This window comes from Streptomyces clavifer (assembly GCF_036345975.1).
GTDB lineage: Bacteria > Actinomycetota > Actinomycetes > Streptomycetales > Streptomycetaceae > Streptomyces > Streptomyces clavifer.
The window spans coordinates 7,616,295-7,673,965 of sequence record NZ_CP107793.1; the positions used below are offsets into that span (position 1 = coordinate 7,616,295).

Below are 57,671 nucleotides of genomic sequence, written 5' to 3' on the forward strand. Positions count from 1 at the left end.
CCGGGCGCCGTCCGACCCGGGAAGCTCGCCGGACAGCAGCGCCCTGACGTACTGGGACCCGATAAATCCTGCACCGCCGGTAACGAAGATCCGCATGCCGGCGACCCTAGGGCCTCCCGCTCGACACCCGCTCGAGCCCTCCCCGCACACGCCAAGACCCGGCCGCACACCACGCACCAAGACCCGGCCGCACACGCCGGTGCCCGGCCGCACACCGTCCGGTACCTCGGGCAGCGAACCGCCCACCCGGCCGGCACCCCTCCGGCAACGACAGCAGCCCCCGAGCCCGCCCCGCCCGGCGGCACCCTTCCTCTCCACCCGCGACACCCCGCCCCGTCCTCTGCCCACCCACCCGGAACACCCACCCCACCCCACCCCCCTCCCCGCCCCGGTCCTCTGCCCGGTTGCCCTGCCCGTCCGGTGCGCCCCCGTCCCGGGCACTCGTCCCGGGGCTGCGAACCGGCCCCCGCAGGCGCAAGGCGCATGCTCTCGGCCCGTCCGTCCCGCCCCGGTCCGGCGGAGGCCGGCAGGACCAGGGCGGGACGCGGCCCACCCCGGTCCTCGGGGCCGCCCGGACGCGGCCCACCCCGGCCTTCGGGGCCGCCCGGACGCGGCCGGACCGGCCCCGAATGAACCGGTGGACGCCATCAACAGGGCGCCGGGCCAACCCACTTCACCCCGAGGGCCCGTGTATCCCGGTCGGATCCCGGCACAACCATCCGCACCGTTCGAGGGTCACATCGAGTAGGAGCAAACCGCTCTCAGGTACACAAGGGGGAAATATGGGAATCACGCGTACTATCGCCGCTGCAGGGGCGGTCGCCGCCCTGGCCGTGGGCGGCACGACCGCCCTGGCCACGACCGCCTCCGCCGCACCCAACGTCACACCCCAGGGCGTCTGCGGCAGCGCCTACAAGACCGTGAACTCGGTGCCCGTCGGTTCACTGGGCACCGTCTACCTGACGTACAACTCCTCCAACGGCAAGAACTGTGTCGCCACGATCCGTTCCAACCCGGGCACGGCCAAGAGCATGTCCGTGTACGTCTACGTCCCCGACACCGACGCGTGGGCCGACGACTTCGGGAACTACACCTCCTACGCCGGGCCCGCCTACGTCTACGGCAAGGGCCACTGCGTGAGCTGGGGCGGCAACATAGCCAACGTGTACGTGTCGGTGGAGAACTCCAACTGCGCCGCCCTGAAGGAACGCCGGGTCACCGAGATCCGCTGATCCGGGCCTCACCCCGGCCACGGGTTCCCGCGCCGCCGCCTTCCCGCCGCCCGGCCTCGCGCACTGCCGCTGACCGCGGCCGCGCGGCCGGGGAGGCGGCAACGAGCCGCGGGCGGTGCGGGAACCTTCAGGGGACGGCCCGGAGCAGGGGGCACACCGCTACAGTTCGCCGGCGAACACCCCGGCCAGCTCACGCCACTGGGCCCGCGGCAGGCCGGCGCCGCCCTCACCGGCGGTGAGTACCTGGAGCGCGACGTGATCGGCACCGGCATCCAGGTACTCCCGTGTCCGCGTCCTCACCCGTTCGGTGTCACCCAGCGCGAACAGGGCGTCCAGGAGGCGGACACTGCCGCCGCCCCCGAAGTCGCTGTCGGTGAACCCCAGGCGCAGCAGGTTGTCGGTGTAGTTGGGCAGCCGGAGATACATGCCCAGCATGTTCCGCGCGGTGGTGCGGGCCCGGTCGAGGTCGTGGTCGAGTACGACCGTCAGCTCCGGGGCGAGCAGCGCGCCGGGGCCGAGCGCCTCGCGTGCCTCCGCGGTGTGCTCGGTGGTGACGAGATAGGGATGTGCGCCCAGCGACCGGCCGGCTGCGAGCTTCAGCATCTTCGGGCCGAGCGCCGCCAGGACGCGGTGTCCGCCGGCCACGGGCGGGGTGGCGGCGTCCAGGGCGTCGAGGTAGGCGACCATCGCGCTGTAGGGCTTCGCGTACTGCGGCACCATCGGGCCGTGGCTGACGCCCAGGCCGAGGACGAACCGCCCGCGTGCGCTCGCCTCGAGTGCCGCGATCCGTGCCGCCACGTCCTTCGCGGTGTGGTCCCAGATGCTCAGGATCCCGGTGGCCACGGTCACCGTGCGGGTCGCGGCGACGACGGCCGCTGCGTCGTCGGGCGTGGGACTGCCTCCGATCCAGACCGTGCCATACCCCAGTTCCTCGAGCTCGGCGACCGCCTCCTCGATCGCTGCCCTGCCCGCGTCGTCCGTCCGCGATGCGTGCAGAGCACTGCTCCAGATACCCACCCGTCCCCATGCCCCATGCGTCAGAGAAGTCATGGTGTGATCAACAGGCACCCCCGCCCTCTATTCCCGGCCGGGCAGGCATTCATCTCAACAGCGCATCCATCTCAACGCCGCACCCGGGCCGGCCCGCTCCCCGGTCCGTGCAGCACAGGCCCGCCCGACCCGACCCGGCCCGGCCGGACGGTGTGGTGCGCCGGCCGGCCCGGACGTGGTGGGCTTCGACGGGCTCGGCGGCCGGAGCCGGAGCCGGTGCCGCAGCCGTGCCGTCCGCGAGTCCCCGGTGGCTCGGCACGGGGGCGGGGGTGAGCCCCCGCACCGCAGGGCCGGCTGCGGAAGGCCGGGGCGGCGAAACGGCCGAGGGCTGCGGACGGGACGGGGCGGGCCGTGGGACCGGACGGGACGGGATGTCCGTGGGCCGGGGACGTCCGTGGGCTGCGGGGCCCGGGCCCCCCGGGGGGCAGGGAGGACGAGCGTCGTGTTTCATGCCCCTGTGCGGCCCCCGTCGCCCAGGGCCCAGGACTCGATGTCGCGGTAGTGGATCGGCCCCTTGCCGCGCCCGGCGTTGCTGCCGACCAGGTGCAGGCGTTCGGCAGGCCAGCGGCGGCCGGTGAATCCGGCGAGCCCTTCGGCGATCTCCGCTGCCGAGGTCCGATCTCCCCGACGGGCGCGGGCCAGCGTCAGATGGGGGCGCAGGGGCCGTTCCTCGAAGGTGACACCGCAGTTCCTGACCGCGCTGCGCACGTCGGCGGCGAGCGTGTGCAGTTCGCCGAGGTCTCCCTCGACTCCGCTCCACAGCACCCGGTCGTCGAAGCTGCCGCTGCCGCGCAGTGCCAGACCGGGCGGCCGGCGGCCGGCTGCGAGGTCGGCGAGCGGCCGGCGCAGCAGCGGTACGGTCCCGGCCGGCAGCTCCCCGAGGAACGCCAGGGTGATGTGCCAGTCCTCGATGCGGTTCCACCGCAGGTGAGGGTGTGTGCCATAGGCGGGGCCAAGCTCCCGGGCGAGTTCCTCCTTCGCGTGGTCGGGCGGGGCGAGGGCGATGAACACGCGAACGGTCGCGGGCCGAGTCTGTTCGTTCACACCGGACTTCGTACCTCATCGGGTGTCCGGGGCGACGCCCGGGCCGGGGAACGACGTGCGGGGTGAGGCGACGGGACGGCCGTCCTCGGCACCTGCCCGCACCGCGCGGCCGCACCACGCCCGGGCCGCCCGGGCGTACACACCCTTCGAGGCAGAACACCGGCACGTACGCCCGCAGCCCCGGCCCGCGGCGGGGCCTTCACCGGAGCACCGGGCGACCCGGCGCCGAAGCCGAAGCCGAAGCCTAGGTCGGGGCCGGGGCCGGCAGGTCCGCACTGTCAGTGGCGGCTGGAAGGCTGGGGGCATGGACAGTGACGACGAGCAGCTGTTGCGCGGCCGGGTGTACGGCCAGGACCCGGGGGCCCCGGACCAGGGACCGAGGCGGGGGCAGACCTACGCCGAACTGGTCGGGGGGCCGCTGGACGGCCTGCTGCTCGACATCACCGGCTGGACGAGGGACGCGATCCGTACCGGTGCCGCGCTGAAGACCGAGCTCGGGCGGTTCGGCGGCGGGGGACGGGCCTTGTACGACCAGCGCCCCGGCGACCCGGGGCGCTGGGACTGGTCCGGCGACACCCCCTGAGCGCACCACACGAGGTGTCACCCCGGGCAGCCGGCCCGGTCCCGGAGCCCGGAGCCGGGGACCAGTGACCCGGGTTCCGGGTCCGGTTCCGTACGGTGCCCGACCCTGCCCGGCAGCACCGTTGCTCTCAGAGCCCGGTGACTTTCGCGTTCGCCGTCAGTTCGTAGACGAGGGTGAGTGTGCGGTGGCCGCGGGGCGACAGGGGGACGTCCCAGCGGGCTATGCCCTCGGCGTCGACCAGGTCGGGTGCGGGGGAGCAGGACTCCTCGAGCAGCCGTACCCCCACCGCGGAGACTTCGGAGACGGGGAGCCGCTCCCGGACCACGACCACCCGCTCACCGTGTTCCCCGGGGGCACCGAACCGCGACAGGTGCAGTCTCACCGTGCGGGTGATGACGGTCCGCTGGGTGAGCCCGGCACTACTGCGTGACTCCTCGGCATGCCGTACCACCCGGTGGTCGTCGCAACTGCCGAAGGCGAGCTCGACGGGCGCGCCGGGAGCGGTGAAGTCCAGTGTGCCGCGGCCGCTGAATCCGCTGTCGCGAACCAGGTCCACGGGCCCGGCGAGCAGCGCATGGCCGGCCGGTCCGTCGAACCGCACCACCCGGGTGACCAGGTCGGACAGCTCGGGTGAACACGCGTACTCACTGCGTGCGGCTGTGGTGAACGCGGACAGCGGCACACGGTGCGCGGTTCCGTCACTGGGCACGAAGACCCCCGCAGGGGACCGCAACACCTGTGCTTCGCCACCGTCGTCGACCCCCGGCAGACCCCGTACCGGTGCCGGGCCCAGCGTCCCGATCTCCTCCTCGCGCACCTCGACGTCTACGACACGGCGCTCCGCGACGGAGCGGTCCGTGAGCGTCAGCCGGTCCTCGACCAGGTCCGGCGCAACGGTGGCGAGCGCGGAACGGGCCGTCGACAACGTCAGCCGTACGTCCGACCAGTCCTCACCGGTGCGCTGCCAGACCATCGCATCCGTCTCCAGCGTCAGACGGTCCCCCTCGAGCACGGCCCGGTAGGCGGGCCGCCACAGCGCACACGGGGTCAGGTGGCTCAGACGCACACCGACCGGCCCGGCAACCGCGCTCTGCACGGTCAGCTCGATGTGGCCGACGAGTCCGGCGGGCTCCTCCTCGGCTGCGTGCAGGGCCTGCCCGGCCTCGCCGAGCTCCTCGCCCAGGGCCCCGAGCCGCGCCTCCACGGTGCGCAGCTCCTCGCCGCACGTGTCGCGTTCCTGGTCCACCCGGTCCAGTTCGCGGGCCCAGCGGGGCCCGTCCGTCTCCCCGGCGCCGGCACTCTCACCGATCTCGCGCAGCAGATCGGTGGCCAGGCGGCCCAGGAGGTCCTGGCGGGTGTGCAGCCGCTCCTGCCGGCGGACCAGGGCGAGCTGCTCCTGGGTGAGGGTGTGCGCGTGTCTGCGCAGGGCGGAGTCCTCGGCGTGCGGCAGCGGCCCGCGCGGTGTCCAGCTCCGGACGATCCGCACGTCCAGGACGGTCGCCGGGTGGTCGGCGCTCAGCTCGGCGTGAAGGGTCCGGTCGACGGCCAGGGCACTGACCGGGCCCAGGCGCAGCCGCTGGATCCCCGCCTCCAGGTCGAGGGTGACAGCACGCTCGACGTGGGCGCGGTCCTCCAGGCAGGTGACGGCGGTGACGGGCAGGGCGATCGGCTTCGGGGCCGTGGTCATCGTGGGTCAGCTCCTGCGGTTGCCGCCGGCGAGGGCCTTCCCGGCCGGGATCCGGATCTCGTAGCCGCCGTCGAGGACGGCGGTGCCGCCGGCGGGCAGGTCCACCCGCCGGATGCGGGTGCCCGGGGCGTGACGGTCGGGCCCCGGGCCGTCCTGGGGTGCCGTCCAGCCGGCCCGTTCCTCGATGCGGACATCCGCTTCGGTGGTGACGGGCACCCGCTCGCGGACCTCGAGGGTGACGGGCCGCGCGAGGCGGTTGGCCACCTCCACGCGGACCTGGTGATCGAGCACGGTGATGTTGCTGCGCAGCCCCGAGGCGGACTCGTGCAGGTTGGTGCGGCGGGTGACCCCGATGCCTTCGGCCGGTCCGAGACCGAGGCGGCACACACCGCCGGGGGCGAGCGCCGGCAGCGCTGCGGTCAGCAGGAATGCGCCGTCGACGACGACGTCCACCGGGCCGGCGAGCAGAGCCTGGTCGGTGGCGTTGGAGAGCACCGACGTCGCGTACACGGTCTGCTCCACCGACGGTGTGCAGAGGTACTCGGTGCGCAGCGCGACCGGGATCTCGCCGATGGTGACGGTGTGCCAGGTGCCGTCGGAGGGAATGTCGGCGCGGGCGGGCGGATCGAAACGGTGGTCGAAGGAACCCGCCGGCCCCCCGGGCCGCACGGCGTGCCCGGGCAGCGGCAGCGAGGCCACCGATTCGGCGCGGCGGCGGTACCCGGCCGCCACCGGGTCGAAGGGGGAGCCGGGGAACAGCAGGCCACGTCGGCCGCCGTCCTCGTCGGGCCCGCACAGGACGAGCCCGCCGTAGTCGAGCTCCTCGCCGCTCGGTTGCGGTGCACCGGCCCCCTGCGCAGGGACGTCCTGCGCAGGGACGGGTGGCGCAGGGGAAACAGGCACGGCCCGGCCAGGAGCCCCGGACGCCCGCGGCGACCCGAAGACGGGCGCCGCGGGGGAGGGGGCCGCGGGGGCGGGGGCCTTGAAGGCCCCGCCGGCGGAACCCGGCCTCCCCGCACCCCGGCCCGCCCCGACCGGCGGCGCGGGCCCGGACCCGATACCTGCGTAGGGCTCCGGGGCACCCCCCGGCACCGCGAACGCGGCGGGAGGACCGCCGTAGGCCTGCGGGGCGGGCGCCGCGACGGGGCCGGCCCCGGCAGCCGGCGGCCCGGCGTCCGGAACAGGACACGGGCCCGCCGCGTCGTACCCGGAGAACAGGCCGGCGAGACCCGCCGGGGGCTCGCGCCAGCCGGAGGGCGCGCAGGCGGGCTGACGGCGCCCGATCCGCACCGAGCGGAGCCTGGGCAGAGCGGTGCTGCGCCGCAGGTCGGCCGTGGCCAGGGCGAGGGACACACCGCTCCAGTCCTCCCCGGTGCGCTGGGCGACCGAGGCACGCAGCACCAGACGGCCGCTGCCCTCACCCTGACGGTAGGTCAGGCGGTAGGCGGGCACCCAGACGGCGCCCGGCACCCCGTACTCCACCTCCACCTCGATCTCCGTCGCGGTGTCACCGGCGGCGGAGGTGTCGACGGCCAGGAGGGCCGAGAGCGTCGTCTCCACATGTGCCGGGGGTGTACCGGTCGAGGCGCGGGCGAGCCTGTCCTCGGCGATGCCGAGCGCGTGGCCGGAACTGCGCACCTCCTCCTGTGCCTCCGCCAGCCGGGTGTGCAGCCCTGCCAGCCGCTCGTCCACGAACCCGGCGAGTTCCAGCCACGCCCCGACCGGGGTACGACGGGGCGGGTCCTGGGACCTGCGGGCCGGCGGGACCGGGCGCAGAGCCCTGATCTCCTCGATCAGGCCCAGCAGATGGTCCCGGCGGCGCAGGGCCGCCGCGTACTGCTCGCGCAGCCCCTCGGCCGCCTCCCGCAGCCCGCCGGGCACACGAGCGCCGGACGGCCCGGCCTCGGCCTCCACCCTGGCCTCGCTGACACGCACCCCGGGAGCGTCCGGAACACGCACCCGCAGCGAGGCCGGGTCCAGCGAGCGGGGCAGACCCGTCACCCGCACCCTGCCGTCCGGCGGCACACTGCCCCGCGCCAGGCGCCGGCACACCGCACCCTGCGCGTACACCACCACGGAATCGAGGGTCGACTGCCACCTCTGCGCTGTTTCGTCCGTCATGTGCTGCGCCCCCTGTTCATGCTGGGCGAAGCCTACGCCCGGGCCCGTGGCCAGCCGCGTCCGCGTACAGGTGCGCCCGGCCCCGCCTTCGGGCCCGCCGCGGTGGGGCCGGCCCGCGGCGGTGTGCCCCCGCGGTCCCTGACTCGCGGGGGAGGCCGGCGGCAGGGGGTGCGGGTTCCGGCCGGTGGTGTCCGGGCTGCCGGGTCCCGGCGGGCGGCCGGGAACGCGGGCGGGGCGGCGTACGCCGACGCGGTGTCGGAGTGCGCCGCCCCGGGCGGGACGCTCACGCGGAAGGCGGAAGCGGGGAGTGGGGAGGTTGTTCTGGTTACTTCGGGTCGCGGTCGAAGGCTGCCTTCGACCAGAGGTAGCCGAGCACGGTGAGGCCCAGGCACCAGGCGACGGCGAGCCATCCGTTGTGGCCGATCTCGGTGCCGAGCAGCAGGCCGCGCAGGGTTTCGATGGCGGGTGTGAAGGGCTGGTACTCGGCGATCGGCTGGAACCAGCCCGGCATCGCTTCGACGGGGACGAAGGCGCTCGAGATGAGGGGCAGGATGATCAGCGGCGTCGCGTTGTTGCTGGCCGCTTCCGCGTTCGGGCTGGCCATGCCCATTCCGACGGCGATCCATGTGAGTGCCAGGGCGAAGAGGGCGAGCAGGGCGAACGCCGCGAGCCATTCCAGGGCGGTGGCGTCGGTGGAGCGGAAGCCGATGGCCACGCCGACGGCTCCGACGAGGACCACGCTGGCGACCGACTGCAGGACGCTGCCGACGACGTGTCCGACGAGTACGGATCCGCGGTGGATGGCCATGGTGCGGAAGCGGGCGATGATGCCTTCGGTCATGTCGGTGGAGACGGAGACGGCGGTGCCGACGACGGTGCTGCCGATGGTCATCAGCAGGAGGCCGGGGACGATGTAGGCGATGTAGGCGGAGCGGCCCGTCCCGCCGCCGCTGATGCCGGTGCTCATGGTGTCGCCGAAGATGTAGACGAAGAGCAGCAGGAGCATGATCGGGGTGAGCAGGAGGTTGAGGGTGAGGGAGGGGTAGCGCCGGGCGTGCAGGAGGTTGCGGCGCAGCATGGTGGAGGAGTCGCGCACGGCGAGGGACAGGGTACTCATCGGACGGTCTCCTCGGGCTGGGTGTTCCGGGTGTTCCGGGCGGGCACGGTGGTGGCGGTCAGGGCGAAGAACACGTCGTCGAGGTCGGGGGTGTGCACGGTGAGTTCGTCGGCCTCGATGCCTGCGGAGTCGAGCCGGTCGAGGATGGTGCGCAGTTCGCGCTGGCTGCCGCCGCTGGGGATCTGCAGCGACAGTGCCTCGTCGTCGGCGGTGACTTCGCGCAGGGCCGAGGTGGCGGACCGGTAGGCGGCCGGGTCGGTGAAGCGCAGGCGGACGTGACCGCCCGGGACGAGCCGCTTCAGTTCGTCGGCGGTGCCCTCGGCGGCGATCTTCCCGTTGTTCAGGACGGCGATGCGGTCGGCGAGTTCGTCCGCCTCCTCGAGGTACTGGGTGGTGAGGAAGACGGTCACCCCGTCGGAGACCAGCTCGCGGATGATGCCCCACATGGTGTGGCGGGAGCGGGGGTCGAGGCCGGTGGTCGGTTCGTCGAGGAAGATGATCCGGGGGCCGCCGACCAGGGTCATGGCGATGTCCAGGCGGCGCTTCATGCCGCCGGAGTAGGTGGAGGCGGGCTTCTTCGCCGCGTCGAGGAGGTCGAAGCGCTCCAGGAGCTCGGCGGCGGTGCGCCGGCCCTCGCTGCGGGAGAGGTGGTGCAGGTCGGCCATGAGGAGCATGTTCTCCTCGCCGGTGATCAGGCCGTCGACGGCGGAGAACTGCCCGGTGACACCGATCGCGGCCCGTACGGCCTGCGGGTCGGCGGCGAGGTCGTGGCCCGCGACCTGGGCCTGCCCGCCGTCGGCGGTGATGAGCGTGGACAGGATCTTCACGGCGGTGGTCTTGCCGGCGCCGTTCGGCCCGAGCAGCGCGAACACGGACCCGGCCGGGATCCGCAGATCGATGCCGTCGAGAACGGTCTTGTCGCCGTACGACTTGCGCAGACCGACGGCGGATACGGCGGCCGCCGGCGTGCGACCGTCACCCGATCTGGATGTGGGCATGACAGAAATAGGCATGGGGCTCTCCCGTTCGGAGGCTGGAGTGGATGGGGGAGCGGGTGGGCCGGGGCCCGTTGGTCGGGGTCAGGCCCTGGCGCGGCGGACGTCGATGCTGCCGTGCCGGGTGCGGGCGCGGACCCTGACGGTGTCCTCGGTCTCCTCCGGGGCCCCGGACGCGGTGAGGGTGTTGCGCACCTGCCCGGAGCCCGACTGGACGTCGAGCCAGGCGGCGGTGCCCTCGCGGACGCCGACTTCGATGGCGCCGTGGTGGGTCTCCAGCTGGACGGTGCCCCGGGCCACCTCACCCACGCGCAGGGTGCCGTGGGCGGTGGTGGCGGTGACCGAGTCCTCGGCGCGCCGGATCTCGATGTCACCGTTGGCGCCGCTCACCCGCAGTTCACCGGTCACGGCGCCGACGGTCGTGGTGCCGTGCGAGTTCTTCAGGACGGCGGGGCCGTCGACGAGGCCGACACGCATGCTGCCGGAACTGGTGGTGATCTCGGCCGGGCCCTCGACCCGGTCCACGGTGATCGAGCCGTGGGACGCGGTCAGCCGCAGCGGGCCGGTCGTGTCCAGGCGGACGTCGCCGGCGGAGGTCTTCACGCGGACCTCGCCGAGCCGGCCCTCGCCGAGCACCTGGGCCCAGGCGCCGGTCACCTCGATGCGTGAGCCCGTGGGCAGTTCGACCGTCACGTCGACGGTGCCGGTGCGGCCGAACAGGTTGGGCTTGGGTGTCCTGACGGCCAGTTCACCGCTCGCGTACGTGGTCTCGGTCTGCTCGGCCGCCCGCACGTCCTGGTCCTTGTCCGGGTCGCGGGGCCGCACCTCGACGACGGTGTCGGAGCGGTCGCCCGCGGTGAACTGGATGGAGCCGGCATCCACGTGCGCCGTGGCCGAGATCGGTTCGGGGGTGTCGAAAGAAGGCATGGCTGTCCCGTCCTCTTGGGTCTTCAGGGCGTCCCCGCTGGTGGGACGTGGTGTCGGTGAAGTGGTGCGGGCCCGGGGCGCGCTCAGCGCACCCAGCCCGTGAAGCTCTGTCCGATGGTCTGGCTCTTCTCCGCTGCGCGCGGCCGGGCGCCACCGTCGACCGCGGCCGACACGGCACGCACCAGCCACGCGTTGACCGACAGGCCCTCGCCGGCCGCGACCTCCTCCGCGCGGGCCTTGAGGTGGGCCGGCAGGCGCAGGTTGACGCGGGCGGTGCCGCCCTCGTCACCGTCGGCCGGGGCCGGGGCCGGGGCCTGGGCCCTGAGCGGTCCGACGGGCCCCGCCGGCTCCGCGGGGACGCCGCCGTCGGTGGGCGGCGCTGTCACCACGAAATCGGGGTCGAGCCCGCGCAGCCGTACATCCACCGAGCCGGGGGCGAGCTCACGGGTGATCTCGTCCGTCGCGGCGGAAAGCATGTGGAGCATGGCCAGCCGGGTCGCCGACTCCAGAGGAGCAGTGAGCCTCTCCGCCAGCTCGCGGGCTTCGTCGCCGCCGGCTTCGGCGGCCACCACGAGTTCGCGGCGAAGGGTGTCGACATACGGGGTGAGGTCCATGACGCCATAATGGCACCATGTTGGCTCCATGCGCAAGGCGCTCGGTGCCATTCCTGTACACGCCATCAGCTCCAGTACCTCTGACCTGCGGAAACGTGCTGAAGCTGAGCTGGACAATCGTGGCACCATGCGTGTTCGCCCACTTCTCGCGGCATGAAATGGCGCCACTTGGCACCGTGCGGCGCCACGCAGTGCCAAGTGGTGCCATGTGATGCCGGGTGGCGCCATGCTGTCTGCGGGACCCCGGGCCCGTCCGGACCCCGGTGATGCCCGGCCGCGCCACTGGCACGGCACACGCGCACCCGGACGCCACGCACGGCCCGGGAGGCAACAACCGCACCAACGCGACGCGACCGGCCGGGCACCGGACACCGGCTGCCCCGTCACCGTGTTCCGCCCCCGGCGCACAACCACCCCCGTACGTACAGTGGAAGGTGCCACAGCCCGCAGCCGGGCGCAGTAGGGCCCGCACCCCACAACGCCCCGCACCCCGCAACGCCCCGCACCGCTGCTCCGCAGCCCGGGCGGGCATGCGTCGTCCGGGGCCCAGGGGGTACGCGAGGTGCGACACCGGCCCGCACGCACCGGAGCGGGCGCGCACGCACCCACGGGAGTAGACGACATGACCGACCGCAGGCCTCAGGGAACCGCCTACACCGGGGCGAAGGCCAGCCCGCCGCCGATACCCGCAGACATGCCCGACCAGCAGGCCCAGGAGGGCGAAGACGCCCTCGACGTGATCCTCCCGCCGGGTACCGAACGTCCCGAAGCGGAACCGGACGCCGAGAAGACCGATCCCGACGAGGCCGGCTCGGGCCGTGACTCCGCCCGTAACGCCGCCATCCGCACGGACCAGCCCGCCCCGGACGAGCCGACGGGATGACGCTTGTACGCCGGCGACCCCGCTGACACGCGGCGCAGCCGGCCCGCGGCGCCGTGACCCGGAAGGAACGGCGTCGCGGGCCGGACTCCCCTTCCTCGCCCCCGGCCCGACCAGTAGCCTCCGGCCGCGCATCTCAGGACCTGTAGGCCCTGTTGCGTCACCCCAGCCCCACCACCCCGAACATGCGGAGCCGTTCCCCCCGCCCGGCCCGTCGGCAGCTGACGACCGCGCTCCGGCGGCAGGGCCCGGGAACCCTCGGCCACTGAACCCCATGCACCCGGCGCCCGCCACCCGGCCCCGTGTTCCACAGCAGCCCCGGAACCCGGCACCCCGGCGATGCCATGGCCGCCGCGCGTGAAGGGCGGGGCCGGCCGCGGCGGTCCGGCCCGGGGTGCACCCGGCAGATCGCCACCCCGCGCGAGAACCTTCCCTCGGACCAGGGCCTGACGGGAGACCATGACGACGCCTGCGCCGCGCCGCGTCGTCCCGCCGCGTGATCCCGGGGAGCCCACGGTCCTCGACGGACCCACAGGTCCTCGAAGGACCTGGACACCCAGGACCGCAGGAACACGAGAGGAACCCCGAACGAAGCCACTCCACCTGCGTGGCGTGCCCCCGCCGGCAGTCCTCTCCGAGCCCCTGCCGCCCCCCGCTACAGCGGGTTCGTCCCGTCCATGTTGAGTGCGTGGCCGGGCCGGAAGAAGCGCTTCGCGAAGAAGTGCCCGTTCTCCGCCGCCATCCGGAACCACCGCTCCGACGCGGCGAGACCGTCGCGCTCCTCGACCAGCCGGCCCATCTCCCACATGGCCTCCCGATCCCCCCGGTCCACCGCCAGGCGCAGCAGCCGCTCCGCCTCATCCAGATCCTTGTTGATCTTCGCGAGCATCGCCGTGGCCCGCAGGGCCCGCACATCGCCCTCGGCGATCGCTGCCCGCAGCTTCTCCGGTGTGCTGTACCTGAGCCGCACCCGGCGGTTGCGCAGCACCAGCAGCACTGCCAGGAACCAGACCACCCAACTCACCGTGAAAACAGTGTCGTTGCCGGTCACGAACGAGATGATGCTCAGTACCGCAGCCGTCACAAACAGCAGAAAAGGCATCTGTGCCCCCCGGTTGACGCATGTACCCCGCTGGGTCCTCCCCGGCAGGCGGCCCCGCTACGCACGGACGAACACCGCATTCGTGCGGGCAGCGAAAACCTCTGCGAGCCCTCGTGTCCGAGATGCCGGGCCGCTTCGGCGCCCGGGCGCCGCACCTGGAACGTGATCCGCCCGGCGCGCTAAACTCCGGGGCGCCCGCACGGGGGCCGGGGCGGCAGCCGTGCGGAAGCCGCCCGTCCTCCTGTGTGCGGTCAACGCGAGGATGCCCATGTCCTCTCGTCCCGGCGGGAACGCCGCGACCGCACCTGCCCCCCCCGCAGGCCCCGACGGTGCGGCGTTCATCGACGGCCGAACCGGCCTGGGTGAGGCTGCTCGGAGACAGGCTTCCTGAAAGGGCGCACGGTGTGAGTGCCGACACGAGGACCTCCACGGACCCGAAGGCTGCGCGCCCCGCCCGCGGGCACGGTCCACGACGCCGCGGCCGGACCTGGGCGCGGGCGGCCTGCGCTCTCGCCCTCGCCGTGCCTGCCGCCCTCCTCCTCGTACGGCTGACGGGCAGCGACGCCGGGACGCTGCTCGCCGTGCCGCTGGTGCTGTTGCCCCACTCGGCCGTCCTGTGCCTGCTGGTGCTCGGCGTGACGGCCGGTGTCCCCGCCCTGCGATCGCGGGGCACTGCAGCGGCGGCAACGGTCCTGGCCGTGGCCCAGATCCTCCTGATGGCACCGCGGTTCGTGTCCGACGCGCCCTCCGTCCCCCCGTCGGCGTCCGAGCTGCGGGTGGCGACGATCAACACCGATGCGGGGGCGGTGGACCCCCATGCGGTGGCGGAGATGGTCCGTGCCGAGCGGATCGACGTACTGGCCGTGGAACAGACACCGTCCGCCGGGCTCGCCGCGCTCGACACGGCCGGGCTGGACGCCCTGCTCCCGTACCGGGAACTGCACCCCGAGTACGACTCGTCGATCTACTCCCGGCTCCCGTTGTCCCGGGCGGGTACGACACGTGCCGACACCGCGTGGCCGCAGACCACTGCCGGGGTCGCAGTCGGCGCACGCACGGTGCGGTTCGTGGCCGTTCACACCTACTACCCGCTCGGGGACGCGGACCGGTGGACCAGGGACATGACCGCCCTCGCCTCCCTGGCCCGGGACGGGGGAGCGGACACCGTGTTCCTGGGCGACTTCAACGCGACCCTCGACCACACCCCGATGCGGGCACTGCTGGCCGCCGGCCTCACCGACACCCACGCCGAACTGGGCCGGGGATGGGCCCCGACCTGGCCCGTCGGCACGGGGATCGTCCCGCCCCTGGTCCAGCTCGACCACGTACTGCACGGCCCCGGGCTGGCAGGGGTGTCCGTCAGGGAACGCACCCTGGCAGGGACGGACCACCGGGCTGTCATCGCGGTCCTCGCCGTGCTCCCGCCGCCGCGCGACACCCACTGAGCCCCGCCCCCGGCGAACAGCCCGGCCACAGGCGTCGCCGACAGCGGGGCTCGCCCCCACGAACGCCGCCCCCCACACACACAGCGCAGTCGGCCGGGCACCGGGCCCGCCCGGATGTGATCAGATGCGCACCGCGGCCTGGTAGCTGCCGACGGTGTTCATCGACTCGTAGCGGACGAAGGCACCCGGGTAGGGGGCGTGGAGCACCGTGTTGTTGCCCGCGTAGAGGCCCACGTGCGAGGTGTTGCTGAAGAACACCAGGTCGCCCGGCTTGAGCTGGCCGCGCTGGATGCGGGTGCCCTCATTGATCTGGGTGAACGTCGTGCGGGTGATGTCGGCACCGGCCTGGGCGTAGGCCCACTGGGTCAGACCCGAGCAGTCGAAGGAGTCGGGGCCCGTGGCGGTACGGACGTAGGGCTTGCCGACCCGTGTGTCGGCGGCCTGGAGTGCCGCGGCGCCGAGCGCGGAGGCGGGGGCCTCGTTGCCGAGGTCGACCCGGTCCTCTGCGGTGCGGCCGGCACGCTGCTCGTCCTGGTCCATCCTGGCGCGTTCGGCGACGGTCAGGGTGTTGAGCAGCTTCTGCGCGTCGGCGAGCTTGCCCTGGAACTTCTGCTTGTTCCTGCCGAGCGTCTCGCGGACCTCGGAGAGGTCGCTGAGCTTCGAGCGCGCTTCCGTGCGCTGCTGCGCGAGGGTGCGCTGCTTCGCCTGGATCTTCTGCAGCGACTCGGCCTGCTGGGCCGTCAGCTGGTCGAGCGCGGAGGCCTGGTCGAGGAAGCTGTCCGGGTCCGAGGAGAGCAGCAGCTGGACCGACGGGTCCAGCCCGCCGGAGCGATACTGCGCGGTGGCCAGCGAACCGAGCTCGGCGCGCAGCGTGTTGAGCTCGTCCTGGCCGCGGGCGACCTTGTCCTGGAGTGCGTCTGCCTGGTTCTTGAGCTTGTCCTGCCGCTCCTTGGCACCGTTGTACTTCTCCGTGGCCTCCTCGGCCTCGTGGTACAGCTTGTCGACCTTCGCCTTGACCTCGCTCCTGGTCGGCTTGGGGTCGGCGTGGGCGGCCTGGGAGGTCAGGGCCACTGCGGCTGCGGCGGTCGCGGTGAGCACGGTCACGCGGGTGCGGCTCGGCTGCTTGGGACGACGGTGGGACGCCACGAAGGCGAGCTCCTTCTTCCTCGAACCGCCTACCGGGCTGCGGGGGGAATACACCTGCATCCCCGGCCCCGTGCACGTCACGGACTCGGCGGTCCCTTCGCCGTCACCCCGGATGGGCAATCAACCGTACGAAGGTTCGACGGCCGACCCTAGTAACCATCTCGTGATCTACGCAATCTTCACAGGAATATTGTCGACACCCCGGACCTTTCCGTACTCACCACGCACACTGCGCAGCCGCGGCCTGACGGTCCGTTGCGCTCACCTGCACCTTTCCGGCATGCGGCGCCACGACCCACCGGGCACGGAAGCCACTGCGGGGGCAGGACCGTGCCCGGCCCCTTCACCGGACTCCCCGGACAGCCCCGGCCCGCCGGCCCGCGCCCAACAGCCCCCGCCCCCACCAGAAAACCCCGAGCACCCACCTGCCCGCAGACCCACCGAACCCCTACCGGGCCGCGCCCCGCCAGACAGTCAGGTCTCCTTGCAGGAAGGCGAGGTCCGGTATCGCGGTCGACTTCGTCTGGATCACGTACAGCCCGATGTTGCCCTCGGCGTCCTTCATGCAGATCTCGGTGCCGGCCGCCGCCGCGGCCAGCTTCACGCTGTGCCTCGTGGTGCTCCCGAGCAGGAGACGGCACTCGTCCAGGGTGGTGCCGTGCGCTCCGAACATCTGGATGAACACCGTCTCCTCGCCCCACAGTTCACAGCCCACCGACTTGCACCCGAAGCGGACGTCGCCCTCGGGGCCCTCCAGCTGCGGGTCGGAGCCCGAGAGGCTCAGCGAGCTCTTCGCGTCCAGCCGCATCAGGACGAACCCCTGCGGCCGCGGCTCCTGGCCCGAGCCCGACGACGAGGGCGCACCGTCCCCCGACGCGCCATCACCGGACGCACCGTCACCGGCTTCCCCCGACGAGCCCGAAGCCTCCGAGGAGGAGTCCGACGAACCTCCCGGTACGGATGCCGACGACGACCGTGCGGCCGGACTCGTCGCGGACGCCGTGGCCCCGGCCGCGACCCGGTCACCGATCCGGTCCTTCACATCCATGACCGACCAGGCCAGTGCCACCACCAGCAACGCACCTCCCGTCACACCGGCCGCCGTGATCAGAGCACCGCGCCGCCTGCGGGACCTGCGCTGCTCCCGCGTCGGCTGCGGCTCCCCGAACCGCGGCTGCGCGAGCGCCTGGGCGGGGACCGGCGGCTGCGGGTAGGCCGGGGTCGACTCGGCTACCGGCGCCGGAACCACGGCCTGCGGCCCGGCGACCTCCCGCCACACAGCGGGCCCCCCGCCCCCGTCCGCATCAGCCCCCAGCCGCTGCCGGCACCACTGCACGACCTCCGCCGGCGTGGCACGCTGCGCCGGGTCGGCCGCCAGACACCGGGCGAACAGCGGACGCAGCGCCTGGGGCAGCAGGGACAGGTCGGGTTCGCAGTGCACGATCCGGTACAGCATGTTGACGGCCGAACCGGAGCCGTAGAGCGGCCTGCCCAGCGCCGCGAACGCCGCCGTCTGGCCGAGCGCGAAGACGTCCGTCGCCGCCGTCGTCTCGTCCCCGGACGCCTGTTCCGGAGTCATGAAGGCAGGCGTGCCGATCGTTCCTCCCGTCGCCGTGTACGAGGTCCCGTCGACGGCCAGCGCGATACCGAAATCGATCACCCGTGGGCCGTCGGCGGCCAGCAGCACATTCGACGGTTTCAGGTCCCGGTGCACGATGCCCTCGGCGTGGATGGCCTGCAAGGCCTCGGCCACCCCCGCCATCAGCCACAGCACCGCCGGCACCGGCAACGGCCCACGCCGGGTCACCGCCTCCGTCAGCGACGGCCCCGGCACGTACAGCGTGGCCAGCCACGGTGGTACGCCGTCCGCGTCGGCGTCGATCAATTCGGCGGTGTACGCCCCCCGGACCTGCCGGGCCGCCTCGATCTCCCGGCCGAACCTGCGCCGGAAGCCGGGATCGTCGGCCAGCTCCGGCCGCACGACCTTGACCGCCACGGGACGGCCGCCCTGCGTGTGCGACAGATACACCTGCCCCATGCCACCGGCGCCCAGCCGCGCGGCGAGCCGGTAGCCCCCCACCACGGGCGGATCGTCGGCCCTGAGCGGCTGGAAGGCCCCCGTCGCCTGGTTCATCGGCCCTGTACCCCCGTGTGCTGCGTCGGCCAAAGCCTGCAGCCTAGGCGCAGCGCCGGCTCGGCCCGCTACGGACCCTCACGACCGGCACCGAGACATCCGGACCGTCACCCACACCTTCTGTGACACCGTCACCGGGAACGTGAGGCAGCCGGCCGCCCGCCCCCGTTCTCCGGCTCGGTGAAGCGGAACTCCTTGCCGTGCTTCGGCGGTCGCCCGCCCCGGGGACAGACCAGGGCGTACTCCTTGGGCGAGGGCGAGGGCGAGGGCGTCGGCCGTCGCGTCACCCGGTCTCCAGGGCAAGGCCAGGCCGGCGACGACAGCGGCGCGGTCGCGTGCCAGCCCCGTGGCGAGGGCGTGGAGGCCGGGAAGGCCGTCCTGCCGGACGGCGTCGGGCCGCGTGGGCGGGCGTCCGCCCTGACGCGCCACCTGCGCCACCTGCGCCACCGGCCCGGATCCGGCTTCGGAGCAGATCTCACCGGCCCCGCATCCGGGGCACGCCGCAGCGGCCGCCCCGTGCGTGGCCAAGGAGATGCCGCGCGACCGGTCAGACGTCCAGGGAGGACTCGATCCGCTTCAGGCTGTGCCGGGCCAGGGCGAGGTTGCTGCGTCCGCGGTCGAGCGCGAGGTAGAGGAAGAGGCTGCCGCTGCTGCTCGCGAGGGGACGTATGAGGTGGTACTGCCGGCCGAGGGTGATGAGGATGTCCTCGATGGTGTCCTCCATACCCAGCGTCGCCAGCGTACGGATCTTGGCGCGGACGACCTCGGTGTTGCCGGCCGCTGCCATCTCCAGGTCCACGCCCGCGTCGCCCCCGAGCGTCCCCAGGGACATACCGCTCTCGTAGTCGACCAGGGCGACGCCCAGGGCCCCGTCGATCGCCATGGCTTCCTTGAGTGCTGTCTCCACGGTCATTGCGTTGCCTCTCGGTCACGTTCGCGCCGCATCGGCGTCATGTCATACATCGGCGTCATGTCGTAAAAACATCCAGAAGCCCTGTATCGAGCTTGATCTTTAAACTACTGTGCTTTCTGTCCGAAAGTGAAGCCTCACGAGGGAGTGATGGGACCGGTGTCCTCGGTCGAAGACTCTTTGGGTCGCCTGCTTCAGGTGCCCGGAGTGACTGGAGTTTCCCTGGTGGACGCCGTCTCCGGGCTGTCATACGGTGCGGCGGGCCCCCAGGACCTCGGCGCCGACGAATGCGGCCGACTGGCCGTACTCATCGACGAACGGCTGCATTCAGCCGGTGCAGAGGGAGAGTTGGAGACGGTAGTCGTCACCGGCGCCCGGCACCAGCTTGTACTGCGCGTGCTGCCCGGCTGTGGTGATCCCCTGCTGCTGGCCGTGGCCCTGGAGCGCGAGCGCGCCAACCTGGCCGTGGTACTGCGCCACCTCGACCGCTATCCGGCCCAGGAGGCCGCGTGACGACCCGGGCGGACGGACCGCGCAACGTCTCCGCGGTGCTCAACACCCTGCACGAGCAGGAGCGCGACGGCACGGTGCTCGTTGCGGGCACCCCTGGTGGCCGGATACACGTGCGACAGGGACTTGTCGTGAGCATCGATACCCCCGGCGCCCCCGGCGCAGAATCGATACTCCTCAAGTCCGGGCGCGTGTCGGACACCGCTTGGACCGCGGTCCGGGCGGTCTGCCGCGACGAGGAGGGCCGACTGGCAGACGAACTGTCGGCCCGCGGCCTGCTGACAGCGACCGAATTCGAAGTTCTCTGCGTGGCGGCCGTGTTCGACGCCGCCTTCGTCCTCGCCCTCGCCCCTCCTCAGGGATGGGAGGTCACGGGGCCGGTTCCCGTACCTGTCAGCGGTCCCGCCCTCGCCCCTCGGCGGATCGCCGCGGAGACCACCCGCCGCCTCGCCACCCTCGACGGCCTGTGGATGCCCGCGAGCGCCCTCGCCGCTCTGCGCGTGCAGCCTGCCGAACCGGTGCCCTCCCTGCTCCCGCCCCGGTACGGGACTTTGCTGCGGGCCGCCAACGACCGGCGCACACCCCGCGATCTGGCCTTCGCCCTGGGGCGCGGAACGTACGCGGTCATGCTCGACCTGGCACGGATGCACACCCTGGGCCTCCTCAAGGAGACCGCTTCCCTCGCGGACGCCCGTCCGAGCACGGCACCGCGCGCCCCCGCGCCCGAAGCCCGAAACCCGAAGCCCGTCCCGGTCGTCACCCTGCCCCGGCGCACTCCCGGCGCCCACCAGCTGGGCGGGACGGGCCGGTCGTGAACGCGCGCCGCCGGACACGGGCCAAAACCCGCAACCTGCTGCTGGCTCGGAGTCTCCGGATCCACGGCCGGCGGCCACCGCCCTCTCCACTGCCGGTGCGCCGCCCCAGCAGCCCCGGCACCCTGCCCCGTCCGCCGGACGGCCTCGACGCCCACCGGCCCGACGTCGGCCTGCTGCGCCGCGTGTACGCCCGCCTGATCGACAGTCCAGAACCCTGACCTCCTCTGGACGCACTTTCCCTCACACCAGGAGTCACATGTCCGGCACCTCGCACACCAGCCCTCTTGTCGAGATCATGACCGCTCTGCGGGAACGGGTCATGGGGGTGCACGACCTCGTCCTGTCGACCGGCGACGGCCTTCTGGTTGCAGCGGACGCCGCGACCGTTCACCCCGAATCCATCGCGGCGCTCTCCGCCGCCACCCTCAGCCTCGGCCAGCGGCTGGCCCACGAGGCCAACGGCGGCACGCTGCGCGACGTCACGACCCGTTGCGCCGGACGTCATGTCCTCATCCAGGCCGTCGGCGACCGCGCCCTGCTGACCGTCCTGGGTGACGAAGGGCTGGACCTCGCCCTGCTGCACCTGCACATGCCCGCCACCGTCGATCAGCTGGTGCGGATCCTCGAACACGACACCCCCTCCCAGGCCTCCTAGGGAGCGATACCGGTCAGGAGCCGCGGTCCGCCGCACCAAGCCGCTCCAGGACCTGGCCCTCACACAGCCGGACTACCCGGTTCAGCCAGGCCACGGCCGGGTCGGGAGAGCCTGCGCTCATGCGCTGGTAGCGCGACCTCAGGACCGGGGCACCGTCCGGGGTGCCGCCGATGAAGGTGTGCAGGGCCGGATCGGACAGCACCGCGGCCACCTCCCCGGCATCCTCGACATACAGCGGCAGCAGGTCCAGCCGGCAGGTGCTGATGGTCCGGGCCGTCATGACGCTCACGCCGCCGCCTCGGGGCGCTCGCGCTGGGCCGACTCGGCAGGGCGTTGACCACGTTACGGATCTTGTGAACGCGGCAGGTCTGGCGCCTGGCCTGGAGAAACACCTCTGCGAGGGCCCTCCACAGGCCCATCGCGCCTTCCCCGACGACCAGTTCGGGATCGCGCAGCCGCGACGGCGGTAGTCGCGCAGCAGGTCGGCCCAGGACTCGGTGGGCTCCCGCAGCCCTTCCGTGAGCGCGATCAGCATCCTTGATGCCGTCCACGCGCACACCCATCAGGACCAGTACACAGGAGCGGGCCTGACCGAGGCGGACCTCGGTGCACACCGTCGGCCCACCCCAAACGCAGCCGGACGCCGAGAGCTCGCGTTCCCGGAAGACGGCGTGCTCTGCCTGCCACTGCTTGGCCAGCCGCGTCACCGTCGCCGACGACAGCCCGGCCGAGCCTCCCAGGAACTGCTCCAGCGCAGGCGCGAAGTCCCCGGAGGGCAGCCCGTGCAGCCCGTGCAGGCAGAGCAGACAGAGCAGGGGCAGTACCTCGCTGGGCTCCTGGAGATCTCGACGCGGCTGCAGCCCGTGCGAGGTTCAGCGCGTACACCGCGGCTGTCACGCCGGCCATGTCCTGTCGACCGCAACGGGTCGAGGACAGTCGCTGATCCCAACGAACCCGGACGTGCGGTCGGTAGGAGACGGCCTGCCCCGGACCGCTGAGGATCCGAACGGACCTGCCCTGCCGTCTGCCGGCCCCGGCAGGAACAGGGCAGGCGGGCGCCCGTGCCGCGGAGCAGCGGTGTTGCCGCCTACCCGTCGCGTGGGGGAGAGGGGCGGGTGGCCCGGTAGGAGTCCCAGTCGGCACGTCCTCCGGCGCCCAGCACCTCCACGGGGGAGGACATCGTGTCGCGGGGGCGGCCCCGCAGCTCGCGCCGCGCGGTACGGGCGACGAGTGCGGGGAACAGGGGGCGCAAGGGCTGGCACCAGCGAAGCCACGGCGGGGCGTAGATGTGCGGGGCGCGGTGCGTGATGCCCCGGGTGAGCCACCGGGCGACCTGGTCGGGGGTGTGCACACGGCGGGCGGGGCGGGGCTGGTTGCGCCGCAGGGCTTGCAGGACGGGATGGTCGTCGAGGCCGCTGAGCATGTCGGTTCCGGTCCAGTGGAGGTAGGCGATCCCGACCTGGATGCCGTCCGGCTCGACCTCACCGCGTAGTGCGAGGGCGAACGACTCCGCCCCGGCCTTGGAGGCGCAGTAGGCGCTCATCATGGGCGCGGCACCGAACGCCGCTGTGGAGGCGACCTGGAGGAAGTATCCGCGGGTCGCGGCGAGCTGGGGCAGGAACGCACGGAATGTGTTCGCGGACCCGGTGAGGTTGACGTCGATGACCCGCTGCCAGAGTTCGGCGGACGTGCGGTCGAACGGCCCGCTCACCGCGATGCCGGCGTTGGCCACGACCACGCAGGCAGGGCCGAGCTCGGCCTCCACGCGGCGGGCCGCGTCCGCCAGCGCCGCACGGTCGGTGATGTCGGACTCGATACAGAGGCTCGGACCGGGCAGGGACGCGGCGGCGTCCTGCAGGGTCTGCTCCTCCCTCCCGAGCAGGGCCACGTGCATCCCGGCACCGGAGAGGCTTCGCGCGAGGGCTTCACCGACGCCGCGAGCGGCACCGGTGACGACCGCGACCCGCCCACGCAGAGGACTGCCGGGAGCACGGCGGGTCCGGCGACCGCCAGGGGTGTCGTGCATCATCTCTCCTCGCTCCCGTGCCGGGCACCGGTGCAGGCCTGTCCGGTCACTCCGGTCACCGCACCACCGTCAGGCCGCCGGCCGGCTACCGCAACCGGACCCGGCCCGGGAGCGGGGCGGCGCGCACAGGGGCCCGCAGCCCCCGGGCACGGCCCGGGGCGGGCGCGGACCCACCCGCCGGCTCGGTCTCCGGCGTCCGCTCGTCCCGTCCGCGACAGGCAGGGGAGCGACCGGGACCTGCGGCGGGCGGAGCAGCCCGCGGGTGCGAGCACCGTGACAAGCAGCCGGGATCCGGTGCGATGACAAGAGCCCGCCGCCGGGCCGGTACGCGGCGGGGTGCCCGGGAGGGAGCCGGGGGCGGAGTCTGTCCGAGCGGCTGGGCCACCGCGGCCGGACATGGCTGCGCAGGCTCTCAACACCGGTGCGTTTCAGGCCTGGTCCGCGTGCAGCGCCGTGTCAGCCGGCGCACCGGCCGACGCCGGCCGCCCGGGGGCCATGCCTCACTGTGTGTGCCCCACGTGCGCGAGGGCCTGCTTCAGCAGGACCCCGTGGCCGCCCGGCATCTCGCTCTGCACAGCGGGCGAAGCGGCCTCCTGCGGGCTGAACCAGACCAGGTCCAGTGCGTCCTGCCGCGGACGGCAGTCGCCGGCCACCGGGACCACGTACGCGAGGGAGACCGCGTGCTGGCGCGGGTCGTGGAACGGGGTGACGCCCGCGGTCGGAAAGTACTCGGCGACCGTGAAGGGCTGCGGGGAGACGGGAACGCGGGGCAGGGCCACCGGGCCGAGGTCCTTCTCCAAGTGGCGCAGCAGCGCGTCACGGACCCGCTCGTGGTGCATGACACGCCCCGACACCAGTGCGCGGCTGATGTTTCCGTCAGAGCCGATCCGTAGGAGGAGTCCGATACTGGTGATGTCGCCGCTGTCGTCCACGCGCACAGGCACGGCCTCGACGTACAGGATGGGCATCCGAGCCCTGGCCATGGCCAGCTCGTCCGTGGTCAGCCAGCCGGTCGTGGTTTCGGTCATGTCAGACATCGCTTGATCATACTTTCCGGGCCGCTCCTCGGCCCAGGTCCCGGGCGAGCACTCCGATGAGAATCCGTTCCAGGAGGGGCACCCCGTCGTCAGGACCGGCCGACGCGGTGCCACGACACCCTCCCGGCGACGACAACGCCGGGAGGGTCCCCGCTCCGGGCAAAACCGGGCCCCCTCCTGCACTCCCTCCCGGCGAAGCGGGAGGAGACCACCCCGGATCGACAGGCCTTCACCACCCTGCCCGGCCACGACCAGCGCGTCGCAAGAGGGCCCGGGCCCCGGCACGGGCACGAAGGACCCCTGGTGACTTCCGGAAAAGCGGGAAGCCGGAACTGGACGCCAACCCGCACCAGACGTGAGGAGCTGTCATGACCACCTTTGTCATCACCGTCCCCGGAACTTTCGTCGCCGACGTCGCAGAGACCTCCCGGGCAGCCCTGGAACGCAAGCTGGCGACGCAGCACACGGACCTGAGTGAGAACGAGGGCCTCAGCCTGCTCACCCTCCACGACGACGGCACCTTCTCCATCCGCCTCGAAGTCGACGCCACCGACCGGTACGAGGCGGAACTCAACGCCCTGGGACTCGTGTCCGCCGCCCTGCGGGAGACGGGGTACACAGAACAGGACGCACTGCTGGGAACACCCGCCGTCACCGGGATCGACAGCGACCTCTGACCCCCCGTCATCCTGCGGACCCCCGGCACCGGTCGTGCGCCGGCCAGCCGCAGGACCGCGCCGCGGCACGCTCCCGGCCGGCCGGGCGTCCTCCCCCGGACCGCACCCCTGCCCGGCGGAGCCGCCCGCACGGCCCCGGGCCGGGGCGGCAGCCCGGAGGACTGCCGCCCCGGCCCCGATGTCTGTGCCCTGCCGTCAGGAACCGTGCACCCGGCCCGCAGCAGCAGCCACCGACCCGCCGACGCGGCCCTCGCCGCCGAGGTGCCTGTCCGCGTTGCCGGGCCCGGGAGCGTGGAGCGGCGGCCCGAGAAAAAGGGGGCCGGACGGATGCGCCCCTGCGGCGAAGGACGCCCGCCCTCAGCCGAAGCCGTCCCGGCCGAACAGCGCGATGAGGATCTCGGCCGCGACGCCGACCACGAGACCGAACAGGTACACGCCGGGCGCCACGACGACGAACACACTCAGGTAATGACCGCTGTGATCCCACTTGTCGTGCCGCGCACCCGCCAGCAGCCAGAACGCCGGCGCCACGGACACCCCGACCATGCCCGCGGTGAAGGTGACCCACAGCCTCAGCCCGTCAGCCGACAGTTCGTGGGCGTCCCCTCCTGCCGTGCGTACCTCCACGATGCTGCCGGCCCTGTGCTTACCGGCCGCACTGTCCAGCGTGATCTCCCGCCGTGGCTGAACCGCCGAGCGCGGAGTGAAGACGCCTGTGCAGTCGAAGCCCCGCTGCTCGCCGTCCCCACCGGTCACCTCGTAGCACTCGGTGATCTTCATGACACCGTCCACGGGCCCGACACCCAGCACGGCCAGCAGGTGAGGTCCGGGAAACAGACAGACCAACCACCCGGCCGCCGCGAGGCCCGCGGCCGCCCCGACCCCGGCCGCCACCCTGACCAGCTGCCTCACCCTCCCCGGCACTGACCACCCCCCCCAGGGCGTCGCGCGGTGCACGCACCTCATGCACGGCTCATCGTCCCGACCACAACCCTCCCAGGCCGAGAAGGCGCCGCGCGTCCGTCGTTTCCCCGATACGCGATACGTACATGCGGGCAGACCACGCCCGTGACGACGAGGTCAGGGGACCGAACACCGCCTCGGCGCACAGCCCCCTCGCCCCAGTCCGGCACCACACGCCGCTTCAGGCACGGCCCCGCGGCCGATGATGCCGCCCCGCACATGGCGCAGCCATACGAGACCCTCGGGACCCGCCCCACCGGGCCCAGCGAAACCACTGTTGCGACGGCACCCCTCCCACGTGTGCGTCACCCGCTGAACAACGGCCCGGCACCGCTGATTCCAGGCCCGCACCCCGAGCCCGGGACCCGCTGCTCCCGCCCTGCCCGGTACCGCCGGTGATCGCCCCGACGCGTCCTCGGAGCACCCGAGGACGGACCGCCGGACCACCCCCGCCCACCACGACGAAGGGAGCCCTCCGGGCACCACGGCCCAGAAGGCCCACCCCGGTCCCCCGGCGACCTGTCACCCCCTCAGCCCTCCAGCCCTGAGGGGCGTCCGGGGGCGGGAACATCACCGGGCACGGACACCTCGCACCCCGGCGGCCGTGCCGGCCGCCGCCCTCCGCGAGCGGCTCCGACCGGCACTCCCGCCGCAGTCCCCTCGGGTCAGGTGGCCGACTCCAGGGCGTCCAGCCGGGTGTCGTACGCCGCTCTGGCCGTGGCGATCTCCTCCTGGTGGTTCTCCGTCCAGTCCACGAGGGCGCTGATCGTGGTGTGCAGAGTCGCTCCGAGCGGGGTCAGCTCGTAATCGACGCGCGGAGGGACGACCGGGTGCACCGTGCGTCGCACGAGGCCGTCCCGTTCGAGCTGACGCAGGGTCACCGTCAGCATGCGCTGGCTGATGCCCTCGATACGGCGGCGCAGCTCGGAGAAGCGCAGTGTCTGACGCTCCAGGTGCGCTATGGCGAGCAGCGACCACTTGTCGGCGATGCGGTCGAGGATCTGCCTCACCTCGCACCCCTCGCGGGAGTCCCACTGGTGGATGTCGTAGTCCTGCTCGGTACCCGTGCAGGAACTCGGTGACTTTAAAGTGCGTTCTTCCATGGTTCCCCACCGTGCCGCATGATGCCAGTGGTTACAAGTGGGAACCGGCCCGAACTTATTCTTTGCAACTGGCCCCGGCCTTCCGGTTTCTCACGCGAACTTCAAGGGAACTGCAAGCGCCTTCCGCAAAAATGCGGCTGATTCCTCATGGCTATTCCTTCGCGTACAAGGAGAAACTCTGTGTCCACACTGCCATCCCCCCCGAGTAGCGGCACCGACCGCATGAGCGGGCGCGCGTGGGGCGTGCTGTTCGTGCTGTGTGGCGCGATCTTCCTCGAGGGCATCGACGTGGCCATGCTCAACGTGGCCCTGCCCTCGATCCGCGAGGACCTGGACATGTCGACCGGCATGCTCCAGTGGGTAATGAGCGCCTACGTGCTCGGTTACGGCGGGTTCATGCTGCTGGGCGGCCGGGCCGCCGACCTCTTCGGACGCCGCCAGATGTTCGTCTTCTGGCTGGTGGTCTTCCTGCTCTTCTCCGGCCTGGGCGGGTTCGCCACCGAAGGCTGGATGCTGATCGTCGCCCGCTTCGTGACCGGTGTCGCCGCCGCCTTCATGACCCCGGCAGGCCTGTCGATCATCACCACCAGCTTCGACGAGGGCCCGCAGCGCAACAAGGCCCTGCTCGTCTACTCCGGCACCGCAGCCGGCGGCTTCTCCATCGGTCTGGTCGTCGGTGGCCTGCTGGCCGCCATCAACTGGCGCTGGGTGTTCTTCGCGCCCGTCATCCTCAGCCTCCTCATCCTCATCGCCGCGATCGCCCTCATCCCCAAGTCGCCCCGCCCGGACCGCACGGGCCAGGGCGTCGACCTGGCGGGCGCGATCAGCGTCACCGGCGGCATCCTGCTCCTCGTCTTCGGCGTCGAGCGCGCGACCCACGCCTCCGCGGCCTGGACGACCGGCACGATCGCGGCGAGCCTGGTGCTCTTCCTCATCTTCATCGCCGTCGAGCGCAAGGCCGCCTCGCCACTGGTGCGCCTGGGCATCTTCCGCAACAGCTCACTGGTCCGCGCCAACCTCGCCGGACTGCTCTTCGCCTCGGGCTTCTTCGGCTTCCAGTTCATCGCAGTGCTCTACCTGCAGGAACTGCGCGGCTGGTCGACCCTGCAGACCAGCTTCGCCCTCATCGTCATCGGGGTGGACGCGATCCTCTCGCCCACCCTCACCCCCAAGCTCGTGGCCAAGTTCGGCAACGCACGGGTGATCTTCGGCGGCCTGCTCCTCGCCGCCCTGTCCTACGCCCTGTTCCTGCCGGTCGGCGCGGACTGGACGTACATGGCGATGTTCCCGAGCCTGATCATCCTGGGCCTGGCCTTCTCCCTGGCCTACGGACCGCTCACCATCGTCGCCACCGACGGCATCGCCGAGGAGGAGCAGGGCGTCGCCGGCGGACTGCTCTACACCTCCTTCCAGTTCGGCGCCGCCCTCGGACTGTCCTCCGTCGCCGCCGTCAACATCGCGGCCACCGACGGCACCTCACCGGCAGCACTCCTGGACGGCTACCAGGCCGCCCTGGTCGTGCCCCTGGTCGCCGCACTCATCGCCGTCGTCATCAGCGCCTTCGGCCTCCGCAGCCGGGCCGGGGCGGACGACGCCGGGCCCACGGAGATCCCGGGCCCGGTCGAACACGCCGAGGCATCCAGGTAGCCCCACCCGCGACACCACGCACACGGCATTGCCCCGGCCCCCGCACTCCGGTCGGCCGGGGCAATGCCTTTTCCTGCGCCCACCCATTCCCCGGTAACCAGCCGCTCCAAAGGTTTCCCGAGAGCGCCGGATTACCTGCACGTGACCCCGCCCCCGCAAGAATAGGAATCCAGTCGGCGCAAGAAAAAAGCGCGCCGTAAATTTGCTGCGGAAAATTCTGAGGAGACAGGATGACCACGACCGACAGTGCCGTCACCGCGGTGCTCGACGAGGTGACGGCCCTCGTCGACACGCTTCGCAAGAGCGGCCCCGCGGCCGAGGAGCGTCGCTGGATCCCGGACGAGAACGTCGAGCTGCTCGACAAGGCCGGCGTGTACCGCCTCGCGGTCCCGCGCCGCTTCGGCGGCCTCGAGGCCCCGGTCGCCGACCAGGTCAGGATCCTGAGCGAGATAGCCCGTGCCGACACGGCCACCGGCTGGGTCTCGATGATCTGGGTGTCCAGCGCCTGGGTTCCCAGCCTCTTCCCCGACAAGGCACAGGAAGAGGTGTACGCCGGCGGCGCAGTGCGCGTCTCGACCGGCTTCACCCCCTCCGGCACGCTGACAGCGGGCGAAGGCTCCTACACCCTCAGCGGCTCCTGGAAGTGGATCTCCGGCTCCCGGGGCGCGAACTGGGCCCTGCTGTCCGCCCTGCTCGTCGGCCCGGACGGCACCCCGGCCCCCTTCGCCGCCCTCGTCCCGTTCAGCGAACTGACCATCGCCGACGACTGGCACGCCTCGTCCGCCGCCGGCACGGGCAGCTCCACGGTCAGCGCCGAGAACGTGACGGTCCCGGCCCACCGCGTGGTCAGCCTGATCGAGATACTCGGCGGCACCACCGGCAACCGCTCCAACACCGGTGCCACCGGCCGCAACTACGCCTTCGTCCCCTTCTTCATGGCCCAGGGCGCCTCCGCCTACATCGGAATAGCCAAGGGCGCCTACGAACTGTTCCTCGACCGCCTGCCGGGCCGCGGCATCACCTACACCTCCTGGACCGACCAGAGCCAGTCCCCGGTCACCCAGATCCAGGTCGCCACGGCCGCCAACAAGATCGCGGCCGCCGAGGCACTCCAGGAGAACTGGCTGCGCCGGCTCCAGGAGCACGCCGACGCCGGAACGAGCCCGTCCGTGGACGAGCGGGCAACCGCCCGGGGCACGGCCTCCTTCGCCATCCAGCTCGCCAAGGAGGCCGTCGACGAACTGTTCGAGGCCAGCGGCGCCTCGGTGATCATGCGCGACGTGCCCTTCCAGCGCTACCACAGGGACATCCGGGGCCTGGCCCTGCACGCCCTGTTCACCTTCAACACCAACCAGGAAGTGCACGGACGGGCCATCCTCGGGCTCGCCCCCGACACCCCGTTCCTGTGATCCACCGTTCCGGCTGACCGGAACACTCCGGCCACCGGGCCGCCCGCACACGCGGGCGGCCCGGTCTCGTACACCCCCCCCTTTTTCAGGAAGGCCCATTGCCATGACCGACACCACCGTCCTCGTCCTCGGCGGTACGGGAAAGACCGGCCGCCGCGTCGCGAACCGGCTCAAGGAGCGCGGCGCCACCGTCCGCGCGGCCAGCCGCTCCGGGGACGTCCGCTTCGACTGGGACGACCCCAGCACCTGGGAGCCCGCGCTCACCGGCGCCGACGCCGCCTACCTGGTGGACGCACAGGACAAGCCCGGCGCCTGGGACGCCGAAGCCGCACTGCGCGAGCTGTCCACCCTCGCCGTCGCCCGCGGAGTCCGCCGACTGGTGCTGCTCCAGGCCCGGGTGACCGAGCTGGTCGGCGGCAAGTCGCTGATAGCCGGCGAACGCGCCGTCCAGGAGTCCGGTGCCGAGTGGACCGTGCTGCGGCCCAACTGGTTCTTCCAGAACTTCGACGAGGGGGTCCTGCTCGACGGCGTCCGGGCCGGTGAGCTGCCCCTGCCCGCCGGATCGGGCCGCGAGCCGTTCGTCGACACCGAGGACGTCGCCGCCGTCGCGGTCGAGGCCCTGCTGGAGAACGGCCACGCCGGACAGACCTACGAGCTCAGCGGCGCCCGCGCCCTCACCCTGGACGAAGCCGTCAAGGAGATCGCCCAGGCCACCGGCCGCGACATCCGCTACATCCCCGTCGAACACCAGGCCTACGTGGACGAGCTCGTCAGCTACGACGTGCCCGCCGACTACGCGCTCTTCGTCGCGGACCTCGTGGCCCAGATCCGCGACAACAAGAACGCCACCCCCACCGACACCGTCCGGCGCGTACTGGGCCGTGAGCCCCGGGACTTCTCCGACTTCGTGAAGGACGCCGCCGCGCGGGGCGTCTGGAACACCTGAGCCCCACCCGGGACACGCCCCCGCACCATCTGCCGTCCAGGGCCACCCGTGGCCTTCCGGAGTCCTGACCACTTCGCCCCGCCGGTCGTGCGGCCGACGGGGCGAAGCCCGCGAAGCAGCCGGCCCCGGACCGCCCGGGCGGGGCGGTCCGGGGCCGGCTGCACCAGCACCACCCGCACCCGCCACCCCAGGGACCGGCCGGGCCCTCGTCACCACAGGCCCGGGGAGCCGATGCCACACACACGGCACCGAACCAGCCGGCAACGCCCCCGGGCCCCCGGGTCCCCGGGTCCTCCCGCCTCACACGGCGATCCTCCGTACCCGCGGCCGCGCCTGCGAAGGCGCCGCAGGCGCCGGCCGGTCCGTCTGCGGAGGCAGCAGCGTCAGGGCCGACGCCCGGCGCTTTCCACCGCCCCAGCCGGGACGGCGTTCGAGCAGCTCCGGCCGGGCCGCGGTGACGGTGAGCAACGGGGCGGTTCCCGCACCGTCGGACAGGGACTCGAGCCGGTCCAGCACGACGTCCGCCGCCTCATGGGCGTCGTCCACGACGACCACGACCGGTTCGAGTGCGGCAGCCGCGGTCAGCAGCTCCGCCCACACGCCCATCACCTCACCCCGGTCGGCCGGGCCCACCGAGGACCCGCCCGAGGACAGAAGCGGAAGCAGACGCCGGTACAGCAGGGCGCGGCAGGACTCGTCCATGGGAAGGCGCCGGAGGGCCGCGGCGAGTTTGGCCCCGGACACCTCGGCCGCGTCCTCCGCCAGGACACCGCAGTAACGGGACAGGATCACTCCGGCCACGGACAGCGGATCACCCCCACCGGTGGCCCGGGCGGTCAGGACACGCACGGGCGCCGGGGACTGCACGGCGATGCTGCGCTCGAACTCCGCCAGCAGGTGGGACTTGCCGACCCCCGGCGCACCGAGGACGGTCACCAGGTGGGGCACCGAGCTGTGCCGGGCCCAGTCGAGCAGACCGTTGAGCACTCCCAGTTCGTGCTCGCGGTCGGTACGGAACCCGGCTTCGTCGCCCAGCAGTCCCAGGACCTGCCACGCGTCGGACGAGTCGTCGGCGGACTTCGCCGCGACGGAGGCCGTGGTCGCCAGTCGTGCCGCGCCACTCATCCACACCTCGCCGTCCGGCACCCGCCCCACCATCGCCCGGCCGTCGTCCAGCAGGGTCCCGACGGCGGAGGTGCGGCCCGCTTCGGCGGCCGGGCTGAGCCGGACCAGGGCCCTGCCGGTGGTCACCGCCGACCTGAGGGCCGTCTGCATGTCGACCGAGAACCTCTCGCGCAGAGCCAGGGCGGCCCGGACCGCTCGCTCCGGATCGTCGTCCCCGGGCCCGTCGACACCGAACAGGGCCAGCGTGAGCGATCCGAGCGCGGCGACCACGGTGCCGCCGAACCGGGCGATGACGTCCTCGACGGTGTGGAGTGCCATGTCGATCTCACCGGGGGACACCTCGTCGAGACTGCCCAGCCTGAGGCCCACGATCAGCGCGCTCACCGGGATCCGCCCGGTCACGGCCGCGCCGCCCTGACGCGGGACCACCAGCGGGGCACCGGCGGGCTGTTCGACGGGGCCCCGCTGATCGAGGACCGGGGAGACCGACGCGCCCGCAGGAGCCGCGGCCCTCGCGGTCAGCACGGGGTCGTGCGTCAGGATCGCGTGCTGCAGCGTACGGAGACCTCGGCCCGGTTCCAGGCCGAGGTTCTCCACCAGGGAGGACCGCACCCTCTCGTAGACGTTCAGGGCGTCGGCCTGCCGTCCGCAGCGGTACAGCGCGAGCATCAGCTGCCCGCAGGCCCGCTCCCGCCAGGGCTCCGCCTCGGCCATCATCGTCAGCTCACCGAGTATCGCGTGATGGCGACCGCACTCCAGTTCGACCTCGAAGAGGTCCTCCAGGACATCGAGCCTGTCCCGGCGGGCCGCGTCGAGCTCCGGCCAGGCGATACCCGACTCGGCGAGATCGCCCAGGAGCGGCCCTGCCCACAGGTCCAGCCCCTTCCTCAACAGCCGCGAGGCCTCCTCCGGCGCACCCGCGGCGAGTTCGGCCCTGCCCGCGGCCACCCACCGGCGGAAGACCAGCAGATCCACGTCACCGGGATCGACACGCACCATGTAACCGGGCACCTTGGTCACAAGCTCCGCCGATCCCGGACCGACGTTTTCGGCCAGAATCGTTCGCAGTCCCCATATCGCGTTGTGCAGAATCTTCCGGGCCGTGGCCGGAACATCCTCCGATTCCCACAGCGCCTCCACGAGCTCGCTCGTGGCCACCACGCGGTTGGCATTCAACAGCAGATAGCCGAGCGTCGCACGCTGTTTCGTCCCACCCAGAGGAACGGGCTTGTCCGCCGATATCGCTTCCAACGGCCCCAGCAATCTGAACCTCATTGCCCCCCGCTCCAAGGTTTGAGTGCATTCGAAAATACCCACGGCCGAATCAGGCTGGCAATCCTTGACGCACTGCAAGGCCTGTGGTGCACTTCCCGCAGATTTTCCCCCACCCTCTCACCAGAACCTTGGAATAACCTTGAGCAGCGCGTGACGGGAATATTCCCCCCCCGAAGGTGCACCGACAAAAAAGAGAAGGCGGAACTCATGACCGGCAACGCAGCCGAAGCAATCGACAACGCTGTCGAAGCGGACGTGGCAATTCTGGGCCTCGGCCTCATGGGGCAGGCGATCGCAGCCGCGTTCCTGCGGGCCGGCCGCCCCACCACCGTGTGGAACAGGACCCCCGGAAAGGCCGGGGACCTCATCACCCAGGGCGCCCGGAGCGCCCCCTCTCCGGCCGCGGCCCTGTCGGCGACCACAGGACCCGTCATCGTGTGCCTCAAGGACCACGAGGCGGTCCAGTCGGTCCTCGACCCCCTGGGCGAGGCGCTGAGCGGACGCACCGTCGTCAACCTGACCTCCAGCACCTCCGACCAGGCCCGCGAGGCCGCCGCCCGGGCCGGCGCCCACGGGGCCGCCTACCTCGACGGCGCGATCATGGCCGTCCCGCAGTCCATGGGAGGACCGGAGGCCGTCCTGCTCCACAGCGGAGACCAGCAGGTCTTCGACAAGCACCTGCCGGTCCTGCGGGACCTGGGAACCTGCCTGCACATCGGGACGGACCCCGGTCTGGCCGCACTCCACGACGTGGCGCTGCTCAACGTCATGTGGGGCGTGCTGAACAGCTTCCTGCACGGGGCGGCCCTCGTGGGCACGGCGCGCGTCCCGGCCTCCCGGTTCGCCGTCCTGGCCAACCAGTGGATCCTCTCGGTCACCGAGTTCGTCTCGGCCTACGCCGAACAGGTCGACGCCGGCACAGCCGTCGCCCAGGACGCCAGCCTCGACACCCACGCCGCGGCCATGGACCACCTGGTCCAGGAGAGCGAGGCCGCCGGCATCGACGTCTCGCTGCCGCGGTTCTTCAGGGGCCTGGTCGCCGACACGGTCGCGAAGGGCCGGGGCGGCGACAGCTACGCCGCCGTCGCCGACCGGTTCCGCGCACACCCCTGACGGTAACCGCGGAAGAAGTCAGTGACTTCGAAGTGCCTTCTTGCGTGCCCGTCCGGCAGTGCCGCATTCTGATTCCGGAGGGCCTTTCCGGACCCTTCCCATCAATAATCGGATGCCGGGAGGAATCGTTATGGCTACCACTGTGGAATCCTTCTCGGAAATCGAAAACAAGTTCTTCTCCTACATCCAGGAAATCGTCTACTGCACGATGATCACAGTGGACAGGAAGTCACGCCCGCGCGCCCGCGTGCTGCTTCCCATCTGGGAAGTGGTCGACGGGAAGCCGGTCGGCTGGCTCGCCGCCTACAAGACACCTGTCAAGGTCGCCCATCTGGCCAACAACCCGCACACCACGTACTCCTACTGGAACCCCAGCCAGAACGCGGTGTTCGTCGACAGCGTCTCCACCTGGGCCGAGGACCGGGAGACCAGGCAGTACGCGTGGGACCTCTACCGCAAGGGAAGCCCCGCCGGCGTCGGGTACAACCCGCTCAACTTCTGGCGCGGCGGCCCCGAGGACCCCAAGTACCACGTCCTGCGCATCGACCCCTGGAGGGTGCAGGTGCTCCGCGGTTCGGACCTCAGCAGCCGCATCTGGACCGACGAGAGCCGCCGCTGACCCCTGACCCCTGACGCGGACGCGGTGCGAGAACCCCGGGGCGGCAGGAGGTCCGGCCTCCGCCCGCCCCGGGCCCGCACCCGGACGCGAAAAGCACCAAGGCTCCCGGACAGTGGTAACCGAATGCTCATCAATTGGCAGTCCCGGTAATGACCGGGGTGTGAGTGAATTCTGGAAGCAATTCAATGAACCGGCAGTACAGTCGGCCCGGAACCGGATGAATTCGCGCCAGAGGAGGCAGGATGGCCACGGTCGACATCGACGCCGGCACCGTACTGAAAGCGGTACGGGAAAGCGTTCACACACTCCGTGAGAACGGACGCCCGACCGAAGAGCGCGGCTGGCTCACACAGGAGAACATCGAGCTGCTGGACCAGGCCGGGGTCTTCCGGTCCGCGGTCCCGCAGCGGTTCGGCGGGCTGGACCTGCCGCTCGCCGACCAGTTCGCCCTCATAGCCGAGATCGCCCGGGGCTGCGGCTCCACCGGGTGGGTGGCCAACGCCTGGATCTCCAGCGCCTGGATCATCTCCCAGTACCCCGACCGTGCCCAGGAGGAGATCTACGGCACCGGCGGAGGTTCGCTGAAGGTCTCGGGAGGCTTCACCCCCACGGGCCGGGCCACCCGCACCGAGGACGGCTTCGTCCTGAACGGAAGCTGGCGCTTCAACACCGGTATCCGCGGCGCCGACTGGAACATCCTCGCCGCCCTCGTCGAGCGCACCGACGACGTGCACGAGGAGGTCTACGCGGTGGTGCGCGCCGAGGAGATGACCCTCGCCGACGACTGGGACGTCTCCGCCGCCGCGGGTACCGGCAGCTGCACCTCGTCGGTCAAGGACCTCTTCGTCCCCGCGTACCGGGTCGTGGACGGTTTCGAGGTGCTGGAGGGCCAGGTCCCCGACCGGGCCCACACCGAGGGCAGCGGCCGGGAGTACGGCCTCACCGCGTACGTGATGGCACTGTCCGCAGCGGCCTACCTCGGGATGGCCCGAGCCGGCCTCGAGCTCTTCCTCGACCGGCTGCCGGGCAAGGGCATCGCCTACACGCACTGGGAGGAACAGCGGGCTCACCCGCACATCCAGTTCCAGGTCGCCGCCGCCGCCAACAAGATCTCCGCGGCCCAGGCACTGGCCGACAGCTGGACCCGGCGCATGCAGGCCGCCGCCGACGCGGGTGCGCGGATGTCCATGCACGACCGCGTGGAGATCCGGAGCCAGATCACCTACGCGGTCCTGCTGGCGAAGGAGGCCGTCGACACCCTGCACTCGGTCAGCGGTGCCTCGGTCATCCAGCGGTCACAGCCGTTCCAGCGCGTCCACCGGGACATCCAGGGGCTGGCGCTGCACGGCCTGATGGCGCCGCTCGGCGGTTTCGAGGCGTACGGCAGGGTCCTCGTCGGACTCGACCCGGACACCGAGTTCTTCTAGACCACCCGGCACCCCCCATACGGGCCGCATACGGCACCCCCCCGGCCGTATGCGGCCCACAACTGTCTCCAGGGGGCCGAGGACGAAAGCCGGGCAACCGGGAAAGCCTTGAGCCGCTCCGGAAGAAACCCAGGCCAAAGGCAACGAGGTAACAAGGAGCCGCTGGACCACGCCCGCCGACCCGCCCCGGCGGACCCACCGGACGGCGTGGAGCCCCGCAGGCGCTGTCCGTCCACCACGGTGGCGGGGGAGCCGGCGTACGGACGCCCCCGAGGCCCGCGAGGAACAGGCTTCCGGGCCGACAACCACGCGGCCGGCCCACGCGGCGTCACGTGGCGGTGGGCGGGATCGCCCCGGCGGACCGGTCAGCCCCTGATGCAGCAGATGGTGGCACCGGAGGTGACGGACGCCCCGACCTCGATCGTCAGACCCTTGACGGTGCCTGAACGGTGGGCGTTGAGGGGTTGTTCCATCTTCATGGCTTCGAGGACGACGACGAGGTCGCCTTCCTTGACCTCTTGGCCTTCTTCGACGGCGATTTTGACGATGGTGCCCTGCATCGGGGAGGCGAGGGTGTCGCCGGAGGCGGCGGAGCCGGCTTTCCTGGCTGCGCGGCGTTTGGGTTTGGCGCCGGCGGCGAGGCCGGTCCGGGCCAGGGTCATGCCGAGGGAGGAGGGCAGGGAGACTTCCAGGCGTTTCCCGCCGACCTCGACGACGACGGTCTCGCGGCCGGTGTCCTCGTCGGTGTCGGTGTCGGTGGGGACGGTGAACGGTTTGATGGTGTTGACGAATTCCGTTTCGATCCAGCGGGTGTGGATGCGGAACGGGTCGGCGGTGAAGGCGGGGTCGGTGACGACGGCGCGGTGGAAGGGGATGGCGGTGGCCATGCCCTGGACGGTGAATTCGCCGAGGGCGCGTGCCGCGCGCTGGAGGGCCTGTTCGCGGGTGGCGCCGGTGACGACGAGTTTGGCGAGGAGGGAGTCCCAGGCCGGGCCGATGACGCTGCCGGACTCGACGCCTGCGTCGAGGCGGACGCCGGGGCCGGTGGGTGGGGTGAAGGTGGTGACGGTGCCGGGGGCGGGCAGGAAGCCGCGGCCGGGGTCTTCGCCGTTGATCCGGAATTCGAAGGAGTGTCCGCGTACGGGGGGGTCGGTGTAGCCGAGTTCCTCGCCGTCGGCGATGCGGAACATCTCGCGTACGAGGTCGATGCCGGTGACTTCTTCGGTGACGGGGTGTTCGACCTGGAGGCGGGTGTTGACCTCGAGGAAGGAGATCGTGCCGTCGGCGCCGACGAGGAATTCGACGGTGCCCGCGCCGACGTAGCCGGCTTCCTTCAGGATCGCTTTCGACGCGGCGTAGAGTTCGGCGTTCTGTGCGGGGGTGAGGAAGGGGGCGGGGGCCTCTTCGACGAGTTTCTGGTGGCGGCGCTGCAGGGAGCAGTCGCGGGTGGAGACGACGACGACGTTGCCGTGCTGGTCGGCGAGGCACTGGGTTTCGACGTGGCGTGGTTTGTCGAGGTAGCGCTCGACGAAGCATTCGCCGCGGCCGAAGGCGGCGACGGCTTCGCGGACGGCGGAGTCGTAGAGTTCGGGGATCTCTTCGAGGGTGCGGGCCACTTTGAGGCCGCGTCCGCCGCCGCCGAAGGCGGCTTTGATCGCGACGGGCAGGCCGTTGTTCTCGGCGAACGCGACGACTTCCGCGGAGCCGGACACGGGGTCGGGGGTGCCGGCGACCAGGGGGCGCCGGCGCGCTGGGCGATGTGGCGGGCGGCGACCTTGTCGCCGAGGTCGCGGATGGCCTGGGGCGGGGGGCCGATCCAGGTCAGGCCGGCGTCCAGGACGGCCTGGGCGAATTCGGCGTTCTCCGAGAGGAAGCCGTAGCCGGGGTGGATCGCGTCCGCCCCGGAGTCCTTGGCAGCCTGGAGCACCTTGGCCATGTCCAGGTAGCTGGCGGCCGGGGTGTCACCGCCCAGAGCGAACGCCTCGTCGGCCGCACGGACATGCAGAGCGTCCCGGTCCGGATCGGCGTAGACGGCTACGCTCGCGATTCCGGCATCCTGGCAAGCCCGAGCAACGCGGACAGCGATTTCGCCACGGTTGGCGATGAGCACCTTACGCACGACGGCTCCTCATACCTGTCTGACATACCTGTCTCACGACATACCTGTCTGATGGCGCATCCGGACCGGACTCCACACAAGAGGGCTCAACCAGAAGACGGACCCGTCCGAGCCCCGTGCCGGTACGGCTGAAGCGGCAGATGCGCTTCCACATGGGTCCCACGCCCCGGTGAACTGCTCACGGTCAACCGGCCGCCGGCATCCTCCATCCGCTCCGTCATCGAACGGAACCCCTGATGGCAATGGCCGGGCCGCAGCACCCGCTCGACGTCGAATCCACGCCCGTCGTCCTCGACACGCGCGTACGCCCACCAGCGGGTGGAACGCACAAAGACCCTCACACGCCCACCACCCGAATGCGCGAAGCAGTTCCGCAGCGCCTCCCGGGCGGTGAAGTACAGGTCCCGGCGCCCCACATCGGGTATCAGGCCCTCGTCACCCGTCACCCTCACACTGACCTGGACCCCGCCCGGAGCGGAACCGACCGCGAACTCCCGCAGCGCCACGTCGAGCGGCGGGACGACCGACCGCTCGCGCACACCGCCGACGAGGTCCCGCAGCCGCGCGTCCGTACCCCGCAGCGCGTCCCGGGCCGCCGCGACCCGCCCGGCGGCGACCGGATCCAGCAGCCCCTCGCACTCCTCCAGGGCCTCACGGGCCGCGATGACACCGTCGGCGACATCATCGTGCAGCTCACGGGAGATACGGCGCTGCTCCTGCCAGCAGCACTCGGACTGGTTCGCCCGGCCCTCGCTCTCGCCCGCCCGCCGGGCCGCCTCGCCGAGGACCCGCACAGCCCCCTCGTCGAGACGGCCGCTCTCCATCATCTGCAGCATGGCGCACTCCATGAGCAGGACCGCCGCCGCCGCGTGGTGATGGGGCGCCAGCTTCACCGGCGGGTCGGGCAACCCGCCCCCGCCGGCTGCGGGCTCCGTGCCGAAAGCGGCTGCCAGGACGGCCCGGGCCCGGTCGTTCAGGGCCTGCCGCACCGAACTGTCCCAGCGGACCGCCTTGTTCAGCGTGGCCGGGAGCGCAGACTCGAACCGGCGCAGCACCGCGTCCAGGCACTCGGGGCCGGGCCCCCCGACAGGACTCGCCGGATTCCGGGACGCCAGCTGCCGAGCGACGTGCGACCCGGACGGCGCGGAGGACGCCTGCTGCGCCACACGGACGAGTCCCTGCTGCAGCGCCTCGGCGAAACCGGGGCCGATGACGGACTCCAAGCCGCCGACCGCGGCCTCGGAGATCATCGGGAGGGGGCGTCCGCGCGGTGGAACGCGCCGCCGAAGAAGACCAGCCCGTCCGCCCCGTCGCCGCGGCTCGAGGCGACCACGTCGCCGATGAACACGGTGTGGTCGCCTATGTCGTGAGCGGCGGACAGCTCGCACTCCAGCCAGGCCAGCGACCCGCTCAGGAGCGGCGCACCCGTCCGTGGGCCCGGGACCCAGTCGACACCGGTGAACTGGCTGGGCCCCAGAGGGCGCTTCTTGTCGGCGAAGAAGCGGGCCAGACCCTCTTGTCCGGCCTCCATGATCGAGACGCCGAAATGGCCGGCGGAAGTGATCGCCTTGTACATGACCGCACTGTGCGCGACACAGCACAGGACGGACGGAGGGTCGAGGGAGACCGACGTGAAGGCGTTCGCCGTCATGCCGTGGATGTCCTCACCACCGACGGACAGCACGGTGACACCGGTCGCGAACAGGGACATGACCTCGCGCAGGGGGACGGGATTCGCCGCGGGCCCCCGGGAAACGGCGACGCCAGTGGATACAGAATTCATGCCGCGCCTTTCATGTAATCCATGAGGAGGAATGTACGAGGGGATCCCTTCGGGCGGGGCATTGTCGAGTAACTGTCCGCTCAGCCGTGCGCGGGGGAGTGCCGGATTACCGTTCCATGAGCGCCGGTTCACGAGCGGATGAGTGCCCCGTGGTTAGGCTCTGGGCGTTTCGGTCAGGTGCACTCTCCATAAGGGGTGAAATGAATAACGTCTCCGCTGATCCGCAGCTCGCGGAACCTTATCTGCTCGGTTGGCTGGCCTCGCTCGGCCTCGATGTCGAATACGTGCGGGCCGAAGGAAACACTCTCTATTATCTCGGGGCGAGCGGCGAAGAGATTCCCGTACTCGATTTCGCGGGCGGGTACGGTTCCCTCATCCTGGGACACAACCATCCGGAGATCACGACGTACGCGCAGCAGCTCCTCGCGGCCGGGACGCCGGTGCACGCGCAGTTCTCCCGCCATCCGTACGCGAACGACGTCGCCGTCGCGCTCAACCGGATCATCCAGCGCGAGCTGGGCACGGAGGACAACTACTCCGCCATCTTCGCCAACACCGGTGCCGAGGCGGTGGAGGCGGCGATCAAGCACGCCGAACTCGACCGCGGGCTCCGGCTCGCCGAGCTCCGCGGGCGGCTCGAGGAGAACCTGGCCGCCGCCCGTGCCGCGGTGGCCGGCGGAGCCGGCGTCGCACCGCAGGCGTACCGCCTCGCCGGTGTGGACGCCCGGCCCGGGACAGCCGGATTCGAGGCGCTGGCGAGCGCGGTCGAACGGCACAACGCCGAGCAGACCGCCCGCCCGCCCGTACTCCTGGCCCTGGAGGGCGGGTTCCACGGCAAGCTGGTCGGCAGCGTCCAGCTCACCCACAACGAGGGCTACCGGGCCCCCTTCGCCGCACTGGGGGCACCCGCCCGGTTCATCTCCGCGGACAGCCCGCAGGCGCTCAAGGCGATCTTCGAGAGTGAGCGGGCGACCGTGTTCGACCTGGTCGTCGAGCGCGACACGGTGTCGGTCATCGAGCGGGACTCCCCGGTCTTCTGCGCCCTCGTCCTGGAGCCGATCCAGGGCGAGGGCGGGATCCGCGTCCTCACCGAGGAATTCGCGCAGGAGATCCAGCGGGCCTGTGCCGAGGCCGACTGCCCGGTCGTCGTCGACGAAGTACAGAGCGGGATGGGCCGGAGCGGCGACTTCCTGGCGAGTTCGGCGCTGGGCCTGCGTGGTGACTACTACGTGCTCGCCAAGAGCCTGGGCGGCGGAATAGCGAAGACGTCCGTCATGCTCGCCCACCAGTCCCGCTATCGCTCCGAGTTCGAGCTGGTGCACAGCTCCACCTTCGCGAAGGACGCCTTCTCGTGCTTCCTCTCGAAGAAGGTCCTGGAGATCCTCGAGGCCGATGACGGCGCCGCGTACCGTGTGGTGCGCGAGCGCGGCGAGAAACTGCTCGGGATGCTGGCGGCGGTGCGCGCCGACTTCCCCGACGTGGTGAAGGACGTGCGGGGGAGGGGCCTGATGCTCGGCCTGGAGTTCCACGACCAGTCCGGATCCGGCTCCGAGGCCATCCGCGAGAGCGCCCCCCTGCTGGGCTACACGGTGGCCGGATACCTGATGCGCGAGCACCGGATCCGGACCTTCCCGACCGCGAGCGCCGTGAACACGCTCCGGTTCGAGCCTTCGCTGTACCTGACCGACACAGAGACCGACCAGCTGGAACGAGGTCTGCGGGGCGCCTGCCGGCTCTTCCGCACCCACGACGGTGCCGGTCTCACCGGCACGGCGGTGGAGGCCTGACGCAACAGGACGGCCCGGCCCGGGACGGCCGGGCCGTCGCCCACCGCGCGCCGCCCCGGCCCCACCGGGCGGGCGGTGGGAGGCGCCCGGTGGGGAACCGACCGGGCGCCTCCCACCACTGGCAGGTCAGTCGATACCCCGCACGATGTGGGGCTCGCCGGACTCGTCCTCCGCGCCGGCGAGCTGCAGAGGCGGATACCGCAGGACGTGCGCCAGGCCCTTGGGGAACGCGTGGCCGAGGTCGGCGTCGTACGTGTCGTCGCGCATCATGTCCTCCGGTTGTCGAGTGGAACGGCTCTCACGTCCCTGCGTCCGGTTCGGGGTGGACGGCGAGGACTCCACGGACCGCAGACCGACGGCGGTCACCACCGGGCCGGGGCGTGACAGACCTCGCCGGAGCCCGGAGCCCGCCCTGCTGGGGAGGACCCGCCGTTGCGGACGCTCCCCCTGGCACTGAACAGCAAGGACGCACCGCCCGCCGCCCGTTGAAAGGCGCGCGGTCAGACCCGCTCCCGGCGGAGGATCACGCCGGGGAGCCCGCGACGAGCAGGCTGGTCGTGATGATGTCGCGGACGTCGTCGGTACGGTCGTCCAGGTAGAAGTGGCCACCGGACAGGACCCGCAGGTCGAAACCGCCGGTGGTGTGACCGCGCCAGGCCGCCGCCTCGGCGACACCCACCACCGGGTCCGCGTCGCCGACCAGGACGGTGAGGGGACAGCTCAGCGGGGAGCCGCCGCCCCAGTGGTACGTGCCCAGGGCGCCGTAGTCCGCGCGCAGCGCCGGCATCACCATGGCGAGCAGTTCGGGGTCGTCGAGGACCGCGCGGCCGGTCCCGCCGAGAGCACCCACCGCGGCCAGGATCTCCGTGTCACTGCCCAGCCGGTCGTGCGCGCCGGGCAGCGGCGAGGGCGCGCCCCGCCCGGAGAGGAACACCCTGCGGGGCTCCGGCCGCCCGGCGGTGACCAGGCGGCGGGCCGTCTCGTGGGCGAGGACCGCCCCCATGCTGTGCCCGAACAGGGCGTAGGGGCCCTCGGTCAGCGGCTCCATGACCTCCGCGAGGGCGTCGGCGTGCGCGGCGATGCTGTGGTACGGCTCCTCCCGCCGCCGGTCCTGACGGCCCGGGTACTGGACGGCCAGCACGTCCAGGTGCCCGCCGAGCGCCCGCGACAGGGGAAGGAACGCGCTGGCCGCGCCCCCCGCGTGCGGGAAACACACCAACCGCACGGTGTCCTCACGGGCCGTTCCGAAGCGTCTGAACCACGTGCTATCCACTACGTCCCTTTCTGCGGGCCGGTACCCGAGGGCACCAGACGGGGGAGCATGAACTGCCAGAACCGGGCGATCCGTTGCTGCGACAGCCAGGTGGGGTCCCTGCGGCCCAGGGCCTCGAAGCCGACGGTCGACGCCGTCACGACGGTGGCGACGTCCTCCGCCTCGGTCCCGTCGGCGAGCGCGCCGATCTCCGCCGCGTGCCGCAGCGTGCCGCCGATCCAGTCCTGCCACTGGCCGCGCAGGTCGACCAGGCTGGGCCACGAGGGCTCGCAGCCCAGCGTGAACCCGGCGCGCAGGATGACGTCGCTGTGCAGCCCGTCGAAGAGCTGGTGGGAGGTTTCCACCAGGTTGTGGATCACGTCGACGCCACCCGGGGACCCGGGCCCGTCGAACCCGTCCGGGGTCGGACCGGTGATGTTCCACAGCCGCTGCTCGGCCGACTTCTCGATGGCCGCCGCCAGCGCGCCCTTGTTGGCGAAGTGGAAGTGGAGGGCCCCACTGCTCACCCCGGCCCGGTGGGAGATGGAGGAGAGGGAAGCCGATACGAAACCGTCCGTGTCGAAGATCTCCGCTGCGGACCGGAGCACCGCCGCCCGCGTACGGACGGCGCGTTCCTGCTTAGCCATGTGTACTCCGTGGATGCCTGGGGCGCCGCTGACGGCCCTTCAAGAACGTCCAGCGTAATGAACCGCAGCGACGGTTTTCTCACGGCGCTGATCGAATTCGTCTTGAAAGGACCACCCGCCGGACGGTCCGGAATCCGGAACCCGGCCTGCCCGAGGGGGGAAGGACCGGGCAGGCCGGGAGAAGGGGGACCTACTCGGGGAGCAGGGTGCCGGCGACCGGACGGTCGATGGACATGAGCCAGCGGCCGTCATCACCGAGACGGAGCACGTCGGTGCAGTTGCCTTCGATACGGACGGGCTCACCGTCGGGACCCGTGCTGTCGACGCTGAACTTCACGCCGATCAGGGCCACGTCGCCGGCCACGTACGCGTGCGTGATCTCCGCCTTGAGGAAAGGCTTCGGCGCGAGGAACTCCTTGAAGAACTCCAGACGCTCCTTCCCGGTGAGCGGAGAGCCGGAGAAGTTCGATATCGCGTCGTCACGGTAGAGGAGATCAAACAGCGCTCCGTCACCGGAATTGAAGAGCTGGATGAAGATCTCGTTCTGAGTATCCGCGTCCGCGGTCAGGTCGGGGTTGTCGACATCGAAGTCGACCGTGATACCGGGAATGCTCATGGTCTGCGACACCATTTCCTTGGGTTGGGGGCGACCCCGTGCCGGGCACGGAGCCGCACGGGTTACTTCTGCTCGCCGTACGGCTCGTCGATGGCGTAGCGCCAGTTGCCGTCCGCACCCTTGCGCAGCACGTCGACACCGACCCCCGTCAGCAGCTCGGGGCTGCCCGAGCCGTCCACCGTGGCGATGGACCAGTCCACGATCAGGAGCGCGGTGTCTCCGGTCACGAACGTCTGGCGCGGCTTGGCGCTCATCTTCGGAGAACGGGCCAGGAACTCCTTGACCGCGTCCTTCCGGGCCTGGCCCGTGAGCGGTTTGCCCGGCTCCCAGACCGCGACGGCCTCATCGGTGTACATCGCGTTCACGGCGTCGGCGTCGCCCGCGTTGAAGGCCGCCTCGTACAGCGCGGTGTGCTGTGCGACATCGCTGGTCAGATTACTCATGGTGAGACCATTCCTGCTTTCTTCCGGCATTACTCCCGGGAATTCGAGGAGTTTCACGCAGATCTGTTCAGAATGTAACGGGTGGACCTCACCGGTCGCCCACCGACAAGTAACGGGCCACCCGAACCGGCCGGTTACCCACACGTGACCAGGTATTGAGAAGAAACAGAGCGGCCGATCCTAAGGTCACCATGCGGGCTTCCATATCCGGGATACTCAGGCCGCTTCGATATCAGTCAGAAAGGGCAGCCGAGCGCCATGACGACTAATCGCAATTCTGTGGAGAGCCACACGCCGCGAGACGGCGAGGGGGACGTCGCCGTCATAGGCATGTCCTGCCGGCTCCCCATGGCCCTGGGCCCGGCCGACTTCTGGCAGATGCTGCGCAACGGCACCGACGCGATCACCGCCGCGCCGCCCGGACGCTGGAACACCGCGGAACCACAGGCCGGCGCAGGGATCCGCCGCGGCGGATTCATCGACGGCATCGGCGACTTCGACGCCGGCTTCTTCGCGATCTCCCCCCGCGAGGCCGCCGCCATGGACCCGCAGCAGCGACTCGTCCTCGAACTGGCCTGGGAAGCCCTGGAGGACGCCGGAACCGTCCCCGCCCGGCTGCGCGACTCCCGCACGGCCGTCTTCGTCGGCACCCTGCGCGACGACTACACCAGCCTCGCCGGCCAGTACGGCGAACAGGCCATCACCCAGCACTCGATGACGGGCCTCAACCGCGGCATCATCGCCAACCGCGTCTCCTACCACCTGGGTCTGCGCGGACCGAGCCTCACCGTCGACGCCGCCCAGTCCTCCTCCCTGGTAGCCGTGCACCTGGCCTGCGAGTCGCTGCGCTCGGGGGAGTCCAGCACCGCGATAGCCGCGGGCATCAACCTCAACATCCTCGGCGAGAGCGCCGTGACCGAGGAGCGCTTCGGCGGCCTCTCACCGGACGGCACCGCCTACACCTTCGACGCCCGCGCCAACGGCTTCGTACGGGGCGAGGGCGGCGGAGCCGTCATCCTGAAGCCCCTGGCCCGGGCGGAAGCCGACGGCGACCGGATCTACGGCGTCATCCGGGGCAGCGCGGTCAACAACGACGGCGCCACACCCGGACTGACCGTGCCCAGCCGCGAGGCCCAGCGCCAGGTCCTGCGGGAGGCCTACGAAAAGGCCGGAATAAGTCCCTCCGAAGTCCAGTACGTCGAGCTGCACGGCACCGGCACCCCCGTCGGCGACCCCATCGAGGCCGCCGCGCTCGGAGACGTCTTCAGCTCCCACCGCGCGCCGGGCGACCCTCTGGTCGTCGGCTCGGCCAAGACCAACGTGGGACACCTGGAAGGGGCCGCCGGCATGGTCGGCCTGCTCAAGGCCCTCCTGAGCCTGACACACCGCGAGATCCCCGCCAGCCTCAACTTCGAGACCCCGAACCCGGCCATCGACCTCGACGGACTCGGCCTCCGCGTACCGCGCGAGCTCGGACCCTGGCCGCACCCCGACCACCCGCTGGTCGCGGGAGTGTCCTCCTTCGGCATGGGCGGCACCAACTGCCACATCGTCCTCACGGAGGCCCCCGCCCCCGACCGGGCACCCACCGCCGATGCCCCGGCCGCGGCTGCCGGAACCGGTGACGCCGCAGCCGGTGACGCCGGAACCGGCGAGGCCCCGGCCGTCCTGCCCTGGGTCCTCTCCGGCCGGGACACCGAAGCGCTCCGCGCCCAGGCCCGGAAGCTGCGCACCTTCGCCCCCACGAGCGAGGCGGAGCCCGCCGACGTCGGCTGGTCCCTGCTGACCACCCGCACCGCCTTCGACACACGCGCCGTCGTCCTGGCGGAAAGCGAGGAGACCTTCCTCGCGGGCCTCGACTCCCTCATCGAGGGCGAACCCGGCGCCGGTGTGGTGACGGGGGCGGTTGAGGACGGTCGGTTGGGTTTTCTGTTTACGGGTCAGGGTGCGCAGCGGGTGGGGATGGGGGTGGGTTTGTGTGGGGTGTTTCCGGTGTTTGCGGGGGTGTTTGATGAGGTGTGTGGGTTGTTTGATGAGGTTTTGGGTGGTTCGTTGCGTGGGGTGATTGTGTCGGGTGTGGGTCTGGATGAGACGGGGTGGGCTCAGCCGGCGTTGTTCGCGGTGGAGGTTGCTTTGTTTCGTTTGGTGGAGTCGTGGGGTGTGTGTCCTGATTTTGTGGTGGGGCATTCGGTGGGTGAGGTGGTGGCGGCTCATGTGGCGGGGGTGTTGTCGCTCGAGGATGCGGTGGGGTTGGTGGTGGCGCGGGCGGGGTTGATGCAGGCGTTGCCGGTGGGTGGGGCGATGGTCGCGGTCCGGGCGGGGGAGGAGGAGGTTCTGGCTGTGCTGGGGGGTCGGGCCGGGGTTGCTGTTGCTGCGGTGAATGGTGCGGGGTCGGTGGTGGTCTCGGGTGTGGAGGCCGGTGTGTTGGAGGTGGTGGCGGAGCTTGAGGGGAGGGGTTTCGGGTCGAGGCGGTTGCGGGTGAGTCATGCGTTTCATTCGCCGTTGATGGATCCGATGTTGGAGGAGTTCGGGGCTGCGTTGGCGGGGGTTTCGTTCGGGGTGCCGCGGGTGGGTGTGGTGTCGACGCTGACGGGCCGGGTCGCGGTGGGTGAGGACCTGCGGTCGGCGGGGTACTGGGTGGATCAGGTGCGTGGGACGGTGCGTTTCGCTGACGCGGTCGACACGATGGCCGCTCAGGGAGTGACGTCGTTTCTGGAGATCGGGCCCGACGCGGTGCTGTCGGTGCTGGCGCAGGGTGCGGTTCCGGCGTTGCGCCGGGACCGTGACGAGGTGGTGTCGCTGCTGTCGGCGGTGGGGTCCCTGTTCACGCGGGGTGTGCCGGTGGACTGGCGGGCCCTGTATGCGGGGACCGGTGCCCGTCGGGTACCGCTGCCCACCTACGCCTTCCAACGCCAACGCTACTGGCTCGAACCCGGCCCCACCGACAGGACAACGGCCCCCGCCCTCCCGGCGAGCACACCCACCGAGCCCCCCGCCCCCCACGGCGAACTCGGCCGCCGGCTCGCCACCATGTCCCAGGCCGACCGCACCCACTCCGTCACCGGCCTGACCGCCGCCCACATCGCCGCCGTCCTCGGACACGACAAGGACAACCGCCCCGACGCCCGGCACTCCTTCAAGGACCTCGGCTTCGACTCCCTGATGTCCGTCGAACTCAGAGACCGGCTCGCGACCGCCACAGGCCTGCGCCTGCCCGGCGGCCTCCTCTTCGACCACCCGACCCCCGCCGCACTCACCGCGTACATCGAGGCCGAACTGACCGGCTCCGCCACCACCGACGAACAGCACCCCGCCACCCCGCTCCACGACGACGAACCCATCGCCATCATCGCCATGGCCTGCCGCTACCCCGGCGGCATCTCCTCGCCCGAGGACCTGTGGCGGCTCGTGGCCGACGGCAAAGACGCCATCTCCGGCTTCCCCGCCGACCGCGGCTGGGAACCCGACCTGTACGACCAGGACCCCGAGCGCTCCGGCAAGAGCTCTGTGCACGAAGGCGGCTTCCTGCACGACGCCGCCCTCTTCGACGCCGCGTTCTTCGGGATCTCGCCCCGCGAGGCCCTCGCCATGGACCCCCAGCAGCGCCTCCTCCTGGAGACCTCCTGGGAGGTCGTCGAGCGCGCCGGCATCGACCCGGACACCCTGCGCGGCAGCCGCACCGGCGTCTTCGTCGGAGCCACCGCCCTCGACTACGGCCCCCGCCTGCACGAAGCCCCCACCAGCGTCGAGGGCCACCTGCTCACCGGCTCCACCAGCAGCGTCATGTCCGGACGCATCGCCTACCAACTGGGACTCGTCGGCCCCGCCCTCACCATCGACACCGCCTGCTCCTCCTCCCTCGTCGCCCTCCACACCGCCGTGAGGTCGCTGCGCCAGGGCGAGACGACCCTCGCGATCGCGGGCGGCGCGACGATCATGTCCGCCCCCGGCATGTTCACGGAGTTCTCACGGCAGCGCGGCCTCGCCGCCGACGGCCGCAGCAAATCCTTCTCCGCCGACGCCGACGGCACCTCGTGGGCCGAGGGCGTCGGCCTCCTCCTCGTGGAGAAACTCTCCGACGCCCGCCGCAACGGCCACCAGGTCCTCGCCGTGATCCGGGGCTCCGCCGTCAACCAGGACGGTGCCTCCAACGGCCTGACCGCCCCCAACGGCCCCTCCCAGGAACGCGTCATCCGCCAGGCCCTCGCCGACGCCCGCCTGACCACCGCCGACGTGGACGCCGTCGAGGCACACGGCACCGGCACCCGCCTCGGCGACCCCATCGAGGCACAGGCGATCCTCGCCACCTACGGCAGCGACCGCAGCGGCCGAACACCGGTGTACCTGGGCTCCCTCAAGTCGAACATCGGGCACGCCCAGGCCGCCGCCGGGGTCGGCGGTGTCATCAAGATGGTCCAGGCGATCCGCCACGGCGTCCTCCCGCGCACCCTGCACGTCACCGCACCCACCCCGCACGTCGACTGGACCACCGGCGGACTGGAACTGCTCACCGAGGCCCGCGCATGGCCCGCCACCGACCGTGCCCGCCGGGCCGCCGTCTCCGCCTTCGGCATCAGCGGCACCAACGCCCACGTCATCGTCGAGCAGCCGGAGAACGACACCCCCGACCGCCCCGACGACACCCCCGCCCACCCCCGGGACGACACCACCACCGGCTCCCGAACGCCCGCCCTGTGGGCCCTCTCCGCCCCCGACCGCGCGGCCCTGTCAGCCCAGGCCGAAGCACTCCGCACCCACCTGGACAACCGCCCGGAGCTCGGCGCCCAGGACATCGCCGACATCGGGTTCTCCCTCGCCACCTCCCGCGCCACCTGGCCCGAGCGGGCCGTCGTCACCGGCACCGCGACCGCGGAACTCCTCGACGGCCTCGACGCACTGCGCCGGACCACCGACGCCCCGAACCTGGTCACCGGATCCGCCGCCCGCGCGGGCCGCACCGCGTTCCTGTTCACCGGCCAGGGCTCCCAGTACCCCGGAATGGGCCGAGAACTGTACGAGTCGCGCTCCGAGTTCGCCACCGCCCTCGACGAGGTGTGCGCCGCACTGGACCCGCACCTCGACCTCGGCCGCCCCCTGCGCGACGTGATGTTCACCGACACCGACACCGACACCGACACCGACACCGGCACCGGCACCGATGCCGATGCCGGTGGGTCCGGCGCCGCCCTGCTCCACGAGACCCGCGCCACCCAGCCGGCACTGTTCGCCCTCGAGGTCGCCCTCCACCGCACCCTCCAGGCCCACGGGCTGGTCCCCGATGCCGTCGCCGGGCACTCCATCGGCGAGCTCGCCGCCGCACACGTCGCCGGGGTCCTCTCCCTCGACGACGCCGCCACCCTGGTCGCCGCCCGCGGCCGGCTCATGCAGGCGGCGGTCCCCGGCGGCGCGATGCTCGCGATCCAGGCCGCGGAGAGCGAGGTCGCCGAAACCCTCACCCCCTACGCCGGCCGGCTCACCCTCGCCGCCGTCAACGGCCCGGACGCCGTCGTCATCTCCGGCGACGCCGACGCCGCGGACACACTCGCCGCACTCTGGCGCGAACGCGGCCGCAGAACACGCCGCCTGACAGTCAGCCACGCCTTCCACTCACCGCACATGGACACCATCCTCGACGAGTTCCGAACCGTCGCCGAGGGCCTGACCTACCACGCACCGCTCCTCCAGATCGTCTCCACCCTCACCGGCCGGCCGGCCACCGGCGACGACCTCGTCACCCCCGACTACTGGGTGCGCCAGATACGCGAAGCCGTACGCTTCCTCGACGCCACCCACACGCTCGAGGACGAGGGCGTCACCGTCTTCGTCGAGGTCGGCCCCGACGCCGTCCTCACCGCGATGGCAGACGGCGCGTTCCTGGCCGGCACCTCCCAGGCCGTCGCCCTCCAGCGGGCCGGCCGCCCCCAGGACACCGCCCTCACCACCGGCCTCGCCCGCGCCCACACCCTCGGCGCCCCCCTCGACCTGGCATCGCTCTTCCCCGGCGCCTCGCGCGTCGAACTGCCCACCTACGCGTTCCGGCGCAGCCACTACTGGCTCCGGCCCCGGACCCGCACCGACGCCCGAGGCCTCGGACTCGACCCGGCCGGCCACCCCCTCCTGGCCACCACCGTCGACCTCGCCGAGGGCGAGGGCCTCGTCCTCACCAGCAGCCTGTCGCTGACCGACCACCCCTGGCTCGCCGACCACCGCATCCACGGCACCGTCCTCGTACCCGCCACCGCGTTCATCGAGCTCGCCTCGGCAGCGGGCCGGACCGCCGGCACCGAACACCTCCTCGAGCTCACCCTCGAAGCCCCGCTCGCCCTACCCGAACAGCGGCCCGTCCGCGTCCAGGTCGCCGTCAGCGCCCCCGACACCACAGGCACCCGCTCCTTCACCGTGCACTCCCGGCCCGAGACCGACGACGAGCAGACCACCTGGACCCGCCACGTCTCCGGCGCCCTCGCCGACACCCCCGCCACCACCGACCCCGCCTTCGACGAACTGCTCGAATGGCCGCCCCGGGACGCGGAAGCCGTCCCCCCGGACGACACCTACGGGCAGCTCACCGACCTCGGCTACGAGTACGGCACCACCTTCCAAGGGCTGCGCGCCCTGTGGCGCGGCAGGAACGGCACCACCTACGCCGACATCGCCCTGCCCGCCGACCAGCACGAGGCCGCCGCCGGCTACGGCATCCACCCCGCACTCCTGGACGCCGCCCTCCACCCGGTCGTCCTCGACACCGCCGACACCACCGAACCGGACACCATCCGGCTGCCGTTCGCCTGGAGCGGGGTCACCACCCATGCCGTCGGCGCCACCACCCTGCGCGTTCGCATCCGGCACACCGGCCCCGACACGGTCGCCCTGCACCTGGCCGACGCCACCGGCGCTCCCGTCGCCACCATCGACTCGCTGATGCTGCGCCCCGTCGCCAAGGACCGGCTCGCCCCCGCGGACACCACGGACGGCCTCTTCACCCTCGCCTGGCCCTCACTCGCCCCGCCGGGCGGCCCCGCACCGCGCATCGCCGAACTCCCCGCCGGCACCGACGCCTTCCCCGACCCGCAAGGACCCGACGCCGACGTCCTCCTCGTCCGCACCGGCGCCGGCGCTCCCCCCGCCCCGGCCGCAGCCCACGAGAACGCAGCCCGCGCCCTCGCCCTGACCCAGCGGTGGCTCGCCGACGAACGATTCGCCCACACCCGCCTCGCGTTCGTCACCACCCGCGCAGTCGCCACCGCCCCCGGCGAAAACGTCGACGGCCTGTCCACCGCCCCCCTCTGGGGCCTGCTCCGCACCGTCCAGAGCGAACACCCCGACCGCATCACCCTCCTGGACGTCGACGGCACCCCCGAGGCCGAGGAACTGCTGCCCGCCGCCCTGGCCACCGGCGAACCCCAACTCGCCCTGCGCGGATCACAACTCCACGTCCCACGCCTCACCCGCGACCGGACCCCCGCACCCGTCCCCACGCCCGGCCCCGACCCGCAGGGCACCGTCCTCATCACCGGCGGCACAGGCGGCCTCGGCGCACTCCTCGCCCGCCACCTCGTGACCGGGCACGGAATACGCCACCTCCTGCTCACCAGCCGACGCGGACCCGCCACCCCCGGAGCCGACCGGCTCACCGCCGAACTCACCGAACTCGGCGCCCGGGTGACCACCCTCGCCGCCGACGCCGCCGACCCGGACGCCGTCGCCGCCCTCCTGACATCCGTCGACCCCGCACACCCGCTCACCGCGATCGTGCACACCGCCGGTGTCCTGGACGACGCCACCGTCGAATCCCTCACCCCACAACAGCTGGAGAAGGTCCTGCGGCCCAAGGTCGACGCCGCCTGGCACCTGCACGAGCAGACCCGCGACCTGGACCTGGCCGCCTTCGTCCTGTTCTCCTCCGTCTCCGGCATCATCGGCACCGCGGGCCAGGCCAACTACGCCGCCGCCAACACCTACCTCGACGCACTCGCGGCCCACCGCCGGGCCCAGGGCCTGGCCGCCACCTCGCTGGCCTGGGGCCTGTGGGACTCCAGCCACGGCATGGGCGCCCAGCTCGGCCAGGCCGACCTGGCCCGCTGGAGCCGGGCCGGCATCGACCCGCTCGACCCGGACACCGGCCTCGCCCTGTTCGACACCGCCCTCACCGGCGGCGACACCCTGGTCGTACCCGCCCTCCTGGACCTCGCCCGGCTCCGTATCACCGCGGCCGGTGACCCGCCCGCCCTGCTGCGCGGGCTGATCCGCCCCCGCGCCACCACACGGGCCGCCCGGGGAACGCCGGCCGCGGGAACGCACGACGGCACCGAATGGGTCCGCCACCTCGCCACCCTCCCCGAGGAGGAGAGCCGTTCCGCCGCCGCGGACCTCGTACGCACCATCGTCGCCGACGTCCTCGGCCACGGGAGCCCGCAGAGCATCGACCCGGAACGCGCCTTCAACGACATCGGGTTCGACTCCCTGGCCGCGGTGGAACTACGCAACCGGCTCAACACCGCCACCGGACTGCGGATGCCCGCCACCGCCGTCTTCGACCACCCCTCGCCCGCCGCCCTCGCCGCCCACCTGCACCAGCAGGCCGCCGGCCGCAAGCCCGCCACCAGCACCGCACCCGCCCGCCGGTCCACCGCACCCGCCGACGAGCCCATCGCCATCATCGGCATGGCCTGCCGCTTCCCCGGCGGCGTCACCTCACCCCAGGACCTGTGGCGGCTCGTCGCCGAAGGCACCGACGCCGTCAGCGAATTCCCCGACAACCGGGGCTGGGACCTGGAATCCCTCTACCACCCGGACCCGGAGAAGACCGGCACCTCCTACACCCGCCACGGCGGATTCCTCCACGACGCCGACCGGTTCGACCCGGCGTTCTTCGGAATGTCACCGCGCGAAGCCATCGCCACCGACCCCCAGCAGCGCATCCTCCTCGAAACCGCCTGGGAGACCTTCGAGAGCGCCGGCATCGACCCCGCACTCCTGCGAGGCACCAGCACCGGCGTCTTCACCGGCGCCATGTACGACGACTACGCCTCCCGGCTCGCCAAGAGCCCGGAGGAGTTCGAGGGCTTCCTGCTCGCCGGCAACCTCTCCAGCGTCCTCTCCGGCCGCCTCGCCTACACATACGGCCTCGAAGGCCCCGCCCTCACCATCGACACCGCCTGCTCCTCCTCCCTCGTCGCCCTGCACCTCGCGGCCGGCGCCCTGCGCCAGGGGGAGTGCGACCTCGCCCTCGCCGGCGGCGTCACCGTGATGTCCGGCCCCAGCACCTTCGTCGAGTTCTCCCGGCAGCGCGGCCTCTCCGAGGACGGCCGCTGCCGCTCCTTCTCCGCCGACGCCTCCGGCACCGGCTGGGCCGAAGGAGCGGGCCTCCTCCTCGTGGAGAAACTCTCCGACGCCCGCCGCAACGGCCACCGGGTCCTGGCCGTCATGCGCGGCTCCGCCGTCAACCAGGACGGCGCTTCCAACGGCCTGACCGCCCCCAACGGCCCCGCCCAGGAACGCGTCATCCGCCAGGCCCTGGCCGCCGCGGGCCTCACCCCCGCCGACATCGACGCGGTCGAGGCCCACGGCACCGGCACCAGCCTCGGCGACCCCATCGAGGCACAGGCCCTGCTCGCCACCTACGGACAGGACCGCCCCCAGGACCGCCCCCTCCACCTCGGCTCCCTCAAATCGAACATCGGGCACGCCCAGGCCGCGGCCGGCGTCGGCGGCGTCATCAAGATGATCCAGGCCATGCGCCACGGCATCCTCCCCAGGACACTGCACGCCGAAAACCCCTCCCCCCACATCGACTGGGACGCGGGCGCGGTGCGACTACTCACCGAGGCGACACCCTGGCCCGCCACCGGCCGCCCCGCCCGAGCCGCCGTATCGTCCTTCGGGATCAGCGGCACCAACGCCCACGTCGTCCTGGAACTCGCCGCCGACACCCCGACACCGCCCACACCCACCCGCACCCCGGCCGACAGCACCGTCATCCCCTGGATCCTGACCGCGAAGGACGAGAACGCCCTGCGCCGCCAGGCAGACCGGCTCCACCACCACCTCACCCACCACCCCGAGCTCGAAGCGGCCGACGTCGGCCTCACCCTGGCCACCACCCGCGCCACCCTGGAACACCGCGCCGCCGTCCTCGGCACCGACCGCACGACACTCCTGGACGCACTGGCCCGCCTCACCGCCGGCGAACCGACACCCTCCGTCATACGCGCCGCCACCACCCACCGCGGCAAAACAGCCTTCCTGCTCACCGGACAAGGCAGCCAGCGGCTCGGCATGGGACGCGAACTGTACGAGACGTCCCCCGTCTTCCGCAGCGCCCTCGACGACGTGTGCAGGCACCTGGACACCGAACTGTTCCGGCCCGTCAAAGACGTCCTCTTCGCCCCCGAAGGCTCAGCGGACTCGGCCCTCATCGACCAGACCGCCTTCACCCAAGCCGCCCTCTTCGCCACCGAGGTCGCCCTCTTCCGACTGGCCGAACACCACGGCATCACCCCGGACTACCTCCTCGGCCACTCCATCGGAGAGGTCACCGCCGCCCACCTGGCCGGCGTCCTGGACCTCGCCGACGCGTGCACCCTCGTCGCCGAACGCGGCCGGCTCATGCAGGCGGCACGCGAGGGCGGCGCAATGGCAGCCCTCCAGGCCTCCGAGGAAGAAGTACGGTCCGTACTCGCCGACTACGAAAACGTCGCCATCGCCGGAATCAACGGCCCCCGCTCCACCGTCATCTCAGGCGACCAGGACCTCGTCGAAGAAATCAGCGCCCTGTGGCGCATGCAGGGCCGCAAGACCAAGCGGCTGCCCGTCAGCCACGCCTTCCACTCACCGCACATGGACGAAGTGCTCGACGAATTCCGCGCCGTCGCCGAGTGCCTCACCTACCACCCACCCCGCATCCCCGTCCTCTCCAACGTCACCGGAGTCCTCGCCACCACCGAACAGCTCACCTCACCCGACTACTGGGCCTCCCACATCCGCGAGCCGGTCCGCTTCCACGACGGCGTCCGCCACCTCGAAGAACTCGGCGTGACCGACTACCTGGAACTCGGCCCCGACGGCGTCCTGACCGCCATGGCCCAGGAATGCCTCACCCACGAAGCCGCCCTCCTCACCCCCCTCCTGCGCTCGGGCAGACCCGAGAGCGACACCGTCGCAGCCGCCCTCACCACCGCCGTCCTGCGCGGCACACGCCCCCACTGGCCCTCGTACTTCCCCGACGCCCACCGCGTCGACCTGCCCACCTACTCCTTCGAGCACACCCGCTACTGGCTGGAGGGCGCAGCCACCCCCGCCGACGCCGAAGGATTCGGCCTCCACGGCGTCCGCCACCCCCTGCTCAGCGCGGCCGTACGGGTCGCGGACCGGGACGCCTACCTCCTCACCGGCCGCGTCTCCCGCCGCACACACCCCTGGCTGGAAGGCCACACGGTGGCCGGCACCGTCCTGCTGCCCGCCACCGCACTGCTCGACCTCGCCTTCCGCGCCGCCGAACACACCGACTGCGACACGGTCGACGAACTGACCCTCGCCGCACCGCTGATCCTGCCCGAACAAGGCGCCGTCCAACTGCAGCTCGTCGTCGGCGAACCCGACGAGACCACAGGCCGCCCCCTCGCCGTCTACGCCCGGCCCGACCAGGACGACACACAACACCCCTGGACCCTGCACGCCCAAGGACGCCTCTCCACCACCACCGCCACCCCCGAAGGACTCCCCACCTGGCCCCCGGCCGACGCCACAGAAGTGGACCTCGACGGCGTCTACGACCGGCTCGCCACCGCCGGATACGGCTACGACAACGCCTTCCAGGGCCTGGACCGCCTCTGGAAGACACAGGACGAACTCTTCGCCGAAGTCACCCTCGGCGAGGAACACCGCACCGACGCCCCGCACTTCGGCCTCCACCCCGCCCTCCTGGACGCCGCCCTGCACCCACTGCTCCCCGGCGTCACCGAACCAGAAGGCCCCTCCTGGCTGCCCTTCTCCTGGTCCGGAGTGAGCCTGCACGCCACCGGAGCGACCGACCTGCGGGTACGGCTCTCCCTCAACCGGTCCGGCGACGAATCCCTCCACGCCGCCCTCACCGCCACCGACGGCGCCGGCACCCCCGTCGCCACCGCCAGATCCCTCCTGCTGCGCCCCCTGTCCCAGGAAACACTCCGCGCCGCCGGCACCGCCGCACGCGACGGCCTGTTCGGCCTCGGCTGGAAGCCCCTGCCCACCACCGGCACGGCCCCGGCCCGCACCGGCTGGGCCCTGGTCCCCGACGGCACCGGCCCACGAAACGCCCGGGCCCTCGACAACGCACTCGAAGCGGGCGCCGCACCACCGGCCGTACTCCTCCTGCAGACATCCGGCCCCGCCCCCGACGTCACCGGCGACCACGACACCCTGCCCCAGCGGGCCCGCACCGCCGTACGACAGGTCCTCGACACCGTGCAGGACTGGCTCGCCGACGACCGGCTTGCCGGGACCCGGCTCGTCGTCACCACCCGGGGAGCCGTCGCCGCCGGACCCGAGGACGTCACCGACCTGGCCCACGCCGGAGTCTGGGGCCTGCTCCGCTCCGCACAGACCGAAAACCCCGGCCGGATCGTCCTCGTCGACCTCGACCCCGCCCCCACCGACACAGACCGCACCGCCGCGGAGGACCGGCTCCTGGACCTCGCCGTATCCAGCGGG

Annotated in this window: 43 protein-coding genes and 2 pseudogenes (2 of these 45 cut by a window edge); 17 read left to right on the forward strand and 28 right to left on the reverse strand. The window is 72.0% G+C overall.

The window, feature by feature from the left end:
- Window positions 1-96, reverse strand: the 5' end (the start) of a protein-coding gene (gene rfbB, locus OG927_RS33005) for a dTDP-glucose 4,6-dehydratase (protein WP_056790150.1). Its footprint begins 867 nt before the window's first position; 96 of the gene's 963 nt are visible here — the first part of the coding sequence; it begins with the start codon at window positions 94-96; the stop codon falls past the left edge of the window.
- 686 nt (window positions 97-782) lie between these two features.
- Between rfbB and OG927_RS33010 the strand changes: the two genes are divergently transcribed.
- Entirely contained in the window at window positions 783-1,232 is a 450-nt protein-coding gene (locus OG927_RS33010) for a spore-associated protein (protein ID WP_319109060.1), read from the forward strand.
- Window positions 1,233-1,391: 159 nt separating this feature from the next.
- Here the strand turns inward: OG927_RS33010 and OG927_RS33015 are convergent, their stop codons facing one another.
- Window positions 1,392-2,282 (reverse strand): TIGR03620 family F420-dependent LLM class oxidoreductase, encoded by an 891-nt coding sequence (locus OG927_RS33015; RefSeq protein WP_056790158.1) that lies wholly within the window; start codon window positions 2,280-2,282, stop codon window positions 1,392-1,394.
- A gap of 447 nt (window positions 2,283-2,729) precedes the next feature.
- Window positions 2,730-3,326, reverse strand: a complete 597-nt coding sequence (thpR, locus tag OG927_RS33020; protein WP_056790161.1) for an RNA 2',3'-cyclic phosphodiesterase — start codon at window positions 3,324-3,326, stop codon at window positions 2,730-2,732.
- A 304-nt stretch (window positions 3,327-3,630) separates the two neighbouring features.
- Here thpR and OG927_RS33025 point away from each other — a divergent pair, with 304 nt between their 5' ends.
- A complete protein-coding gene (locus OG927_RS33025; protein WP_056790164.1) occupies window positions 3,631-3,909 on the forward strand; it encodes a hypothetical protein in 279 nt (92 codons plus the stop codon).
- A gap of 127 nt (window positions 3,910-4,036) precedes the next feature.
- On the opposite strand, the gene OG927_RS33030 is transcribed toward OG927_RS33025, so the two are convergent.
- The 6 genes from OG927_RS33030 to OG927_RS33055 form a co-directional block, all read right to left on the reverse strand.
- Window positions 4,037-5,596, reverse strand: a complete 1,560-nt coding sequence (locus OG927_RS33030; protein WP_330319482.1) for a DUF4139 domain-containing protein — start codon at window positions 5,594-5,596, stop codon at window positions 4,037-4,039.
- Window positions 5,597-5,602: 6 nt separating this feature from the next.
- Complete coding sequence (locus tag OG927_RS33035; RefSeq protein WP_330319481.1) at window positions 5,603-7,717, reverse strand: DUF4139 domain-containing protein; 2,115 nt, start codon at window positions 7,715-7,717, stop codon at window positions 5,603-5,605.
- 325 nt (window positions 7,718-8,042) lie between these two features.
- Window positions 8,043-8,834 (reverse strand): ABC transporter permease, encoded by a 792-nt coding sequence (locus OG927_RS33040; protein WP_056790173.1) that lies wholly within the window; start codon window positions 8,832-8,834, stop codon window positions 8,043-8,045.
- Window positions 8,831-9,832, reverse strand: coding sequence for an ATP-binding cassette domain-containing protein (locus OG927_RS33045; protein ID WP_056790176.1), 1,002 nt, complete (start codon window positions 9,830-9,832; stop codon window positions 8,831-8,833). Before OG927_RS33045 ends, OG927_RS33040 begins: the two co-directional genes overlap by 4 nt.
- An 81-nt stretch (window positions 9,833-9,913) precedes the next feature.
- Complete coding sequence (locus OG927_RS33050; protein WP_330319480.1) at window positions 9,914-10,756, reverse strand: DUF4097 family beta strand repeat-containing protein; 843 nt, start codon at window positions 10,754-10,756, stop codon at window positions 9,914-9,916.
- 83 nt (window positions 10,757-10,839) lie between these two features.
- Window positions 10,840-11,370: a hypothetical protein gene (locus OG927_RS33055; protein WP_330319479.1), complete on the reverse strand. Its 531-nt coding sequence runs from the start codon at window positions 11,368-11,370 to the stop codon at window positions 10,840-10,842.
- 622 nt (window positions 11,371-11,992) lie between these two features.
- Between OG927_RS33055 and OG927_RS33060 the strand changes: the two genes are divergently transcribed.
- A complete protein-coding gene (locus OG927_RS33060) occupies window positions 11,993-12,253 on the forward strand; it encodes a hypothetical protein (RefSeq protein ID WP_056790186.1) in 261 nt (86 codons plus the stop codon).
- A 652-nt stretch (window positions 12,254-12,905) separates the two neighbouring features.
- Here the strand turns inward: OG927_RS33060 and OG927_RS33065 are convergent.
- Window positions 12,906-13,301 (reverse strand): SEL1-like repeat protein, encoded by a 396-nt coding sequence (locus OG927_RS33065; protein ID WP_241192067.1) that lies wholly within the window; start codon window positions 13,299-13,301, stop codon window positions 12,906-12,908.
- A 455-nt stretch (window positions 13,302-13,756) separates the two neighbouring features.
- On the opposite strand from OG927_RS33065, the gene OG927_RS33070 reads away from it, so the two are divergent.
- Window positions 13,757-14,797, forward strand: coding sequence for an endonuclease/exonuclease/phosphatase family protein (locus OG927_RS33070; RefSeq protein WP_330319478.1), 1,041 nt, complete (start codon window positions 13,757-13,759; stop codon window positions 14,795-14,797).
- A gap of 120 nt (window positions 14,798-14,917) precedes the next feature.
- Here OG927_RS33070 and OG927_RS33075 read toward each other — a convergent pair whose 3' ends face one another.
- The 3 genes from OG927_RS33075 to OG927_RS33085 all read right to left on the reverse strand — a co-directional run bounded on the left by OG927_RS33075 (window position 14,918) and on the right by OG927_RS33085 (window position 18,990).
- Window positions 14,918-15,943, reverse strand: coding sequence for a C40 family peptidase (locus OG927_RS33075; protein ID WP_330319477.1), 1,026 nt, complete (start codon window positions 15,941-15,943; stop codon window positions 14,918-14,920).
- Window positions 15,944-16,391: 448 nt separating this feature from the next.
- Window positions 16,392-18,077 (reverse strand): serine/threonine-protein kinase, encoded by a 1,686-nt coding sequence (locus OG927_RS33080; protein WP_330319476.1) that lies wholly within the window; start codon window positions 18,075-18,077, stop codon window positions 16,392-16,394.
- 547 nt (window positions 18,078-18,624) lie between these two features.
- A complete protein-coding gene (locus OG927_RS33085; protein ID WP_056790202.1) occupies window positions 18,625-18,990 on the reverse strand; it encodes a hypothetical protein in 366 nt (121 codons plus the stop codon).
- A 204-nt stretch (window positions 18,991-19,194) separates the two neighbouring features.
- Between OG927_RS33085 and OG927_RS33090 the strand changes: the two genes are divergently transcribed.
- From OG927_RS33090 to OG927_RS33105, 4 genes are all read left to right on the forward strand, one after another.
- Complete coding sequence (locus OG927_RS33090) at window positions 19,195-19,500, forward strand: hypothetical protein (RefSeq protein ID WP_241192066.1); 306 nt, start codon at window positions 19,195-19,197, stop codon at window positions 19,498-19,500.
- Window positions 19,497-20,312: a hypothetical protein gene (locus OG927_RS33095; protein WP_330319475.1), complete on the forward strand. Its 816-nt coding sequence runs from the start codon at window positions 19,497-19,499 to the stop codon at window positions 20,310-20,312. Before OG927_RS33090 ends, OG927_RS33095 begins: the two co-directional genes overlap by 4 nt.
- A gap of 95 nt (window positions 20,313-20,407) precedes the next feature.
- A complete protein-coding gene (locus OG927_RS33100) occupies window positions 20,408-20,530 on the forward strand; it encodes a hypothetical protein (protein ID WP_277426320.1) in 123 nt (40 codons plus the stop codon).
- Window positions 20,531-20,568: 38 nt separating this feature from the next.
- On the forward strand, window positions 20,569-20,967 hold the full coding sequence (locus OG927_RS33105) for a roadblock/LC7 domain-containing protein (protein ID WP_056790217.1): 399 nt from the start codon (window positions 20,569-20,571) through the stop codon (window positions 20,965-20,967).
- Between the two features lie 13 nt (window positions 20,968-20,980).
- Here OG927_RS33105 and OG927_RS33110 read toward each other — a convergent pair whose 3' ends face one another.
- The 4 genes and pseudogenes from OG927_RS33110 to OG927_RS33120 form a co-directional block, all read right to left on the reverse strand.
- Window positions 20,981-21,256, reverse strand: coding sequence for a GNAT family N-acetyltransferase (locus tag OG927_RS33110; protein ID WP_364798543.1), 276 nt, complete (start codon window positions 21,254-21,256; stop codon window positions 20,981-20,983).
- An 88-nt stretch (window positions 21,257-21,344) separates the two neighbouring features.
- Window positions 21,345-21,827: pseudogene (locus OG927_RS36085) on the reverse strand (hypothetical protein); the annotation flags it as partial.
- Between the two features lie 227 nt (window positions 21,828-22,054).
- On the reverse strand, window positions 22,055-22,993 hold the full coding sequence (locus OG927_RS33115) for an SDR family oxidoreductase (protein ID WP_056790220.1): 939 nt from the start codon (window positions 22,991-22,993) through the stop codon (window positions 22,055-22,057).
- 500 nt (window positions 22,994-23,493) lie between these two features.
- Window positions 23,494-24,030, reverse strand: coding sequence for an NUDIX hydrolase family protein (locus OG927_RS33120; RefSeq protein WP_107103223.1), 537 nt, complete (start codon window positions 24,028-24,030; stop codon window positions 23,494-23,496).
- 368 nt (window positions 24,031-24,398) lie between these two features.
- On the opposite strand from OG927_RS33120, the gene OG927_RS33125 reads away from it, so the two are divergent.
- Window positions 24,399-24,707 (forward strand): hypothetical protein, encoded by a 309-nt coding sequence (locus tag OG927_RS33125; RefSeq protein ID WP_330319474.1) that lies wholly within the window; start codon window positions 24,399-24,401, stop codon window positions 24,705-24,707.
- Between the two features lie 357 nt (window positions 24,708-25,064).
- Here the strand turns inward: OG927_RS33125 and OG927_RS33130 are convergent, their stop codons facing one another.
- Together OG927_RS33130 and OG927_RS33135 are read right to left on the reverse strand one after the other, a co-directional pair.
- Window positions 25,065-25,487 (reverse strand): hypothetical protein, encoded by a 423-nt coding sequence (locus tag OG927_RS33130; RefSeq protein WP_157866818.1) that lies wholly within the window; start codon window positions 25,485-25,487, stop codon window positions 25,065-25,067.
- An 848-nt stretch (window positions 25,488-26,335) separates the two neighbouring features.
- The gene (locus OG927_RS33135; RefSeq protein ID WP_056790236.1) at window positions 26,336-26,773 is read right to left on the reverse strand and encodes a winged helix-turn-helix transcriptional regulator; all 438 of its coding nucleotides are present in this window, start codon (window positions 26,771-26,773) and stop codon (window positions 26,336-26,338) included.
- 222 nt (window positions 26,774-26,995) lie between these two features.
- Between OG927_RS33135 and OG927_RS33140 the strand changes: the two genes are divergently transcribed.
- From OG927_RS33140 to OG927_RS33150, 3 genes are all read left to right on the forward strand, one after another.
- A complete protein-coding gene (locus OG927_RS33140) occupies window positions 26,996-28,420 on the forward strand; it encodes an MFS transporter (protein ID WP_056790238.1) in 1,425 nt (474 codons plus the stop codon).
- Between the two features lie 230 nt (window positions 28,421-28,650).
- On the forward strand, window positions 28,651-29,829 hold the full coding sequence (locus tag OG927_RS33145; RefSeq protein WP_056790241.1) for an acyl-CoA dehydrogenase family protein: 1,179 nt from the start codon (window positions 28,651-28,653) through the stop codon (window positions 29,827-29,829).
- Between the two features lie 103 nt (window positions 29,830-29,932).
- Window positions 29,933-30,775, forward strand: coding sequence for an NAD(P)H-binding protein (locus OG927_RS33150; RefSeq protein WP_056790247.1), 843 nt, complete (start codon window positions 29,933-29,935; stop codon window positions 30,773-30,775).
- A gap of 300 nt (window positions 30,776-31,075) precedes the next feature.
- On the opposite strand, the gene OG927_RS33155 is transcribed toward OG927_RS33150, so the two are convergent.
- On the reverse strand, window positions 31,076-33,175 hold the full coding sequence (locus OG927_RS33155; protein ID WP_079100714.1) for a BTAD domain-containing putative transcriptional regulator: 2,100 nt from the start codon (window positions 33,173-33,175) through the stop codon (window positions 31,076-31,078).
- A 207-nt stretch (window positions 33,176-33,382) separates the two neighbouring features.
- Here OG927_RS33155 and OG927_RS33160 point away from each other — a divergent pair, with 207 nt between their 5' ends.
- The 3 genes from OG927_RS33160 to OG927_RS33170 all read left to right on the forward strand — a co-directional run bounded on the left by OG927_RS33160 (window position 33,383) and on the right by OG927_RS33170 (window position 36,334).
- The gene (locus tag OG927_RS33160; RefSeq protein WP_330319473.1) at window positions 33,383-34,288 is read left to right on the forward strand and encodes an NAD(P)-dependent oxidoreductase; all 906 of its coding nucleotides are present in this window, start codon (window positions 33,383-33,385) and stop codon (window positions 34,286-34,288) included.
- Between the two features lie 130 nt (window positions 34,289-34,418).
- A complete protein-coding gene (locus OG927_RS33165) occupies window positions 34,419-34,907 on the forward strand; it encodes a pyridoxamine 5'-phosphate oxidase family protein (protein WP_056790255.1) in 489 nt (162 codons plus the stop codon).
- A gap of 242 nt (window positions 34,908-35,149) precedes the next feature.
- Complete coding sequence (locus tag OG927_RS33170; RefSeq protein ID WP_056790258.1) at window positions 35,150-36,334, forward strand: acyl-CoA dehydrogenase family protein; 1,185 nt, start codon at window positions 35,150-35,152, stop codon at window positions 36,332-36,334.
- Between the two features lie 365 nt (window positions 36,335-36,699).
- On the opposite strand, the pseudogene OG927_RS33175 reads toward OG927_RS33170, so the two are convergent.
- The 3 genes and pseudogenes from OG927_RS33175 to OG927_RS33185 form a co-directional block, all read right to left on the reverse strand.
- A pseudogene (locus tag OG927_RS33175) lies at window positions 36,700-38,453 on the reverse strand (acetyl/propionyl/methylcrotonyl-CoA carboxylase subunit alpha).
- An 86-nt stretch (window positions 38,454-38,539) separates the two neighbouring features.
- A complete protein-coding gene (locus OG927_RS33180) occupies window positions 38,540-39,703 on the reverse strand; it encodes a sensor histidine kinase (protein WP_124283581.1) in 1,164 nt (387 codons plus the stop codon).
- On the reverse strand, window positions 39,700-40,236 hold the full coding sequence (locus tag OG927_RS33185; protein ID WP_330319471.1) for a flavin reductase family protein: 537 nt from the start codon (window positions 40,234-40,236) through the stop codon (window positions 39,700-39,702). The genes OG927_RS33180 and OG927_RS33185 overlap by 4 nt, the downstream gene beginning before the upstream one ends.
- Before the next feature lie 200 nt (window positions 40,237-40,436).
- On the opposite strand from OG927_RS33185, the gene OG927_RS33190 reads away from it, so the two are divergent.
- Entirely contained in the window at window positions 40,437-42,023 is a 1,587-nt protein-coding gene (locus tag OG927_RS33190) for an aspartate aminotransferase family protein (RefSeq protein ID WP_330319470.1), read from the forward strand.
- 126 nt (window positions 42,024-42,149) lie between these two features.
- On the opposite strand, the gene OG927_RS33195 is transcribed toward OG927_RS33190, so the two are convergent.
- The 5 genes from OG927_RS33195 to OG927_RS33215 form a co-directional block, all read right to left on the reverse strand.
- Entirely contained in the window at window positions 42,150-42,290 is a 141-nt protein-coding gene (locus OG927_RS33195) for a hypothetical protein (protein ID WP_164494264.1), read from the reverse strand.
- Window positions 42,291-42,546: 256 nt separating this feature from the next.
- Complete coding sequence (locus tag OG927_RS33200) at window positions 42,547-43,248, reverse strand: thioesterase II family protein (protein ID WP_330319469.1); 702 nt, start codon at window positions 43,246-43,248, stop codon at window positions 42,547-42,549.
- A gap of 47 nt (window positions 43,249-43,295) precedes the next feature.
- A complete protein-coding gene (locus tag OG927_RS33205; protein WP_056793628.1) occupies window positions 43,296-43,922 on the reverse strand; it encodes a ScbR family autoregulator-binding transcription factor in 627 nt (208 codons plus the stop codon).
- Between the two features lie 190 nt (window positions 43,923-44,112).
- Window positions 44,113-44,538: a YybH family protein gene (locus OG927_RS33210; RefSeq protein ID WP_056793630.1), complete on the reverse strand. Its 426-nt coding sequence runs from the start codon at window positions 44,536-44,538 to the stop codon at window positions 44,113-44,115.
- A 62-nt stretch (window positions 44,539-44,600) separates the two neighbouring features.
- A complete protein-coding gene (locus OG927_RS33215; RefSeq protein ID WP_056793629.1) occupies window positions 44,601-44,981 on the reverse strand; it encodes a YybH family protein in 381 nt (126 codons plus the stop codon).
- Between the two features lie 258 nt (window positions 44,982-45,239).
- Between OG927_RS33215 and OG927_RS33220 the strand changes: the two genes are divergently transcribed.
- Window positions 45,240-57,671 carry the 5' portion of a type I polyketide synthase gene (locus OG927_RS33220; protein WP_330319468.1) on the forward strand. Its footprint extends 1,413 nt past the window's final position, so the window shows 12,432 of its 13,845 coding nt (coding positions 1-12,432); it begins with the start codon at window positions 45,240-45,242; its stop codon lies beyond the right edge, outside the window.

Excerpts from the sequence above, each read along its gene's own strand:
- OG927_RS33050 (WP_330319480.1), bottom strand. The coding sequence starts at position 10,756 with ATGCCTTCTTTCGACACCCCCGAACCGATCTCGGCCACGGCGCACGTG.
- OG927_RS33055 (WP_330319479.1), bottom strand. The coding sequence starts at position 11,370 with ATGGACCTCACCCCGTATGTCGACACCCTTCGCCGCGAACTCGTGGTG.
- OG927_RS33205 (WP_056793628.1), bottom strand. The coding sequence starts at position 43,922 with ATGGCTAAGCAGGAACGCGCCGTCCGTACGCGGGCGGCGGTGCTCCGG.
- OG927_RS33190 (WP_330319470.1), top strand. The coding sequence starts at position 40,437 with ATGAATAACGTCTCCGCTGATCCGCAGCTCGCGGAACCTTATCTGCTC.
- OG927_RS33080 (WP_330319476.1), bottom strand. The coding sequence starts at position 18,077 with ATGAACCAGGCGACGGGGGCCTTCCAGCCGCTCAGGGCCGACGATCCG.
- OG927_RS33155 (WP_079100714.1), bottom strand. The coding sequence starts at position 33,175 with ATGAGGTTCAGATTGCTGGGGCCGTTGGAAGCGATATCGGCGGACAAG.
- OG927_RS33040 (WP_056790173.1), bottom strand. The coding sequence starts at position 8,834 with ATGAGTACCCTGTCCCTCGCCGTGCGCGACTCCTCCACCATGCTGCGC.
- OG927_RS33035 (WP_330319481.1), bottom strand. The coding sequence starts at position 7,717 with ATGACGGACGAAACAGCGCAGAGGTGGCAGTCGACCCTCGATTCCGTG.
- OG927_RS33045 (WP_056790176.1), bottom strand. The coding sequence starts at position 9,832 with ATGCCCACATCCAGATCGGGTGACGGTCGCACGCCGGCGGCCGCCGTA.
- OG927_RS33195 (WP_164494264.1), bottom strand. The coding sequence starts at position 42,290 with ATGCGCGACGACACGTACGACGCCGACCTCGGCCACGCGTTCCCCAAG.
- OG927_RS33185 (WP_330319471.1), bottom strand. The coding sequence starts at position 40,236 with ATGAATTCTGTATCCACTGGCGTCGCCGTTTCCCGGGGGCCCGCGGCG.
- OG927_RS33010 (WP_319109060.1), top strand. The coding sequence starts at position 783 with ATGGGAATCACGCGTACTATCGCCGCTGCAGGGGCGGTCGCCGCCCTG.
- OG927_RS33180 (WP_124283581.1), bottom strand. The coding sequence starts at position 39,703 with ATGATCTCCGAGGCCGCGGTCGGCGGCTTGGAGTCCGTCATCGGCCCC.
- OG927_RS33030 (WP_330319482.1), bottom strand. The coding sequence starts at position 5,596 with ATGACCACGGCCCCGAAGCCGATCGCCCTGCCCGTCACCGCCGTCACC.
- OG927_RS33025 (WP_056790164.1), top strand. The coding sequence starts at position 3,631 with ATGGACAGTGACGACGAGCAGCTGTTGCGCGGCCGGGTGTACGGCCAG.
- OG927_RS33120 (WP_107103223.1), bottom strand. The coding sequence starts at position 24,030 with ATGTCTGACATGACCGAAACCACGACCGGCTGGCTGACCACGGACGAG.
- OG927_RS33130 (WP_157866818.1), bottom strand. The coding sequence starts at position 25,487 with ATGAAGATCACCGAGTGCTACGAGGTGACCGGTGGGGACGGCGAGCAG.
- OG927_RS33135 (WP_056790236.1), bottom strand. The coding sequence starts at position 26,773 with ATGGAAGAACGCACTTTAAAGTCACCGAGTTCCTGCACGGGTACCGAG.
- OG927_RS33210 (WP_056793630.1), bottom strand. The coding sequence starts at position 44,538 with ATGAGCATTCCCGGTATCACGGTCGACTTCGATGTCGACAACCCCGAC.
- OG927_RS33150 (WP_056790247.1), top strand. The coding sequence starts at position 29,933 with ATGACCGACACCACCGTCCTCGTCCTCGGCGGTACGGGAAAGACCGGC.
- OG927_RS33160 (WP_330319473.1), top strand. The coding sequence starts at position 33,383 with ATGACCGGCAACGCAGCCGAAGCAATCGACAACGCTGTCGAAGCGGAC.
- OG927_RS33165 (WP_056790255.1), top strand. The coding sequence starts at position 34,419 with ATGGCTACCACTGTGGAATCCTTCTCGGAAATCGAAAACAAGTTCTTC.
- OG927_RS33115 (WP_056790220.1), bottom strand. The coding sequence starts at position 22,993 with ATGCACGACACCCCTGGCGGTCGCCGGACCCGCCGTGCTCCCGGCAGT.
- OG927_RS33145 (WP_056790241.1), top strand. The coding sequence starts at position 28,651 with ATGACCACGACCGACAGTGCCGTCACCGCGGTGCTCGACGAGGTGACG.
- OG927_RS33170 (WP_056790258.1), top strand. The coding sequence starts at position 35,150 with ATGGCCACGGTCGACATCGACGCCGGCACCGTACTGAAAGCGGTACGG.
- OG927_RS33015 (WP_056790158.1), bottom strand. The coding sequence starts at position 2,282 with ATGACTTCTCTGACGCATGGGGCATGGGGACGGGTGGGTATCTGGAGC.
- OG927_RS33085 (WP_056790202.1), bottom strand. The coding sequence starts at position 18,990 with ATGACCGTGGAGACAGCACTCAAGGAAGCCATGGCGATCGACGGGGCC.
- OG927_RS33140 (WP_056790238.1), top strand. The coding sequence starts at position 26,996 with ATGAGCGGGCGCGCGTGGGGCGTGCTGTTCGTGCTGTGTGGCGCGATC.
- OG927_RS33060 (WP_056790186.1), top strand. The coding sequence starts at position 11,993 with ATGACCGACCGCAGGCCTCAGGGAACCGCCTACACCGGGGCGAAGGCC.
- OG927_RS33215 (WP_056793629.1), bottom strand. The coding sequence starts at position 44,981 with ATGAGTAATCTGACCAGCGATGTCGCACAGCACACCGCGCTGTACGAG.
- OG927_RS33105 (WP_056790217.1), top strand. The coding sequence starts at position 20,569 with ATGTCCGGCACCTCGCACACCAGCCCTCTTGTCGAGATCATGACCGCT.
- OG927_RS33125 (WP_330319474.1), top strand. The coding sequence starts at position 24,399 with ATGACCACCTTTGTCATCACCGTCCCCGGAACTTTCGTCGCCGACGTC.